Origin of the sequence: Muriicola sp. Z0-33 (assembly GCF_026126425.1) — a bacterium.
Taxonomy (GTDB): Bacteria; Bacteroidota; Bacteroidia; order Flavobacteriales; family Flavobacteriaceae; genus JAFMPW01.
Genome location: NZ_JAFMPW010000004.1, coordinates 230,687 through 288,357, shown reverse-complemented (window position 1 = coordinate 288,357; position 57,671 = coordinate 230,687). Strand labels below are relative to the sequence as shown.

The window sequence follows — 57,671 nt, the reverse complement described above, 5'->3', positions numbered from 1 at the left end:
TTCATAGGATTAAAGCCTAAATTGGCGTTCATGATAGCTGTTTCAATTTCTTGTAAAAGACTCTTTTCCCAGGGTTGAACAGAAATGGTACGACCATCCGGGGTATTAATATTTGATACTTGAGACAAAGGCGTTTGAGAGCCATAGTATTCTACCATTACCGAAGATAACATTGATGGACTTGCTTTTCCGGCTCTGATTTTAACAAATTCTTTTTCCAGATGAGTGATGGCATGATCCATACTCTCTTTGGTGGCATCCAATATAAATTTAATCTCTTCGTTCATGACAGTATTTTAAATCAAATTAACACAAATTATACCAAAATTACAGGTTAACTACGGTACCAATATTTTCTCCGGACACCAATTTCATAAGGTTTCCTTTTTTATTCATATCAAAAACGACAATGGGTAGCTCGTTTTCCTGGCTTAGTGTAAAGGCAGTGGTGTCCATAACTTTGAGCCCCTTGTGCAATACCTCTTTAAATGAAATAGTATCAAATTTGGTGGCTGATTTGTCTTTTTCAGGATCACTGGTATAAATCCCATCTACCCTTGTGCCTTTAAGGATGACATCTGCTTCTACCTCAATTGCTCTCAGCACTGCGGCCGAATCTGTCGTGAAATAGGGATTACCTGTTCCACCTCCAAAAATTACCACCCTTCCTTTTTCCAAATGACGCATAGCTCGCCTTCTGATAAAGGGTTCAGCTACTTCATTAATTTTTATTGCCGATTGGAGTCTGGTTTGCACCCCTTTTATCTCTAAGGCACTTTGGAGAGCTAATCCGTTAATTACAGTTGCAAGCATCCCCATATGGTCTCCCTGTACGCGGTCCATACCTTTACTGGCACCGGCCAAACCGCGGAAAATATTTCCTCCACCAATGACAATTGCAACCTCCACACCGTTATCTACTACCTCTTTTATCTCCTCAGCATATTCTGCCAGCCTTTCCGGGTCTATCCCGTATTGTTTATCACCCATGAGGGCTTCACCGCTAAGTTTTAGTAGTATTCTTTTATATTGCATAGGACATTTGGCTTAACTCCGAACAAAAATAATCAAAATAATTTACGGGGATAGTGCGTTTATTAGATTAAGAAAAGTTCCTAATTATTTGCAAACATGCAATAGAAGCTTAGGAAAATTTGATATCCTTGTGCAATATATCTAAAATTATTTTATGAAAAATATCTTACTTCTTCTTCTTAGTGCCATACTTGTTACTGCCTGTGGTACTGGTAAGGCTTTGGTCACTGCCGATAACAGTATGATTACGACCACAATAGATCTGGTTAATGTATCGGACGATAAAGTTATGGTGTCACTTAATCCGGGGGCTTTTACTTCTGATGATATTTCTTTCTTTATCCCAAAAACTGTACCCGGAACTTATAGTACGGACAATTATGGTAAGTACATAGAAGACTTAAAGGCATTTGATTATGACGGCAAGGAATTAATGGTTAGCAAGTCTGATGAAAATACCTGGAATATTTCCAGTGCACGCAAACTGGATAAAATTAGTTATTATGTTAATGACACTTATGATACGGAAAGGGAACAGGAGGAAGCGGTATTTTCACCTGCCGGGACCAACATAATGGCGGGAGAAAATTTTATGTTAAACCTACACGGATTTGTGGGATATTTTACTGGCTTAAAGGAGGTGCCTTACGCTTTGAACATTAAGGCTCCTGAAGGGCTAACGGCTACTACTTCATTAAAGAAAAGAACGGATGATACGGTTACAGATGCTGACACTTATCTGGCGGCAAGGTATTTTGATATCATAGACAATCCTATTCTATATAATAATGCGGCTTCAGAGTCTTTTCAGATCAATGATATTACGGTAACTATTAGCGTTTATTCTCCAAACGGGGCCTATTCGGCAGCTGATCTTAAAGGTCGGATGCAAAAAATGATGGGAGCTCAAAAATCTTTCTTAGGAGATATAGATGGCACTAAAGAATACAATATTTTACTCTACTTATCCACTCTTGAGGATACAGATGCCGGAGGTTTTGGAGCCCTTGAACATCATACTTCTACAGTGGTGGTATTGCCAGAGCAAATGCCAAAGGAGCAACTGGAACAGGCAATGGTTGATGTGGTTTCACACGAATTCTTTCATATTGTTACTCCGTTGAATGTGCATTCTAAGGAAATACAGTTTTTTGATTTTAATGACCCTAAAATGTCAGAGCATTTGTGGATGTACGAAGGCACAACAGAATATTTTGCCAACCTTTTCCAAATACAACAAGGTCTGATAGACGAAACCGAGTTTTATAGCAGGATAATGGGTAAAATAAGTAATTCTAAAGCCTTTGATGATGCTATGTCTTTTACCACTATGAGTAAGAACATTCTTGATGACCCTTATAAAGATAACTATGCCAATGTTTATGAAAAAGGGGCGCTAATCAACATGGCGCTGGATATAACCCTGAGAGAGCTTAGTAATGGGGAAAAGGGAGTGCTTTGGTTAATGAAAGAGCTTTCTAAAAAGTATGGAAACAACACCCCTTTTGAAGATGATAAGTTAATTGATGAGATTGTAGCAATGACCTTTCCGGAAGTACGTACATTCTTCAATACTCATGTAATTGGGGATACACCAATTGACTATAGCACTTATTTATCTAAAACCGGGCTTACAAGTGCAACGCAGCCAGAGCAGACAGGATACTTTCTCAGAGGTCAGGATCCTTTTATCGATGTGGACCAGGCAAATGATGATGCCATATTTGTCCGGAAGGGGATAGAGCTAAATACATTTTTCAAGGACCTGGGGGCCAAAGGGGGCGATGTAATTAAAAACATCAATGGCACTCCAATAGACCTGGAAGCCATCCGACCTATTATTGGGCAAAGTTTTGGGTGGAGTCCTGAAACTGAAATTACTATGGTTGTACAAAGAGGAGAAGAGGAAATTACCCTTAAGGGGAAAGTGGGGAAGCCAATGGTTAATGTGACCAGAATTAGGCCCGTAGAAAATGAGACAACAGAGCAGGCCAAATTAAGAGAAGTCTGGATGAAGAGTTAAGGTGAAATTACCTTATCAATGAATACGGTGTTCAGCTGAACGGACGTTTCGGATGATAAGAAAAAATTAATAAAAGCCCTTTGCAATCCCGCCAGGGCTTTTATTTTGATATCAAAAGTAAAAAATATTTGTCTAAATGTAAAGTTTGTTTTACATTTAATAAAAAAATTCATCATGGCGACAAAATATTTATTTGCTTCCCGTTACAAAACAATTGGTCTGATTATTCTTATTCCTTCTGTAATTTTAGGATTGTATACTCTAATAAATGAATGGGAACCACTTTTTCTGGATATTCCCGTTTTCGGATTATTTGTGGACGATTTTACAAATTCAGAATCTTTTACCGGGGTAATTGATAACAATATTCTAAACGAAATACTGGGAATTTTGATTATCATTAGTTCCTTATTCGTCGCATTCTCACGAGAGAAAGACGAAGATGAATTAATTACAAAAATCAGGTTGGAATCCCTGGTGTGGGCCACATATTGGAACTATGGTATTTTAATTCTTAGTTTTTTGCTGGTATATGATATCTCCTTTTACTGGGTAATGGTTTTCAATATGTTTACCATACTGATACTATTTATTGTAAAGTTCAATTTAAAACTTTGGTCACTTCGTAAAGCTACTTCATATGAAGAATAATATAAAAGTAGAACGAGCCAAAAACAATATTACTCAGGCAGACCTTGCTAAATTGGCCAACGTAAGCAGGCAAACAATTAATGCGATGGAACTTGGAAAATATGCACCCTCCGTAATTTTGGCGCTACGACTTTCCGAAATATTTAAAATAGGAGTTAATGAATTGTTTGAATTAGATGCGAGCGACTGGGAGTAATTAGATTTCATAAAAAAAACCGCCTTAACAAATAAATGTAAGGCGGTTTATATTAATTAGTCTGTTATTTTGTTATCCCAAAGCAACCCGGGCAAAATCAGTAACTTTTAAATTGGCATCAACACCACTTACATACTGTGCCACGCTTTGTTTGCTATCTTTAATAAAAGCCTGATTGATCAGGGTATTATCTTTAAAGAAACGCTTTAGCTTGCCTTTTGCAATATTTTCTAACATGGCTTCGGGCTTGCCTTCCTGCCTTAACTGATCTTTGGCGATCTCTATTTCCTTATCAATCACTTCCTGATCAACCCCTTCTTCATTAAGTGCCACCGGGTTCATAGCTGCTGCCTGCATAGCTACATCTTTAGCTGCAGCTGCTGCACCATCAACTGCTTCTGACAGTCCAACAAGAGTAGCTATTTTATTTCCTGCATGAATATAAGACCCTACAAAAGGAGCTTCTAATCTTCTAAAACCTCCTATTTCAATTTTCTCGCCAATTACACCTGTTTGCTCGGTAAGTTTTTCCTGTACCGAAATACCATTGAAATTAGCACTTAGAAAAGCCTCCTTATTCTCAAAATCCAAAGCCAATTCTGCTAATTCATTCGCCAGGGTAACAAAACTTTCGTTTTTAGCTACGAAATCTGTTTCACAATTTAAAGATATGATCGCACCACTAGTATTACCAGTGTTTACTTTAGCAATAACTGCACCTTCAGAAGAATCTCTGTCAGCACGTTTTGCGGCTACTTTCTGGCCCTTTTTACGAAGAATCTCAATTGCCTTGTCAAAATCACCCTCTGCCTCTACCAATGCATTTTTACAATCCATCATACCAGCTCCGGTGGTTTTTCTTAAGTTGTTTACTTCTGCTGCGGTAACTTTTACCATCATTGTTTTAATTTTTATATGCTAGTGTATAGCTATTCTGTTTTTAGATATATTATTCAACACCGGCTTTCACCTTGTCTTGCCACTCTTTAAGTTCATCCCATTTGCCATCAGCAGCCATTTTAGCTTGCTTAGGCCATGAAGTTGGATCTAAATGTGCCATTCTTGAACTGGCTTCTGCCAAGATTTCTTTAACTTTTTCCGGCTTGCTTTTAGACAATTTAGCATAGGAATCTATTCCTGCATTTGTCAGGGCCTCAGCAGCTTTTGGTCCAATCCCTTCAATTTTAGTCAGATTATCTGCCTCGGTTGCTTTTTCGGCCTTCTTAGCAGGAGATTCTTCCTTAGCTTCAACTGCCTTTTCCGCTTTTGGCGCTACTTCTTTGGCCTTTTCTTCCACCGCCACTTCTGCTGCAGCTGCCTCTTCTTTTACAGCAACTTCTTTAACTGCTTCAGGTTTTTCTTCAGCCTTTGCTGCTGCAGGTGGTGTAGCTTCTTTTGCTTTTACATCGGCCCCTTCTGATGAAGAAGATTTTTCCGCTTTGCGCTCAGCCAATCCTTCTGCGATCGCATTGGTTACCTGCGTCATTATTACATCTATGGATTTAGAAGCATCATCATTAGATGGGATAACGTAGTTAATAGGTCTTGGATCAGAATTGGTATCCACCATGGCGAAAATCGGAATATTTAATTTCTGGGCCTCCTTAACAGCAATGTGCTCTCTCATTGTGTCAACAACAAAAAGTGCTCCTGGTAAGCGGGTCATTTCAGAAATAGAACCAAGGTTCTTTTCTAGCTTCGCTCTAAGTCTGTCTACCTGCAGACGTTCCTTTTTAGAAAGTGTCATAAAGGTACCATCCTTCTTCATCCTGTCTATAGCAGCCATCTTCTTAACGGCTTTCCTGATAGTGACAAAGTTGGTGAGCATTCCACCTGGCCAACGTTCTGTGATATAGGGCATATTTACATTTGCCACTTTCTCAGCTACAATATCTTTTGCCTGCTTTTTAGTAGCGACAAAAAGTATTTTTCTACCGGAGGCTGCAATCTTTTTGAGAGCTTCATTAGCTTCCTCAATTTTTGCAACAGTTTTGTAAAGGTTGATGACATGAATCCCATTACGCTCCATGTAGATATAGGGAGCCATGTTCGGATTCCATTTTCTTGTCAGGTGACCAAAGTGTACACCTGCTTCTAATAATTCTTTTACTTCAGCTTTTTTTGCCATTTTAATTTTAGTTTACGTTCTTTTGAATTAGCAATACTGAAGTGGTATCAATGGCCAAAGGCCATATGAAGCCTCCAATATTTAGATGCTAAACTAATTTCCCCATTAGTCCGCTGGAGTTCTCTATTCAAGAGGGCCTAACGGCTTTTTGGGTTTTAATTGTCTTGATGACAACAAGACTTTCAATGAACATTAATGAATACTGAACTCGTTTCAGTATATGTATACTTCCAGATTATCGTTTTGAGAACTGGAATTTCTTTCTTGCTTTCTTCTGTCCAAATTTCTTACGTTCCACCATTCTTGGGTCTCTTGTAAGCAATCCTTCTGGTTTAAGGGCGCTTCTATTCTCTTCATCAATTTCACAAAGCGCTCGGGATAAAGCCAATCTGACAGCTTCCGCCTGACCAGTAATACCACCTCCGTAGACATTAACTTTTACATCAAAATTGTTTTCGTTGTCTGTCAGGGCAAATGGCTGCTTAACTTTGTATTGTAATGTGGCCGTTGGGAAGTACTCATTTAAATCCCTTTTATTCACGGTAATATTTCCTTTTCCTTCAGAAACATATACTCTTGCCACAGCAGTTTTTCTTCTGCCAATTTTATGAATCACCTCCATATTATTTAAAATCTTTTAAATTAACCTCCGTCGGCTTTTGAGCCTCCTGACCGTGTTCTGTGCCTACATAGACCCTTAGGTTGCGGAATAATTCTGCACCCAATCTATTTTTTGGAAGCATCCCTTTAACCGCTCTTTCTACAATGCTTTCGGGCTTTTTAGCCAATAACTCCTGGGCAGTAGTAGCTCTTTGTCCTCCGGGATAACCCGTATAACGAAGATAGGTTTTGTCTTCCCATTTGTTACCACTAAGCTGTATTTTTTCAGCGTTAATGATAATCACATTGTCACCACAATCTACATGTGGTGTAAAGTTTGGTTTATGCTTGCCTCTTAGCAACTTAGCAACTTTCGAAGCTAGACGGCCTAAAGTTTCTCCTTCGGCATTTACCAATAACCATTGTTTATCAACAGTCTTGTTATTGGCGGAAATTGTTTTGTAGCTCAATGTATCCACTACTTTAGTTTTTATGGATTAAACATACTAATCCCGTTTAACGGGCTGCAAATGTACAATTATTAAGTTGAAATACAAGCGCTTATTTCCCATAAATTTCTAGTTTTTTTTTATCTGCCGGCTATGGGGTAAACTTTTGTTAAAAATTCGGCATTTTAAGCCAATAAGTGTAACTACTTCGGAAATTAGCGGTCTTTAAAGCACATCAGTCATCAAACACAAATCATGAAATCCAACCTCCTGATAATCTGTGCGGTCTTCGCTATACATTTTTCGTTATCGGCGCAAGATACAACAACAGTGGTTCCCAAAAAGATATACAATACTAAAGCTCTTAATTTAGAAAAGCCACCTGTCATTGATGGTTTACTTAATGACCCAAGCTGGAATCTGGTTGAATGGGGCGGAGATTATATAGAATTTCAGCCAGATGAAAATACCTCGCCAACCTTCCAGACTAAATTTAAAATAGTCTATGACGACAAGAACCTCTATGTTGCCTTTAAATGTTATGATGCAGAGCCCGAGAAAATAGAACAAAGACTTTCCAGAAGGGATGGGTTTTCCGGAGATTGGATAGAAATAAATATTGATAGTTATTTTGATAAAAGGACCGCCTTCTCATTTACGGTGACTGCAGCCGGCGTTAAAGGAGACGAATTCATCTCCAACAATGGTAACAATTTTGATGAAAGCTGGAATCCCATTTGGTACACCAGGACTAATATCGATGAAGAAGGCTGGACAGCAGAGATGAGAATTCCGTTGAGTCAGCTAAAATTTGGGAATGAGAAAAACCAGGTTTGGGGGCTTCAATCTACCAGGCGTTTTTTCCGAGAAGAGGAACGTTCCCTCTGGCAAAGAAAACCAATAGATACCCCAGGATGGGTGAGTGAATTTGGTGAGATGCACGGATTGATAAATTTAAAACCACAGAAACAGCTTGAAATACAACCGTACACGGTTGCTAAATTTGAAACCTTTGAAGCTGAAGATGGTAACCCCTTTAGGGATGGAAATAACGCTGATGTTACAGGTGGCTTAGATGCTAAGATCGGAATTACTAATGACCTGACACTAGATCTGACCATCAACCCAGATTTTGGCCAGGTAGACGCAGACCCTTCAAGAATAGCACTCGATGGCTTTCAGATCTTTTTCCAGGAAAGACGACCTTTTTTTGTGGAAAACAACAATATTTTTGACTTCAATGTGTCCAGGTCAGAAGCCGGGAACACTTTTGGGGCCGACAACATATTTTATTCGCGGCGAATAGGCAGAAGCCCACAGGGATTTCCGGATACAAATGACGGGGAATATGTAGACCAACCAGACAATACTCCAATTTTGGGAGCTGCTAAGTTTAGTGGTAAAACTAAGGATGGCTGGTCTATTGGGGTATTAGAAAGTATTACCGCTAAAAGGCATGCAACTATAGACAGCAATGGTGATCGCAGGCGCGAAGTTGTTGAACCCCTGACCAATTATATGGTGGGGAGGCTACAAAAAGACATGAATGATGGTGATACCTATATCGGAGGAATGTTTACAGCAACTAACCGGGAAGATCTGACTGACGAATTAGACTTTTTACACAAATCTGCATATACCGGCGGTTTCGATTTTAAACATCAATGGAACGATCGGGATTGGTATATTGGGGGAAATTTGGTTTGGAGTCATGTAAAAGGCAGTGAAGAGGCCATTGAAAGTACCCAGAGATCTATAACCCATTTGTTTCAGAGAGTTGGTGCGGATCATGTTGAAGTAGATACCACCAGAACCTCCATGAGTGGTTCAGGAGGCAACATACAATTGGGGAAAGTAGGAGATGGGCATTGGAAATTTGAAACCGGGGCTACCTGGCGTTCTCCTGAACTGGAATTAAACGATATTGGCTTTCAAAGACAAGCCGACGATATGCGTCATTATACCTGGATAGGTTATCAGACACTAAAACCAGACAGTACTTTTAGAAGAGTGGGAATCAATTACAATCACTGGTCGGTCTGGGATTTTGATGGGAACCACAACCAACTACAATTCAATACAAATAGCTGGCAAAATTGGAAAAATAACTGGTTTACAAATATAGGGTTCAATTACAGGCCGATACTATATTCAAATTTTGCTCTAAGAGGTGGCCCCAGGTTAAGGCAATCGCAGGAATTTAGTTTTTGGAATAGCATAAATACGGATAGCAGGAAAAAATTAAGATTCAGTGCATTCCATAATGGGGCTAAGGCCTTTGATGACTCAAGTGCCTACTATTCTATAGAAGCAGGTTTTTCTTATCAACCCACCAATGCCTTAAGAATTTCAGCATTTCCGTCTTATCGTATAAATAATGATAAGTTACAATTTATAGATAATATAGATGTTGATGGTACTACAAGATATCTCAATGGAAAAATTGAACAAAGGACACTTAGCATGTCTTTCAGACTTAATTACACCATAAACCCCAATCTCACAATCCAGTATTGGGGACAACCCTTTATCTCCAGAGGCAGGTATTCAGAATTTAAGCATGTCATAGATCCTATGGCTAAAGAATTTGACGACAGAATTAATCTATATGATGATAATCAAATTTCAATTGTAGATGGCGAGTATTTTGTCGATGAAGATATGAACGGGACCTCAGATTTTAGCTTTGGAGATCCCGATTTTTCATTTATTCAGTTCAGGTCTAATTTGGTAATACGCTGGGAATACATCCCGGGATCGGAGATATTTCTTGTCTGGTCTCAGGATATTTCACAATCAGGGGATCCTTCTGAAGGACTTTTAAGAAGTTTAGGGGATAACGTTTTTGGGGGTGAGAAACCTATGAATATCTTCCTTTTAAAGGCTACATATAGGTTTGTTTTCTAAGAAAGAGCAGCAATTGATATACTATCGGCCAAAATTTTGCGTTTTTTCCGTACTTAACTCTTTAAACTACATATGATGAAACGTAATGTATTGATGCTTTTGATGGCCGCTGTTGTTGCTTTTTCCTGTTCATCCGATAAAGAAGATGCTGGCTCCGAGGCAAGTAATATTGAAGGAACCTGGGACGCCCATGAATTAATGATAGATAATGCCACGGCTAGCGATGATGAAAAGAATGGCAGAGACCTGCTTAATTTCTTAACCGCAAAAGACTGTTTTATTCTTTCCCTTACATTTAATCAGGATTTGACGGTGATAACGGAAAATTCTGTGAATTATCTTGAAATTAATGTGAATGGAAGCGGAACAGGCTTAGATGTACCATGCCCTACCCAAAGTGATATGGATAACAGTACGTATACCTATGACGGACAAGTAGTTACTTTTGTTGATGAGAATGCCCAAACCGTATCAGTAGATGTAAGTATTTCAGGGAATACGATGACCGTGGATGCCGCAGACCTGGATATCCCTAATTTCAACACTGGAGGACAACTTATTTTTATAAGGCGATAAACAAATTATTTTACAATTTAAAAGCTCCATGGATCTCCATGGGGCTTTTTTTATGGCCTTTATTATCTACTGCAACTAGCTTATTTTTTATAGAATTTTCTCTTTATCTGTTGCTCTTTGGAGGTTATGAAGAGCATGTAAATTCCGGATTTGAGATTTGGGATAGGAATGCTTACAGAATTATTACGAATTGCCCAACGATGTTGTAAAACCACCTCGCCTGAAGTATTGCGAATTGTAATTGAAGCTTTATGGCTATCTGCCAGGCCCAAAATATGTACAGTATTCTTTGCGGGATTTGGAAATACAATGATTTCCGATTTTGCTGGAAAATCTTCCACGCGTTCACTAAGTTGTGCGTTTACCGCCAAAGTAAAAGACATCAACAAAAGAAAAGTTAATATAGGCTTCATTAGATTTTTAGGGATGAGATAATAACAAAAAAGACCAGCAATTCTTCAGCTGAATCGCTTACTTCTATTTGATCATTTATTTTAAAAACGAATTTATAGTCGGTGCAGTACTTCTAAAATGTTATAATGCTCATAATATTTTCTTAAATCACTGGAACTTAATAAATAATTCTGCTCCATTTTAATTCCGTGATATGAGCCTCATCGATTCTTTTGACGAAAGTTGCTTTTTTCATTATAGAATCACCGAAAATTATCCTGCCAATATCCGTTTCTTCAATAAAAATATCCCCGTTTGGCAGTATCTCAGACCTACCTTGCGTAGGTGTTCTTATTCCCTCCTTTTGTAAGAGCGTTTTAAAAGGGGTTGTTGTGGTATCCTTTTCAAAATCATAGAGATAAATTTGGTTGGTCTCGTTTACAAAATGATACCCGTTTTTTATGAATTGCCCTCTGGGGGTATCAAAAATTACATCATTACCAAATACCACTATGCCACTCTCTCCGTGAAAATCAGGATCATGTTGAGATAACCATGGCCCTTGCTGTGACCAAATAATTTTATTTGTCTCAGGGCGATACAAAAACACCATGGACAAGCTTCTGCATGAGAGAAGGAGATCGTCTTTTTTCCAATATTTACCATCTTTAAGAGCTGGTTGAACATCGTTTAAATGTATTGGGTCATTAATGATGTTGCCATTATTATAAACGAGTTTTTCAAGGCCGTTTTCCTCAAGAAGATGGATAATACTTTTAGTAAGCATTGTTTTACCTGTGTTGGCATCTATCTTAATGATAATATTTTCCTGGAAGTTTTTTCTGTAAACATTTACTGTATCAGGAAGAAAATTATGGGATAGTGAATTAAAACTACTGCCTGTGGCATAAATATTTCCGTCAGCATCCAGTTCAAGGGAATGATGAAACATATTCTCATTATTGACCCATTCAATTTCACTGTCAGAATTTATCTTAACAATAGAAAAGCCCGTCTGAAAGACAATGGAAGAATCTTTCATAAGTATGGGATGACCAAAATTTAAATCTGCTCCTTTTTCAAATTCCCTGGGCTGTTGCTCGCTATACGATAACTTGGATACCAGTTTGGCATCGGGGACCCATTCTTTAATCTCTTCGCCGGTCTTTATGTCGAGTAATTGAATTCTGGAATCAAAACTTCCTGTTTTAAAGGAAACCAGGAGTTTTGGATACTCATTTATATCTTTTGAGAAGTAAGTAAAGCCATCCTTATCAGATTGATTTCTAAAGTAGTAAGGCTGTTTTAACAACAATAATCTAATATTCTTGGAGACATCACTGCTTTTAATTACCATGTTTGAGATAAAACTCCCCACGGCATTTTTTCCCTGGTCAGGAGATTTAAATACTAACCTTGACACTCCGGTTAACGCGATGGTGTATAAAATCAGGCCTGTTACAACAATAATTACGTACCTGATATTAATTTTAAAATTTGTCATATTTTCAAATTAATGTAAATGGCATAAGTTTCCCTTAAAGATACAGGGTTTGTTTTAATAGCTATAAAGTTTAATGGAGGAAACTTGGAGCAGGAACAGATGCTTAGTGAAGCAAGTTCAAGTTTTACCAGGGACCTTAATACCCCTTAAATAAGAACTATTTTTGTACCTGGTTGCTGATGTAAAATTTTAAAGGTAGTCTCGGGCTTTAATGTGCCTGCAGCCAATTGTCTCCTTCACCCAATTCTACCACCAACGGTACTTCAAGTTGAAAAGCATTTTCCATTTCGGTCTTGATCATCACCTTCAACTCTTCCAATTCCGGTTTGTAAACATCAAATACCAGTTCATCATGAACCTGAAGTAGCATTTTTGTCCTGTAATTCCCTGCTTCCAGTTTGTTGTAAATGTTGATCATTGCAATTTTAATAATGTCCGCGGCACTTCCCTGGATTGGGGCATTGATTGCGTTACGCTCTGCGGCTCCTCTTACCACCTGATTACTTCCATTGATATCTTTTAAATATCTGCGGCGACCTAGTACGGTTTGTACATAACCATTTTCCCTGGCAAAATCTATCTGATCACTCATATAATTTCTGAGTTTTGGATAGGTCTTGTAATAGGTTTCAATAAGTTCTTTAGCCTCGGTCCTGGACAATTCTGTCTGATTGCTCAGGCCAAATGCTGAAACTCCGTATATAATTCCAAAATTAACGGTTTTGGCATTGCTCCGTTGTTCCCTGGTAACTTCATCAAGCGGGATATTAAATACCTTGGAAGCCGTGGACGCATGGATGTCCTCTCCATTTTTAAAGGCTTCTATCATGGTAGTTTCCTTGCTAAGGGCGGCAATTATTCTAAGTTCTATCTGTGAATAATCTGCTGCCAGCAAAATATGATTTTCGTCTCTGGGAATAAATGCTTTTCGCACCTGCCTTCCCCGTTCTGTTCTTATGGGAATGTTTTGCAAGTTTGGATTGTTGCTACTCAACCTTCCGGTAGCAGCTACTGCTTGCATGTACGCTGTATGAACTCTTCCTGTAGACGGTGCTACCTGCTCAGGCAAGGCATCCACATAGGTGCTTTTTAACTTGCTAAGACCTCTGTATTCAAGTACATTCCGTATAATTTCATGGTCTTTAGCCAAATAAGACAATACATCTTCTGCAGTGCTGTACTGACCGGTCCTGGTTTTCTTTGGCTTCTCTACCAGTTTCATTTTATCAAAAAGGATTTCACCTAATTGTTTTGGAGAGGCAATATTAAATTCCTGCCCGGCTTCCTTATAGATTTTCTGTACCAGTTGTTCAATATCACTTTCCAGGTCTTCAGATAGGGAATTTAAAAATTCTTTATCCAGATTAATACCTTCCATTTCCATATCGGCAAGTACCCTCAACAAGGGAATTTCAATTTCATTGAATAGCTTCTCAGTATTTGCCTGTGCCAATTCTGGTCGGAAATGATTTGCCAATTGAAAAGTAATATCAGCATCTTCAACAGCGTATTCTGTCTGCTGATCCAGGGGCACCGCTCTCATCGATAGTTGATTTTTACCTTTTTTGCCTATCAGTTCAGTAATTGAGATCGGAGTATAGTTGAGATAGGTTTCTGAAAGCACATCCATATTATGTCGCATATCCGGGTTGATCAGATAGTGTGCCAACATGGTATCAAATAATTTTCCCTTTACGACGATATTATATTTCTGTAAGACCTTAATATCGTACTTGAGATTCTGACCAATTTTTTCTATTCCTTCGGCCTCAAAAAATGGACGTAATTGTTCAATTAATGCCTGTGCTTCATCTTTTTCCTCGGGAAAAGGAACATAAAACCCTTTAGCCGCTTCCCAACTAAATGCAATTCCTACCAGCTCAGCTTCCAACGGATTAAGAGAGGTGGTTTCAGTATCAAAACATACCTGTGATTGCTGCATCAGGTTTTGCAGAAACAATTCCAAAGCCATCCCTCCGGTAACACTTTGATAAAGGTGTGAGACGTCTTTTATAGTATTGCGGCCACTTACTTCTTTGATTGTTGCGCCAACATCTCCGTTATTTCCAAATAGAGAAAATTGCCCGCTCCCTGCTTCTTGTGATTGCTTTGGTTTTGTTACCTCCTTAGTGGCCTTCTCCGCAGAGCTGTCTTGTTCTCCTGAAAAAATCTTGATAAACTGATCTTTTAAACGCCGAAATTCAAGTTCTTCAAAAATCTCTTGCACCTTAGTGCTATCTGGCATGGAAAGTTCATAATTCTCTGCGTTAAATTTTACATCGCAGTCTATACAAATGGTGGCAAGTTTCTTGGAAAGTAATCCCAGTTCTGCATTTTCTTCCACCTTTTCTTTCATCTTCCCTCTTAATTTATCGGTATTGGCAAGCAACTCCTCCATAGAGCCAAATTCCTGGAGGAACTTTTTAGCCGTTTTATCACCAACCCCTGGCAGCCCCGGTATATTATCACTCGCATCACCCATCATTCCCAGATAGTCTATGACCTGTTCCGGGCGTTCTACCCCAAACCTCTTCTGAACCTCAGGTATCCCCCAGATTTCAATGCCATTTCCCATACGTGCCGGGCGATACATAAAGATGTTTTCGGAGACCAATTGACCAAAGTCTTTATCAGGGGTCACCATATACACTTTATAATCTTCCTTTTCGGCCTGTTTGGCCAGGGTGCCTATTATATCATCGGCTTCCCAGCCCTCTAAGACCACCACAGGGATATGCATAGCTTTTAAGATCTCCTGGATAAAAGGAACGGCCACCTTGATGGCATCAGGTGTTTCATCGCGGTTTGCCTTGTATTCGGGAAATATTTCTGTTCGTTCAGTACTGCCTCCCTTGTCAAAACAAACGGCAAGATGATCTGGCTTTTCTCTTTTGATTACATCGAATAAAGAATTTACAAAGCCCATTATGGCACTGGTGTCCATACCCTTTGAATTAATTCTTGGGTTTTTAATAAGTGCATAATAGCCTCTGAATATCAGGGCATAAGCGTCTAATAGAAAAAGTCGTTTTTGGTCTGCCATTTTTATTACAATTGAAGAATATCAAAACTACAAAGTTTATGTCCCTTATTAAAGCAATCAGGCCTTAATATGACTTTTGGATGGGGTGTTAATATGGCCATCTTTATTGTAGGTCCTGTAGCTAAAACCAGGCTGTATGCAGTACCCTCCAGTCTCCCCTTTTTTATTAACCGCAATAAATCCAATTTGAAAATTGAGTTTGCCTCTATTTTTTTCAATTATCCTGTTTACACCTTCCTCACAAGCTTGCTGAGGAGTTTTTCCCTGCCTCATTAATTCTACAATAAGAAAACTGCCTACCGTTCTTACAACTTCTTCTCCTACCCCTGTTGCCGTTGCACCACCAACTTGATTGTCTATAAACAGTCCGGCTCCAATAATTGGTGAATCACCAACACGACCACTAATCTTATATGCCATTCCACTGGTTGTACATGCTCCGGCAATGTCTCCATTTTTATCTATGGCCAGCATCCCAATGGTATCGTGATTTTCTATATTGATTACAGGTTGATATTTTGAGGTTTTTTTCCATTCCAACCATTCCTTTTTAGATTTTTCTGTCAGCAGGTCCTCTTTTTTGAAGCCTTTTTCATAGGCAAATTGCTCTGCCCCTAAACCTGCAAGCATTACATGCGGGGTGTCTTCCATTACTTTTCTGGCAACGGATATAGGGTGTGAAATATTTTGCATACACAATACCGCCCCGCAATTGCTGTCTTTGTCCATAATACAGGCATCTAAAGTTACTCTGCCTTCCCGGTCTGGCCTGCCGCCCTTGCCTACAGTCTGGTTCTCAACGTCTGCCTCTTCTACCATTACTCCTTGTTCCACAGCATCCAGTGCAACGCCTCCTTTTCTGAGCACTTCCCAGGCTTTAGCTGTAGCGTTTGAGACATCCCAGGTGGCAATGACTATTGGCGTTGTAGTCTGGGTGGTTTTAGCGGTATCGATTTCGCTACGATTTTTTTTATCACCAGCGGCTATTACAGATGTTGATATCAGCCCGGCGGCTGCGGCACTTGAATTTTTGAGAAAATTTCTTCGTTTCATCGGATATGGATGTTTACTTTTATGTAGCTAAATATAATCAATATGATTGTAGAAGTATGTGCCAACTCATTGCAATCTGCCCTGAATGCTCAGCTTGCCGGGGCAGATAGAATTGAACTCTGTTCCGAACTTGGGGTAGGGGGTATTACACCCTCTTATGGTTTGCTTAAAAAAGTAAAAGAAGTAATTAGGCTACCAGTACATGTGTTGATCCGCCCACGGAGTGGTGATTTTATGTATTCGGATTCGGAGTTTCAGATTATGAAAGTGAATATTTTGCAGTGTCGTGAAATGGGTTTTGAAGGAATAGTATCAGGCGTGTTGAATTCCGATTTTACAATTGATATGCCAAGAACTTCGGAGTTGCGGCAATTAGCTGGTGATATGACTTTTACATTTCATCGTGCATTTGACTGGATTAAAGACCCTATTGTTGGCTTAGTTCAACTAGAGAAGTTAGGTATTCAGTATGTGCTTAGCTCCGGGCAAAAGCCATCGGCTCCTGAAGGGATTTCACTTTTGAAGCAACTTCATGAAAAAAGCACCGATTGCAAAATAATGCCGGGCGCAGGAATTAATGAGCTTTCTGTCCATGAATTTATTGAGGCAGGATTTGAAGCCATTCATCTGTCTGGGACCAAATTTCACAGGACTTTACCTTTTCTTCCGGAAGTTCCAATGAATTCCGCTGCATTCTTACGTGAGGATTATTTGGCCGTTACAGATCCCGATAGAATTAGAGAAATAGTAAAAAGAGTTAAATAAAACAGAAAAGCACTCTGTCCAAAGCTACTAATCAAATATCTTTGCAAAAAAAGCCACCATGCTACGCTGGATAATTTTCGTAACGATTTATTTCATAATGGCATTTTATACCTTGCAGGCCTTAAAAACAGCAACAAGGTATCCATGGGTGTATTACGTAATGGCTGTAATCTCGCTTATAATCCTGGGAAATTTTATTTATCAGTTTAGTTGGGGCGAACAGGCAGGTAGAGTACTTAGCAGGCCCAAAAGTTATGCATTTGGATTTCTTCTGGCCATTCTCACGTTTAAACTGATCACCATCATCTTCCTTTTCTCAGAAGATATCTTCCGTTTTATTTCTGCAAGTTATCACAAGCTCTCGGGCAGCAGTACAGAATTTAGCCTGCCAACACGGAGAAGGTTTCTCAGTATGATGGCCCTTGGTATAGCAGCGGTTCCTTTCGGAGCCCTTCTTTACGGAATGTATAAAGGAAAGTATAATTTTAAAGTACTGAATTATACGATGGAATTTGATGATTTACCAGATGCTTTTAACGGTTATAAGATCACCCAGATCTCAGATATCCACAGTGGCAGTTTCGACGATAGAAAGAAAATAGAATACGGGGTAGATCTCATAAATAGTCAACAGAGTGATGTAATCTGCTTTACTGGTGATATGGTGAATAATAAAGCTGAGGAAATGGAACCCTGGGCCGATTTATTTTCAACATTAAAAGCTCCTGATGGTAAGTTCTCTATTCTTGGTAATCACGACTATGGAGACTACGTGCAATGGGAAACTGTAGAGGAGAAGTCAAAAAATTTGGAAGATTTAAAGCAGATGCAGAAAGAAATGGGCTTTGATTTACTTTTGAATGAACACCGTTTGCTGTCGAAAGGAAAAGATAAACTGGCATTGATTGGTGTGGAGAATTGGGGCAAAGGGTTTAAATCCGTAGGCGATTTAAATAAGGCTATCGATGGACTGGGTAACGGCCATTTTCGCATCCTTTTAAGCCATGACCCCACACACTGGCAGGAAGAAGTAATTCAGCACGATAATCATTTTCACCTTACACTAAGCGGACATACTCATGGCATGCAGTTTGGAATAGAGATTCCTGGTATAATAAAATGGAGTCCTGTAAAATGGCGATACAAGTATTGGGCAGGGGTGTATGAAGAATTGGGTCAGTTTATTAATGTGAACAGAGGATTTGGATTTATCGGGTATCCCGGAAGAGTTGGAATTTGGCCAGAGATAACCGTAATTACGCTTAAAAAGAAGTCGTTATCGTAAATATTGGCCTTTACCAGGGCTACAAAATGACCGCTGTCATTATATTTTTCACATTTTTTCTTACATTTGATGCTTAACCCAATGAATTACATATGTCTAAATTTGGCGAACTTATAGATCTAAAGGTTCCTGTTTTGCTCGACTTCTATGCGGAATGGAACGAACAATCTACTGCTATGCATCCGGTTTTGAGAGACGTGGCAGCTGCATTGGGAGATAAAGGCAAGGTAATAAAGATTGATGTTGACAAAAACAAGGAATTGTCTCAGGCATTAAGAGTTAAGGGCTTACCAACCCTGATGATCTACAAAAAGGGAGAAATGGTTTGGCGCCAGAGCGGTGAACAAGATGCCAATACGCTTATAGGTATCCTTAACGAGTACCTGTAAGCATATTTAGCTAACCCGGGGATCATTAGCAAACTATCTTATCTACAGAATTAATTTTGAGGTGCAACAGTACTGTCTGTGGTATTCTCAACTGGAACACTATCTGGTATATCTGGATCCGATTGCTGTGCCGGTGGAACTTCCTCCAAAAGTTCATCCTGATAGAAATGACTAAACTGATCTATATGTTCATTAAAAATCAGGGTTTCTTTTTCCGCCATTTCCCTGTCGTTATTTTCAATCAGAATATCAATATTACGTCTGTAGGCTTCCATATCCGAAATAATATCTTCAATTTTTGCATACTGCTCATCAAGCGGAATACCGGCGTAGTATTCTAATCTGTCCTGATAGATATTTTTCAATTTCTTAAACAGATCTCTGGCTTTATTGGTTTCACCCACCTTATAATACCCATCTACATAAGGCTCAACAAAAGTGTAAAAGGCAAAATGTTCTACAGGCATATTGGTCATTGCCAGGTTAAGAATGTCTTTCGCTTTGTCTATCTTGTTTTCGTTGATGAGCGTTTCCACCAATCGGGCAAGATTGCTCCTGATTGATAGTCCCTGCGTTCTGGTTTGTGGATCGTGGTAAATATCAGAACTACCAGAATTGCCCCAGTCCCAATTCATCACAATATCGTACATGAGTTCAGTATCTATTCTGCCCATCTCGAAGGAACTTCTGTTAGTTGTCTTAATGGGCACCAATTTATACGCCTGACCGTCTAATTGAAGATAATCTTTCATCCAGATGTATTCTGCTTTATCAAAGCTTCCTCCGGAAAAATATATTGGGCGCTCCCAATTGTTGTTTGCCATTATATCCAACATCAATATCCTGTTTTTTGGTAAGGCACTTTCAGGAAGATCTATATCGATATAATCTACTATTAGGGCGGAATCTTTTTCCTTTACCAGTCCGGTCTCAAGCACGTTTTTCTTGTTTACCGGAATTCGGATCTTGTTGGTAGGATAATAAACCAGATCTAATGTGCTCTCAGCATATTCGCTAAGATCTGCACCCCTTTGCTCTAAAAAGTATTTCAGTTTGGTCTGTGGTTTGTTACTGCCTACCCAATTCATAAAATCCTTTATATCCCACCTTTTTTCAGCTATACCAGGAAGTGGTTGATAGTAAATGACATCCCTGTTGCCATACCTGTAAAGGTCATGTGTAAGTTGTGATGGTATGGGGTCACTTTCATACGCTTTCCTCTTCATTTGGTCTACATACCAATCTGTTGCAAATAAGCTGGTACAAATAACCCTTACATCTGTTCTATGCCCTTCAATTTCCTGGGCATACCAAAGCGGAAAAGTGTCATTATCGCCGATGGTAAAAATCATTGCCCCGGCATCTTTCTGACAAGAGTCCAGATAGGCCATTGCACTTGCCCTGGCGGTATATCTGTTAGCCCTGTTATGATCGTCCCAGTTCTGAAAAGCCATTACGCCGGGTACGGCCAGCAAGCATACCCCCAAAACAACAGGGGCCAGAATTTTTGGTTTCAGCCATTTTTTAAATTCGTCAAACAGGCCATAGACTCCAAGACCTATCCAAAGTGCAAAAATATAGAAAGAACCTACCAGGGAGTAGTCCCTTTCCCTTGGCTGAAATATATAGGGGTTGGTATAAAACTGAATAGCGATCCCGGTAAACATAAAGAAGACAAAGAGCACCCAGAATTGTTTGGGATTTTTAGAGATCTGAAAAATTAATCCTACAATCCCCAGGAGCAAGGGCAGAAAGAAATAGGTGTTTCTTCCTTTATTGGCCAACATATCATCTGGCAGATTCTCCTGACTACCCAATCTGATACTATCTAAAAAGCCAATGCCACTGATCCATTCTCCATTTCCATTATATCTTCCCTGAATATCGTCTTGTTTCCCAACAAAATTCCACATAAAATAACGCCAGTACATATAGCCGAACTGGAACTGCACCATGTATTTTATATTCTGCCAAACTGATGGGGGTTGTACTTCCAGGTAATCACTGAATTGTTTAAGAAAACCTATGTACTGAGATTCGTCAATTTCTCCATTGGCAAAGCCCGTCTTGAGTTGTGCAACCGCCTGTCTGAGTTCTTCATTGGAAGATTTCATTTTAAAATCGGGAGGCCCAAAATATTTAATATAATTCTCGGCGTGTTGATCGCTCCACATACGGGGCAGTACTCCTCTGTGGTCCAGATTGGGTCCCTGCATGGCATCCTTGTATTTATTTACAATGATATATTTGCCCAACGCCTTGTCTTTCTCGTATTTTGGTTTGTCATCCTTATCTTCTCCTGGTGCTGCAAACAGATCTGTGTAATAGGTGCCATAAACAGGGCTGTCTACCCCCGGATATTGCTCCCTGTTGTAATATGCAAGTAACGACCTGGCGTCAGAAGGATTATTTTCATTAATAACAACGTTGGCATTAGCTCTGATAGGAAGCATCAACCAGGAAGAAAATCCCAGCAGAAGAAACATACCGCAGAGCACCAGGGTATTGGCCGTTTTGTAATTGTTTTTTCTGGTATAACTCAGCCCATAATAGAAAACTCCGGCAAAAACCAGCCCCATAATAATTGTCCCTGAATTAAAAGGGAGTCCGATGCTATTAATAAAGAAAACTTCGCTCCATCCGAAAAGCTTCAGGACATAGGTGAGCGAAAATTTGTAGACCAACATTAAGACCGCGATTACCGCAATATTGGCAAGTAAGAAGTTTTTAACCGTGGTGGTTTTATATTTTTTGAAATAATAGAGTAATCCTATGGAGGGGATGGCTAAAAACCCCATAAACTGCACCCCAAATGTGAGTCCGACCACAAAAGAAATAAGTACCAGCCAGCGATTCCCCCTGGGGTGGTCCAGATTGTCTGTCCATTTTAGTCCCATCCACAATAGGCTGGCCATTACCAGACTGGCCATGGCATATACTTCGGTCTCAACTGCATTAAACCAAAAACTATCAGAAAAAGTGAAAGCCAGTGCACCTACAGCCCCACTTCCCAATACGGCGATACTTCTGGAATTGTTGAGTTTTTCTTTAGCAATTAATTTTCTGGTAAGATTGGTGATGGTCCAGAACATAAAGAGCACTGTAAAGGCGCTGGAGACCACAGCCATATAGTTAACCATCATTGCCACCTGGTCCGGGGCAAAGGCAAACATAGCAAAAAATGCCCCTATCATTTGGAGCAAAGGAGCACCTGGTGGGTGTGCTACCTGTAATTTTGCAGAGGTGGTAATATACTCCCCGGCATCCCAAAAACTGCCAGTGGGTTCAACCGTAAGACTATAAGTAATAAATGCTATAAAAAAAACGACCCATCCTATGATGGAGTCCCATTTTTCAAAGTTTTTTGAAAACATGCAAATTGTTGTTTTAATGAAACCCCTTTTTAAAACCCTGGGGTTTTAAAAAGAATAAGTTGAACTCTCCCCGGATTTTAGCCGGATCTTTATTATAACATATACTATGTTGATGGGCGAATTTACTAATAAATATAGATATGGTAGTATCTTTTTTATAAACCTTTAACAGCATTGACAGATGTAATTTTTAAGATTATTGTTCCCTAAATTATTTGGCGAAACCAAAGTTTGTCTTAAATTTGCAGGCTCTTAAAAGGTACTGGCCTATGGTGTAATTGGCAACACAGCTGGTTTTGGTCCAGTCGTTCTAGGTTCGAGTCCTAGTAGGCCAACGAAGTTGGACAGACCCAGTGATAACTCACTGGGTTTTTTTGTGCAACAAAAATTAGGCTGAGAAGCTGGTGCCGAGCAGAGTGAAGGTAACTCTGGAAGACCAACAGAAATGGAGTTGCCAGACGAGAAATAGCTGGAGTATTTAGAAGGTATCGCGGCTAGCTATAAATAAGCAATTGCCAAGTTTCATTCCGAATTTTGGGTAGCGATTGCAAGAATATTTCAGTGTTATTGATTAGATTATAATTGGGGCGGGGTTGGAAACCCCAATTTCGGCCTAATTAAATATTTGTCCACTGCTAACTGCTAACTGCTAACTGCTAACTGTTTACTGCTAACTGTTTATTGCTAACTGTTTATTGCTAATTGCTAACTGTTTATTGCTAACTGTTTATTGCTAACTGTTTATTGAGTAAACTACCCCTCGTAATTCCGGTCTTGCTGGTCATTAGGATTTGTATCGGGAGTTTCAGGGGGCTCTATGGTCTCATTGTTATCCTGACCAGATGTTTCTTCATTATCTCCAATTTCCCAGGTCTCAGGATTCTCCGTTATAACACTTTCTGATGCTTCTTCTGTGCTTTCTCTCAAAGCATCCTCAGCCTGGTTTCTTGCCAGCACTTCCTTGTCTATCTCGTCGAGCAAGGTGTTCATTTTACGTTTGTCTTTTATCATGGCCCAGGTCATAATCAGGCTGGTAGCGATAATAACAAATAAGAGCACCCCTGATTCAAAGGATTCCACTTTTGCCTGAGCCGGGATCGCATAAAATAATAAAACGGTGATCAGACCCCTGGGGGCAATAAATAACTGTGGCAAAATATCCTTGCCGAAAAACAGTCTTAAAAGCAAAAACCGTATGGCATATATAGATAGAATTATCAGGATGCTTATTATGGCCACATTAAGGCTGAATAAAGAGGCTATTGCAATAGATAACCCAAAGATCACAAAGAAAAAAGTACGGATAACAAATGCCGTTTCTAAAGTAATGATGTGCAATTCATGGTAGATCTGCTTCATTTTATTATTATCCAGAAAGATGGCCGTTTTCCCGGGGAAAAATAGATTAATGTTCTTTACGATAAGCCCAAAAATTAAAATTATAATCAGGGATGACAAATGCATCTTCTTGCCTATTGCATAAAGCAACAAGAGTACGGCGATTAGTAAAAATAGTTTTGCCTGGCTCTTAATTCGCTGAAAAATCAGGATGATGCCATAACTGGCCACTACAGCGATAATTATAGTAAGAACAATATTGCCCGCAAACCCGGCAACGCCAGCATCCTGTGAAGGGTCCAGCCCTCCTGTTAAAAAATAGAACATCATAATCCCCATAATATCAGAGAAGGTGCTCTCGTAAATGTGAAATTCCTTTTTAGCTGCTGTTAATCCTCCAACACTGGGAATAATTATAGCACTGGAAAGGATAGATAAAGGGGTGGCATAAAGCCAGGCGGATTGCATGGTCATTTCAGGTGTAAACTGATAAATTATAAGCGCAGCAACCCAGGCAGAACCAACAAGACCAATCAGCGCAATTGCCATAGATTTAATAATGGGCCATAGTTTTTCCTTTTTGAGCTCAAGTTCCAGAGCGGCTTCAAGGACAATCATAATTAATCCAATGGTCCCCAGTACTTCCAGTGAGCTGTCAAATTCTGGCAGAGTGGGTTCAAAATATTTTAATACATATTGGAGTATAATACCCAATACTATTAGCATTAGTACAGAGGGGATATTGGTTTTCTTAGATATCCCATTGAACCAGAAAGAAATAATAACTATGGCAGATAATTCGATTATGAGGTTGTACGAAGAAAATATTTCCATATCTATCGGATGGTTTTTATGTAGTTTCCAATGGGGTATTTAAAAATACCATTAAATCTATAATTAAATTCAAAACCCGGGTAAATAATAAACTTGAGCAGCAGCTTTTTGGTATAGAAATAATCAAAAAAAGTTGTATATTTGCGCCACTGAAAGGATATCAATGTATTCATGAGGGGACAATTTGTCCCCTCTTTTATTAGCGATAAGTTATCATTGATGATGGGTTTCAGTACGTGAGCAGGTAAATAGATCTCTATGTTTAAGGAAAAAGTTGCGGCCCTATTGGAGAAGGCTTTGGAGGAGGATGAATCGCTTTTTTTGATTGATTTTGAAATCACTCCTGCCAATACAATATATGTTGTTTTAGACGGTGATAAAGGGGTTAGCCTCAAAGATTGTATTAAGGTAAGCAGGGCAATTGAACATAATCTTGATAGAGAGGAAACAGATTTCTCTCTTGAAGTTACTTCTGCAGGAGCAACCTCGGCCATAGTGCTACCAAGGCAGTATAAAAAGAATATAGGCAGGAAGTTGAAGGTGGTTACGGCGGGTGCTACTCTGGAAGGTAATCTTACAGATGTCTCACCTGATAGTATTACACTTGAATGGAAAGCAAGAGAACCCAAACCCGTTGGAAAGGGTAAAGTTACAGTTCAGAAAAAGCAGCAAATTGCCTTTTCTGAAATTGAAGAAGCTAAAGTTGTATTAAAATTTTAATTGTAGATCAAAATGGAAAATATTGCGCTGATCGAATCTTTCTCAGAGTTTAAAGACGATAAGTTCATAGACAGGGTTACGCTTATGGCAATTTTGGAAGAGGTTTTCAGAAGTGCCCTCAAAAGAAAATTTGGTTCGGATGAAAACTTCGATATAATTATCAATCCAGACAAAGGGGATTTGGAGATTTGGAGAAATCGGGTGGTTGTTGAAGACGGAGAAGTAGAGGATCCCAATGAGGAAATATCGCTATCAGAGGCGCGAAAAATAGAGCCCGATTTTGAGGTTGGTGAAGATGTTTCAGAAGAAGTTAAATTAATAGATCTTGGAAGGCGGGCAATTCTGGCACTGCGTCAAAACCTTATTTCCAAGATCCACGAGCACGATAATACTACCATTTACAAACAATTTAAGGATCTGGAAGGGGAGATTTACACCTCAGAAGTACATCATATCAGGCATAAAGCTATTATCCTGTTAGATGACGAAGGCAATGAAATCATCTTACCTAAGGACAAACAAATACCATCAGATTTCTTCAGGAAAGGTGATAATGTTAGAGGGATAATTGAAAGCGTTGAGTTGAAAGGCAACAAGCCTATGATTATAATGTCAAGAACCTCTCCGATCTTCCTTGAGCAGCTATTTTTCCAGGAGATACCGGAAGTTTTTGATGGGCTGATTACTATTAAGAAAGCCGTGAGAATACCCGGGGAGAAAGCTAAGGTAGCAGTAGATTCTTATGATGATAGAATAGATCCTGTAGGTGCCTGTGTGGGAATGAAAGGCTCGCGTATTCACGGTATTGTTAGAGAACTTGGAAATGAGAATATAGATGTGATCAACTGGACAAATAACCCTCAATTAATGGTTACCAGAGCATTGAGTCCGGCCAGGGTTTCATCGGTCAAGTTAAACGATGAGAAAATGACGGCTCAGGTATATTTAAAGCCGGAGGAAGTTTCCAAGGCAATTGGAAGAGGTGGTCACAATATTAGGTTGGCTGGCCAATTGACAGGTTATGAGATTGATGTATTCCGTGAAGGTGTTGAAGAAGATGTGGAGCTAACAGAATTTTCTGATGAAATAGATGCCTGGATTATCGATGAACTTAAGAAAATCGGTATGGATACTGCAAGAAGTGTTTTGGAACAGGACGTAAATGATCTTATAAAACGTACAGATTTAGAAGAGGAAACTATTTTGGAGGTTGTGCGTATACTTAAAGAAGAATTTGAAGATTAAGCTATATATTAGCAGCAAAATATTAGGAATAGGAATAAGTGTATGGCAGAAAATGCAACAATAAGGCTTAATAAAGTTTTAAGAGAACTTAATATTTCACTCGATAGGGCGGTGGACTACCTTGCGTCTCAAGGACACGAGATTGTAGCCAGGCCTACAACTAAAATATCGGATGAAGTATATCAGGTTCTTTTGGATGAGTTCCAGACGGACATGAGCAAGAAAGTTGCATCCAAGGAAGTCGGAGAAGAGAAGCGTAAGGAAAAAGAAGCTTTACGAATTCAACTGGAACAGGAACAGGAAGAAAAAAGACTGGCCAGAGAAAAAAGAGCAGCCTCCAGGGAAGTTGTTAAAGCAAAGGCAGAACTTAGCGGCCCTAAACAGGTTGGTAAGATAGAGCTGGATCCTAAGAAGGAGGAAAAACCGGCAGCAAAGAAGGCCGAGGTAAAGGAAGAAGCTAAAGAGATCAGTAAGCCGGAGGTTAAGGCTGTTGAAACTGAAACTCCCAGCCCCAAACCTGTCGAGGAGAAAGAGGTGGTCAAGGCAAAAGAGGAGCCTAAGAAAGAAGTAGCAGCGGAAGAAGAAGTAAAAGAAGCTCCTAAGTCTATTGAGACACAATACAAAAAGCTTTCCGGTCCAAAAATAATGGGCGATAAAATTGATCTTACCAAGTTTAATAAGCCCAAGAAAAAAACTGAACCAGTTAAGAAAGCTGACGATGCTGACAAGAAGAAAAGAAGGAAGAGAATTGTTAGTAATAAAGGACCTCAGGGTAATGGAAGAGGTCGTGGAGGAATTAAAAAAGGACAGCGATTTACATCTACACCAAAAGTAGAGCCTACAGAGGAAGAAGTACAAAAGCAGGTTAGGGAAACCCTCGAAAAATTGCAGGGGAAATCCAAAAAAGGAAAAGGTGCTAAATACCGTAGAGAGAAAAGGGATCAGCATAGGGAACAGACAGAAAAAGATCTGGAACAACTAGAACTGGAAAGTAAGATCCTGAAAGTTACCGAGTTTGTAACTGCAGGAGAAGTGGCAACTATGATGGATGTTGCAACTACCGAGATTATTTCTGCGTGTATGTCACTGGGGATTATGGTTACCATGAACCAGAGACTGGATGCCGAAACACTTTCCATAGTCGCAGAAGAATTTGGATATGAAGTAGAATTCGTAACTGCTGAGATAGAGGATGCAATTGAGGAAGAAGTTGATGCTCCTGAAGATCTTAAATCTAGAGCTCCTATCGTAACTGTTATGGGTCATGTAGACCACGGTAAAACCTCCTTACTGGATTATATCCGCGAGGAAAATGTAATTGCAGGAGAAAGTGGAGGTATAACACAGCACATAGGTGCATATGGAGTAACACTCGAAGATGGTCAGAAAATCACCTTCCTGGATACTCCCGGTCACGAGGCATTTACAGCGATGAGGGCACGTGGAGCCCAGGTGACTGATATTGCTATTATTGTGATTGCTGCAGATGATGATATTATGCCTCAGACGAAGGAAGCTATCAGTCATGCACAGGCAGCAGGGGTTCCTCTTGTTTTTGCTATAAATAAGATAGACCGGCCAACAGCTAATCCGGAAAAGATAAAAGAAGGTTTGGCTAATATGAATCTTTTGGTCGAAGACTGGGGAGGAAAAATACAATCTCATGATATTTCTGCCAAAACAGGGGACGGGATAAAGGAACTCCTTGAAAAAGTTTTATTAGAGGCAGAACTCTTAGAATTGCAGGCTAACCCTGATAAACTGGCAACAGGAACCGTAGTGGAGGCTTTCCTGGATAAAGGTAGAGGATATGTTTCTACTATTCTTGTTCAGGCAGGAACCTTGGAAATAGGCGACTATGTGCTGGCAGGAACGTGTAGTGGTAAGATCAAAGCCATGCAGGATGAGCGCGGTAAATCTGTGAAGAAAGCAGGCCCTTCCACACCGATATCCATTCTTGGATTAGACGGTGCTCCTCAGGCAGGTGATAAGTTTAATGTGCTGGAAGATGAGAAAGAGGCCAAACAAATTGCTGCAAAACGCAGCCAGTTGTTAAGGGAACAATCTGTTAGAACACAAAGGCATATTACTTTAGATGAAATTGGAAGAAGAATTGCCCTGGGCGACTTTAAAGAATTGAACATTATTCTTAAAGGAGATGTTGACGGTTCTGTTGAAGCCCTGACAGATTCTTTCCAAAAACTATCTACAGATGAGATCCAGGTAAATATTATTCATAAGGGGGTAGGAGCCATTACCGAATCTGATGTGCTATTGGCTTCGGCTTCTGATGCTATTGTTATTGGTTTTAATGTCAGACCAATGGGTAACGCAAGGGATATAGCTGATAAGGAAGAAATTGATATCAGAATGTACTCTATTATTTATGATGCCATAAATGATCTGAAAGATGCGATGGAAGGAATGCTTTCTCCGGAAATGAAGGAAGAAATTACCGGAACAGCTGAAATTAGGGAAACCTTTAAAATTTCCAAGGTGGGAACTATTGCAGGTTGTATGGTAACCAGTGGGAAAATATTCAGAAACTCCAATATACGACTCATAAGAGATGGAGTGGTTATCTATACCGGAGAATTCTCATCACTTAAAAGGTTTAAAGACGATGTGAAAGAAGTCGCTAAAGGCTACGACTGTGGTTTGCAGATTAAAAACTACAATGAGATTAAGGTAGGAGATATTGTTGAAGCCTTCCAGGAAGTAGCAGTTAAAAAGACCTTGTAATTTTCTATAACAAAATTGAAGATACCTATAATAAGACTTCGGATTATTCTCCGGAGTCTTTCTTTTTAAAGTATTGCGTTTTTTCGGGCTTCAATAGCAGTGAAGCAGGATATTTTTTTCTGACTTCAAGAAATTTGCGTTCAGCTTCTAGTTTGGTCCGGAATTTTCCAACGTGAACTCGATAAGTAGGAGAATCAAATACTATTTTGGATCCCCAACCCGGGAAATCAACATCAGCCTCTGTTTTCAATTCCTCGGCCTCGTCATAGGAGCCAAATCCTATTTGAACAGTATAGTAATTGGCGCTGGAATTTACAGCTTTGTAGATTTGCAATAACTGTGCTATTCTTTTGTCCTGATCAATGGAAACATTGCCGTTCTGGGCACTTCCGACCATAGAGACTACTAGCGTTAGTAGTAAGGTGATGCTTGTTTTTAATCCTATTTGCTTCATATTGATGTTACTAGCTTGCAAAGGTAATTTTTTAAAATTAAACATTATAAATCGGCTTTATTTAGAATAAATATAAATTATAAATTATCAAACCCTTAACATTTCGCAAATAAAGTCTATGTCGTATTTTTGCGTGAATTTGAGCGACGATAACCAACCTAAATAATCTAGCTTACAGGAATTATCGTGCCAAGATTTCGATTGAAATATTTTGAATATGAAAAAGGTTCCGTACCGCTATCAAATTTCTAAATTTTTTGGGTTCAGTATAGTAGTTCTACTACTCCTTTCCTCTTCACTTTATGCACAAGAAGAAGCTTCTCCTGATGCTGTTCAGGATGTAGCCGAATCTGCAGCTGCCGATACTGGAGCAGACGCGGCGAAAGGAAAACAACTATTTAATCAGAATTGTGCTGCATGTCATGCTCTTAACAGGAAAATGACCGGGCCTGCACTCGCCAATGTTGAGGCACGCCTTGCGGAGGATGAGGGTCTGGACAAGGAGTGGTTATACACCTGGATTAAAAACAGTCCGGGAATGATCTCTGCAGGAGATGCTTACGCCAACAAAATTTATGCGGAATACAATCAGGCCGCAATGACGGCTTTTCCAACTTTATCCGATCAGGATATTGATGATATTCTTGCTTATACAGCGGCACCACCGCCTGCGGCAGCAGTAGCTGCGGCAGCCACTGCAACAGACGGAGCCGGAGGTGGGCAATCTTCAGGGATTTCAAATGAAGTTATACTTGGAGCCCTGGCATTGGTTTTTGGACTGTTGGTGATGATGTTGTTTTTGGTGAACAATACCCTTCGCAGAATAGCCGAGGCTAATGGAGTTGAATTAGAAAGGGCCAAAGCTGAAAAAAGAATGCCGATTTGGAAAGCATTTGCTCAGAATCAATTTCTGGTTCTTGTTTCCTCAATTTTACTTTTATTGGCAGGAGCATATTTTGCATACGGTTGGATGATGCAACTGGGAATTGACCAGGGATACGAGCCAATTCAGCCTATACACTATTCGCATAAAATTCATGCAGGAGACAATAAAATAGAATGTAAGTACTGTCATTCTTCCGCAAGAGTCTCTAAGCATTCCGGTATTCCTTCCTTAAATGTATGTATGAATTGCCATAAGTCTATTTATGAGTACAAAGGAAATCCTGAAGGACCAAGTGCAGAAGATATTGCCAATGGGTATACCAATGAATTCTATACCGGTGAAATCAAAAAATTGTACAAAGCGGTTGGTTGGGATGAAGAGGAACAAAGATATACCGGTGAAACACAACCAGTAGAATGGGTCAGGGTACATAATTTACCAGATTTTGTATACTTCAATCACTCACAGCACGTAAGCGTTGCAGGGATAGAATGTCAAACTTGTCACGGTCCTATTGAAGAGATGGAAATTGTCAGTCAGTTTTCACCTTTAACTATGGGTTGGTGTGTTAATTGCCACAAGGAAACCAATGTTAAGATAGAAGGCAATGCGTATTATGATAAGATACACGAAGAGCTTTCTAAAAAATATGGAGTAGACAAACTTACAGCCGCACAAATGGGTGGTTTGGAATGTGGTAAGTGTCACTATTAATAAAGATAATTACAGATAGATCGTATGGCATCAAGCAAGAAATACTGGAAGAGCGAAGCGGAATTACGTCCGAACGATTCCATTGTTGAGGCGCTAAGACAGAACGAATTTCCGGAAGAGATACCGGTAGATGATTTTTTAGGCGATAAGGAAACACTTACAGCTACCGCAACTAATAGAAGGGATTTTCTGAAATATATAGGATTTAGTACAGCCGCTGCTTCTTTGGCAGCATGTGAAGGTCCTGTTCGCAAATCTATCCCTTATGTGGTAAAACCTGTAGACATTGTTCCGGGGATAGCCAATTATTACGCTACTACTATCGCCAATGGTTTTGACTTTGCCAATATTTTGGTAAAGACCAGAGAAGGTCGGCCGATCAAAATTGAAAATAATACAGATGCCAGGTTAACGGGCGGGGCAAATGCCAGAGTGCAGGCTTCTGTGCTATCATTATACGATAGTACCAGAATTCAGGGGCCTTTGTTCAATGGAGAGCCTGTAGACTGGTCTGATTTAGATGCGGCTGCCAAAGCCAAATTTGGATCACTAAAAGATTCGGGCAAACAAATAGCATTGCTTACACAAACTTATGCGAGTCCGTCTACCGATAAACTAATTGCCGATTTCACCACTGCATTTGGCAATGTAAGTCATGTTACTTATGATTCCATTTCAGAAGATGCAGCATTAAATGCATTTGAATCGAGCTATGGCAAAAGAGCACTTCCAAATTACGATTTTGAGAAGGCTGATGTCATCGTCTCTTTTGGTGCAGACTTCCTTGCAGACTGGCAAGGCGGAGGTTTTGATAGTGGGTATTCTAAAGGAAGGGTCCCAAATAAAGGCAAAATGTCTAAACACTACCAGTTTGAGGCCAATATGTCTCTTACCGGTGCAAATGCCGATAAGCGCGTACCACTGGCACCAAGCAAGCAAAAATTAGCGCTGGCTAAATTATACGGTAAGCTCAATGGAACTTCAGTAGGAGGCGACTTAGGAGAGGCAGTTGAAAGAACTTTAGATAATATTGTAAAGGAAATTGCCAATAATAAAAGTGCCGCATTGGTGGTCACTGGTTTGGAAGATAATGACGCCCAGGCAGTTGCACTGGCAATTAATGAGATGCTTTCTAGCAAGGCTATGGACGTAACTTCTCCAAGATATGTTCGTCAGGGAAGTGTAAAAGGACTAAGTCAGTTAGTAACTGATATGAAAGCGGGTAAGATTGGAGCTCTTATTATGGATGGGGTTAATCCTATGTACAGCTTACCCAATGCTGCAGATTTTCAGGAAGGAATAGAGCAAGTGGATCTGTCTATTGCTTTTTCAACAAATTGGAATGAGACCACTGCCGTAGCTAATTATACAGCGGCCAGTAATCATTATTTAGAATCATGGGGTGATGCCCATTTACAAGAAGGGCATTACAGTCTTATTCAACCTACCATAAAGGAGTTGTTTGATACCAGACAATTTCAGAGTTGCCTGCTAAATTGGATGGGTGACGACAAGAGTTATTACGAATATGTAAAAGAAACCTGGACCACATCTATCCTGGGAGGAACAAATTGGGACAAGGCATTGCATGATGGCGTATTTTCTGCCATGGAGGGTGATGTTTCGGATCCTGTTGATACAGCTCAGGATGCCATGGATAAGGAAACCTCTGTTGATAGTGAGGATGCGGCTGAAACTGCCGTTCTACCCATTGCAAATGCTATCCGGAATTTAGCTGCAGCTACTTCTGACGGAATGGAGTTGACACTTTATTCCAAGGTAGGGATGGGAGATGGTCAGCAAGCCAGTAACCCATGGTTACAAGAATTCCCGGATCCTATTTCACGGGTTTCCTGGGATAACTACCTGACGGTTTCCAAGGCGGATGCGCAGGCGCTTGGCTTTGAAAATGAAAATGTTGCTAATGGTGGTTTGGATGGAAGCTATGCTAATATCACTGTTAATGGTGTAAGCCTTGAAAATGTTCCTGTTATTATTCAGCCAGGCCAGGCAGAAGGTACTATCGGGCTTTCGTTTGGATATGGCAAGGAAGCAGGCCTGAAAGATGAGATGAGAGTAGGGGTTAACGCCTTTAAATTGTACCAGGGATTCTCTAATGTACAATCTGCTACGATAGAAAAAGCTGCCGGCATGCATGAATTTGCTTGTGTACAGCTTCATAAGACCCTAATGGGCAGGGGAGATATTATTAAAGAGACTACGCTCGAGATTTTCAATACAAAAGATCATTCAGAATGGAACCATGTACCTCAGGTATCATTGAACCATCAGGAAGTTCCTGCCACAACGGTAGATCTTTGGGATAGTTTTGACAGGTCTATCGGACACCATTTTAATATGTCTATAGATCTTAATGCTTGTACCGGATGTGGTGCATGCGTTATTGCCTGTCATGCAGAAAACAACGTTCCTGTTGTTGGGAAAGCCGAGGTGAGAATGTCCAGAGATATGCACTGGCTCAGAATAGACAGGTACTATTCTTCGGAAGACACCTTTGAGGGGGATAATACTAAGAAAGATGAATTCTCAGGAGCTTTTGAATCCAAAACCGGATTCGAGGAAATGGAAGATCCTGCTGCAAACCCGCAAGTGGCCTTTCAGCCAGTAATGTGTCAGCATTGCAACCATGCTCCATGTGAAACAGTTTGTCCGGTAGCGGCTACTTCTCATAGTCGCCAGGGTCAGAACCATATGGCGTATAACAGATGTGTTGGTACGCGTTATTGCGCTAACAACTGTCCGTATAAAGTAAGAAGGTTTAACTGGTTCCTATATAACAACAACGACGAATTTGATTATAACATGAATAATGACCTGGGTAAAATGGTCATTAATCCTGACGTTAATGTTCGTTCCCGAGGTGTGATGGAAAAATGTTCTATGTGTATCCAGATGACACAGAAGACCATTCTTGATGCTAAAAGGGAAGGACGTATGATCAAAGATGGAGAGTTCCAGACAGCTTGTTCCAATGCATGTAGCAACGGGGCCATTGTTTTTGGAGATGTAAATGACTCTGAGAGCAAGGTTTCAGAACTTGCAGAAAGTAACAGAATGTACCACCTACTCGAAAGTGTAGGAACCAAACCAAATGTGTTCTATCATGTAAAAGTGAGAAACACAGACGAAGCTTAATTAAGAAAGAGAACGTAACTATAATATAATTTTATGGCGTCGCATTACGAAGCACCAATACGTAAACCCTTAGTCCTTGGAGATAAAGGCTACCACGACGTTTCTGTAGATATTGCAGCACCGGTAGAAAGAAGGGCCAACAAGCAATGGTGGATTGTTTTTTCCATAGCATTGGCGGCATTTCTTTGGGGGATTGGATGTATTGTTTATACCATATCAACGGGTATTGGAACCTGGGGACTTAACAAAACAGTAGGTTGGGCCTGGGACATTACCAACTTTGTTTGGTGGGTAGGTATTGGTCATGCCGGTACATTGATCTCGGCAGTACTCTTATTGTTCAGACAGAAATGGAGAATGGCAATCAACCGGTCTGCAGAGGCTATGACGATATTTTCTGTTATCCAGGCAGGTCTGTTCCCTATTATTCACATGGGAAGACCATGGTTAGGATACTGGGTACTTCCAATTCCCAATCAGTTTGGATCGCTTTGGGTAAACTTTAATTCCCCTTTGCTATGGGACGTATTTGCAATTTCTACGTATTTGTCTGTTTCACTTGTTTTCTGGTGGACGGGCTTACTTCCGGATTTCGCAATGATCCGTGACAGAGCGGTTAAACCTTTTCAAAAGAAAATTTATAGCCTGGTAAGTTTTGGCTGGACAGGGCGTGCAAAAGATTGGCAACGATTTGAAGAAGTGTCTCTGGTTTTGGCTGGGTTGGCTACACCACTGGTACTTTCTGTACATACCATTGTATCTTTTGACTTTGCTACCTCGGTTATTCCTGGTTGGCATACCACCATATTTCCTCCATATTTTGTTGCCGGGGCTATCTTTTCTGGATTTGCCATGGTACAAACGCTTCTGATAATTATGAGGAAAGTGTGCCGTCTGGAAGCCTATATTACCGTGCAGCACATAGAATTGATGAACATAGTTATTATGATCACCGGTTCAATAGTTGGTTGTGCCTATATCACCGAACTATTTATAGCCTGGTATTCTGGAGTGGAGTATGAACAATACGCCTTCCTCAACAGGGCAACAGGTCCTTATTGGTGGTCCTATTTATTAATGATGAGCTGTAATGTGCTTTCACCACAGATAATGTGGTTTAAGAAGATCAGGACAAGTATAGTAGTATCGTTTATTATTTCCATTGTAGTGAATATCGGAATGTGGTTCGAGCGGTTTGTGATCATTGTCACTTCCCTGCACAGAGATTACCTTCCTTCTTCATGGACGATGTTTTCTCCAACCTTCGTTGATATTGGAATATTCATTGGAACAATTGGATTTTTCTTTACGCTCTTCCTTTTATATGCCAGGACGTTCCCTGTTATTGCTCAGGCAGAGGTAAAATCTATTCTTAAATCATCAGGAGAACGATATAAAAAATTACGCGATGCAGGGCAACCCCTATATCAAATAAACAAAGGGGCAAATGTTACCTCATCTGTTACTGAAGCGGAATCAACAACCGACGACGATACGGGAACGGAAAAAGTCTCTTCTCTCTTGGATACACTAGGTTCATTTGATGCAACAAAAGAGACTGCGGACGATTTAAAAAAGGTGAAGGGTATTGGTCCTCAAATGGAACAGACGCTCAACCAGATTGGGATATTTACTTTTGCGCAAGTGAGCAGAATGACCGAAAAGGAATACAACCTGTTGGATGAAATCACCGGTTCTTTCCCTGGCAGGGCGCAAAGAGACGATTGGGCAGGACAGGCTAACAGACTAAATAATAAAGACTAGATATGGCTTCCAAAGTTATACATGCATATTACGACGATGACGATGTGTTGATGCACGCAGTAAAGAAAGTGAAAGCTGCTAATCACCATATTGAGGAAGTATATTGTCCTTTCCCTGTTCATGGGTTAGACAAAGCTATGGGCCTTGCACCTACAAGAATAGCAATTACGTCATTCATGTACGGTTGTCTGGGATTAATAGTTGCTATTGTAATGATGAATTACATTATGATTACAGACTGGCCACAGGATATAGGTGGTAAACCCAGTTTTAGTTATATGGAAAATATGCCTGCATTTGTTCCAATAATGTTCGAAATGACAGTATTTTTTGCAGCCCATTTAATGGTGATCACTTTTTATTTACGCAGTAGATTATGGCCATTTAAAAAAGCTGAAAATCCCGATGTAAGAACAACGGATGACCATTTTGTAATGGAAATAGGAATTCATGATAATGAGGCAGCCTTAAAAGAGTTGTTGTCGGATACCGGTGCCGTAGAGATAAATAGTTTAGAAAAGTAGTCGTTTACTATGAACAATTTAAGCAAAATAGGATTTGTATTTGGTTTGGTGGTAATGCTTGCTTCCTGCAAGTCGGATAATGCCCCCAATTACCAGTACTTTCCAGACATGTATGAACCAGTAGGGTACGAAACCTATGGAAAGGTGAGTTTTTTGCCAGATGGTATGGCAGCAATGCAGCCTGCAGAAAATACTATACCCAGAGGATTTATGCCCAATAGTATTCCAAATGACCTTGAAGGAAGGGAATTGGCCAGGCTACAGCCTAGTCCATTAGATTCTTTGCAAAGCGAAGCCAATCTTGCGACAGGAAAGGAACTCTATGATATTTACTGTGCAATTTGTCATGGTAACCAGGGCAATGGGCAGGGAAATCTGGTAAAAAGAGAAAAGATACTCGGAGTACCTAGTTATGACGATGCGGCGAGGAATATTACTGTAGGAAGCACTTATCACGTAATTTATTACGGTTTAAACTCTATGGGATCCTATGCCGGGCAATTGAACCATGACGAACGTTGGCAAGTATCAGAATACGTGATGAAATTGAAGGAAGACTTAACAAAATAATACATAGACTTAAAATATGTACACCTTTTCTAACAGACTTAAAATTGGATCCATTATACTGATGATCCTGGGCGCAATTGGCCTGGGCATAGGCTTTGTATCCGCCCCATCTACAGTTGAAGAAGCCAAGGAAATGGTCGCAGCACAGGATGACGGCCATGGTGGCGGGCATGAAGCAGCAGCCTCAGAACATGGAGAAGAAGTTGCTCATGATGCATCTCACGATGAGCATGTATTTCATCAATTGCAGAACAGACCATGGTCTGCACTATATGTTGCCGCATTTTTCTTCTTTATGATTGCGTTAGGGGTATTGGCTTTTTACGCGGTACAGCGAGCATCACAAGCAGGATGGTCCCCTATGTTATTTAGAGTAATGGAAGGTATTACAGCCTATTTGGTGCCAGGAGGAATTGCGGTATTTGTGATCCTTGTTCTTTCAGTTCTGCATATGAATCATATGTTCCCATGGATGGATGCCGACGTAGTGGCGCATGATAAATTATTACAGAATAAAGCAGGATACCTTAACCCGACTTTCTTTCTGATTAGGGCTGCAATTTTCTTGGGTGGATGGATATTGTACAGGGAATACTCCAGAAAATTCTCTCTGGCACAGGATGAAGCCGACGATAATAGTAACTTTAAGAAGAACTTCAGGATTTCAGCTGCTTTTCTGGTATTTTATTTAATTTCAGAATCAATAATGTCCTGGGATTGGATAATGAGTGTTGATCCACACTGGTTTAGTACCTTGTTTGGATGGTATGTTTTTGCCAGTATGTTTGTATCTGGGATTACTGTAATAGCAATGGTAAGTATTTACCTAAAATCTAAGGGTTATTTACCAGATGTGAATGACAGCCATATTCACGATCTCGCAAAATTTATGTTTGGAATAAGTATCTTCTGGACTTACCTGTGGTTTGGCCAGTTTATGCTGATATGGTACGCAAATATTCCTGAGGAGGTGACATATTTCGTAACGAGGATAGAAGATTATAAATTGCCATTCTTTGGAATGGTAGCCATGAATTTTGTTTTCCCATTGTTATTGCTAATGAATAGCGATTACAAAAGGGTAAATTGGTTTGTCATAATGGCTGGCATCGTAATTCTTGCAGGGCACTATTTGGATGTATTTAACATGATAATGCCCGCTACCGTTGGAGATCAATGGTATATAGGAATACCTGAAATAGGCGGAATATTGTTCTTTGCCGGGTTGTTTATTTTCTGGGTGTTCAGGACCTTGACCAAGGCTCCTTTACAACCAAAACGCAACCCTTATATAGAGGAAAGTAGGCAATTTCATTATTAGTAAGTTTAAAGTATAATATCAGTTCATACAATGACTACATTATTGATCATAGCTGTTTTAGTTTTAGTGGCAGTTGCAATTTGGCAAATGACCAAAATATTTGAATTGTCACAACTTAAGACAGAATATGCTGAAGTGGCAAGTGAAAGAGACAACAGGTACAATGGATACCTTATGTTTGTTTTCCTGATCTTTATTTACGGGATCACCATATTCAGTTTTTGGAAATACAGTAAAGTTTTGCTTCCTGAGGCCTCTTCGGCCCATGGTGCAGACTATGATTATCTGATGCTGGTTTCATTCGTAATCATCTTTATAGTGCAGACTTTAACACAGGCTTTATTGCATTATTTCGCCTATAAGTACAGAGGAGAGAAAGGTAAAAAGGCTTTGTATTATGCAGATAATGACAGACTGGAATTTATCTGGACCATAATTCCTGTAATTGTTCTTGCAGGGTTAATCTTGTGGGGCCTGTATTCCTGGACGAATATAATGGATATAAATGATGAAGATGATCCTTTAATTGTAGAGCTATACGCACAGCAATTTAATTGGACTGCCAGATACGGAGGTGCAGATAATGTTCTTGGAGGAGCTAATGTCAGAAGGATAGATATAGACAAGGCAAATGTTTTAGGCCTGGATGAGGCTGATCCAAATGCCGCTGACGATGTGATCGTGAAGGAATTACACCTGCCAGTAGGTAGAAAGGTGAATTTTAAATTTCGATCGCAAGATGTACTGCATTCTGCCTATATGCCACATTTCAGGGCCCAAATGAATTGCGTTCCCGGAATGACTACCGAATTCTCTTTTACACCAATTACAACCACAGAGCAGATAAGACAAAACCCGGATGTAATAGACAAAGTAAAAAGAACAAATAAAATCAGAGCGGAAAGAGCAGCTAATGGTGAACCTAACTCCGATCCATGGGAGTACGATTATGTGCTGATATGTAATAAGATCTGTGGTAAATCTCATTATAATATGCAGATGAAAATCATTGTGGAGACAGAGGAAGAGTACAATCAGTGGATGGCAGAACAGCAGACCTTTCAGCAGACCATGGCTTCCATGCAGTAAGCGATAATAAAAGAATTATAATAGTAGAATTAAAATATTGATATGTCAGGAACAGGACACGAACACGAAGATGATCACTCTCACGATCACGGACATCATCATAAAGAGACATTTGTAACCAAATTCATCTTTAGCCAGGATCATAAAATGATCTCTAAGCAGTATTTGATTACTGGTTTGATAATGGGCTTTATCGGAATTGCTATGTCCATAATGTTTCGGATGCAATTGGCCTGGCCAGGAGAGGAAATTCCTGTATTTGAAGCTATTTTAGGGAGATGGGCTCCGGACGGAGTAATGGATGCTGATATCTATCTGGCACTCGTTACTATTCATGGAACCATCATGGTGTTCTTTGTGCTTACCGCAGGGCTTAGTGGTACTTTTAGTAACTTATTAATTCCGCTTCAATGTGGTGCAAGGGATATGGCATCTGGATTTTTGAATATGCTGTCTTATTGGATGTTCTTTCTTTCCAGTGTTATCATGACGCTTTCTTTATTTGTGGAAGCTGGCCCTGCAGCAGCAGGGTGGACCATTTACCCACCCCTTAGTGCCCTTCCTATGGCCCAACCAGGCTCTGGAATGGGGATGACACTTTGGTTAGTATCTATGGCTATTTTCATTGCATCCTCCCTTCTGGGATCGCTAAACTATATTGTTACAGTGATAAACCTTAGAACCAAGGGGATGTCTATGACCAGACTACCACTAACTATCTGGGCATTTTTGGTTACCGCAGTAATAGGGGTTATTTCATTCCCGGTATTATTATCTGCCGCTTTACTGCTTATAATGGACAGGAGTTTTGGTACCTCCTTCTTTCTGTCAGACATATTTATTCAGGGAGAAGTATTGCACTACCAGGGAGGTTCCCCGGTATTGTTTGAGCACCTTTTCTGGTTCCTTGGCCACCCGGAAGTATATATTGTAATTCTTCCGGCGATGGGAATGGTTTCCGAAGTGATGTCTGTTAATGCGCGGAAACCCATATTTGGATATCGCGCCATGATTGCCTCTATACTGGCGATTGCCTTTTTGTCTACTATTGTTTGGGGACATCATATGTTTATTTCCGGAATGAATCCATTCCTTGGTTCTGTATTTACATTTACCACCCTTTTAATTGCAATTCCTTCAGCTGTTAAAGCCTTTAACTGGATTACCACCCTTTGGAAAGGTAATCTGCAGTTAAATGCCGGAATGCTCTTTTCTATAGGGATGGTATCTACCTTTATTACTGGAGGCCTTACAGGAATAATTCTGGGAGATAGTACCTTGGATATCAACGTACACGACACCTATTTTGTCGTTGCTCACTTCCATTTGGTAATGGGTATTTCGGCATTGTACGGATTATTTGCCGGGGTATATCATTGGTTCCCTAAAATGTTCCAGGGACGGATGATGAATAAGAATTTAGGGTATGTACATTTCTGGATTACGGCAGTAGGATCTTATGGTATTTTCTTCCCAATGCATTTTGTGGGGATGGCCGGTGTTCCGAGAAGGTATTACGAAAATACAGCATTCCCAATGTTCGATGAGCTTACAGATGTACAGGTGCTGATGACCGTATTTGCCATTATTACTGCCGCAGCGCAGTTGGTATTTGCCTATAACTTTATTGTCAGCATATTTTATGGAAAACGAGGACCGCAGAATCCATGGCAGGCGAATACCCTGGAATGGACAGCTCCTCAGGAACACTTCCATGGAAATTGGCATGGTGCTATACCCGAGGTTCATCGCTGGGCATATGACTACAGTAAAACCGATGATAATGGGGAATACATTATTCCCGGACAAGATTTTGTGCCACAGACGGTTCCAATGAAAGAAGGAGAAGAGGAACTGCATCACTAAACAAGAAATATTTACAAAATAAATTTGGCCCATCTTTTGATGGGCTTTTTTATGGTGATTGGTGTTGCGAAGTGCAATATCACTTTTTTGTAATATCTTAGTACAACCCTCTGATTATAAGAACATGAAATACTTGAATATGAAAAATCTGATTCTTCTGGCATTGATTATATCCACCTGCGCTGTTCATGGGCAGAGAAAACCAAAGATAAAAGGTAACAAGGCAGTCATTGATGTCAGGGAAGACTTACCGGCCTACAATGCCATTGAACTCAATGATGATCTTGAAATTGTCTTACAGAAATCTTCCAATCCGGGTTACACCATAACCGCTGATGATAACCTAATTGATGTGCTGAAATTTCAGGTTAAAGACAGTACCCTGATCATCAGTTCATTTTATAAAATTACTGCAAAGAAAAAATTGGAGATTACGGTTAATTATAACGAATTACAATCGATTACTTTACGCGAAGGAGTTGTCAAAATGGATGATATCATTTCAACATATCAGCTTAACATAAATACATTCGGGGCTTCGAGGTTAGAACTAAATGCTAGCACTACTTTAACCCATTTAAATATGGAAGGCCAAAGTTCGGGCGACTTTAATTTGGACAGTGATTCTTTATCAGTTAATCTAAAAGATAGAGTTGATGCCAGTATTTATATGGTTGGGACTGGGAGTAATGTAGAAATGCATAAAAACGCTTCGGTTCGTATGGAAGGGACTGCCGATACCCTCAACCTGAAACTATTTGAAAATGCAAAATTTAAAGGAGAAAAGTTAGAGGCAGCGGTGGTAAATGCCGAGCTCGAAGAAACGACAAATGCAGAGATTAATGCTTTTAGGGAAATAATGCTTAGCAGCAGAGGATCTGCCAGAACTAACTTATATGGAAATCCTAAAATTACCATAATAGAATTCTTGGATTCCTCAGAATTACATAAACAGGCAGACTAATTACTTATTGGGGCAGTAAGGAGTTCTTGCGGTATTCCGAATCCTTCTACCAATACTTTTATATGAGGACGGAGTTCGGAGCAGAGCCGTTCCACCCTTTGTCTAATTGCTTTGGATTTTGTTCCCCCGATATATCCATGTTCTAAGTACCATTTAGCATCACTTCTTATTTCAGAAAGAGCGTACAAAGCACCTACCTTTTGGAACAAAAGTCTGTGTTTTTCATCTTCAATAGTCTTACTGAAATCACAGAATTTTTTATATGCGAGTTCAATGCTATATGCATGCGCCAAAGCCAATAAATGGGTCTGGACTTTCAGGAACGACTGATATGAAGGGATTCCTTTCTTTATGTAACCCCTAATTCGCATTGCCAGCGTATAGGTAAGCCTTCGGGTACGGTAGTCGAAAGCGTGTTGGTGAAATTTAGGATTGTATAAATGGTCTTTATCTATCTTATTGGAATACAAAGGATTTATTGCCGTTAGTTTGTCGCTCAACTGAGTGCCAACTAATTTTAGCACCGAGGCGAATCCTGCACTGTTGAATTCCGATTTAAAATCGGACAAAATACCTTTGGCAGCTAATTGCATAAGCACTGTATTGTCGCCTTCGAAGGTTGTAAATATATCAACATCGCCCTTGAGATCAGCGATCCTGTTTTCCAATAAATAACCTTTACCCCCACACGCTTCTCTGCATTCCTGAATAGTGGCATTAGAGAAGTTGGTGATCACAGATTTTAAACCGGCAACCTGAGTCTCAATTTTTCGTTTATCGCTATTAGTATCATTACTGTAATCTTCCATTAACTGATCTAAGGCTACCTGATAAACATAACAACTGGCTATTGCCGGAGTTAAGCGCAATTGATGAGATGGATAGTCCATTATTAAATCTTCCTGCACCTTAATGCTGTCATTGAATTGTCTGCGCTCTAAAGCGTAATTAACCGCGATGGCCAATGACATTTTTGCTCCACTCAATGCTCCTTTAGCAACACAAATTCTGCCTCCTACCAGGGTGCCAAGCATAGTAAAGAAGCGTTTATTGGGATTCTTAATATTGGAAAAATAACTGCCGTCATCCCGGATTTCACCATACTTGTTCAGTAGGTTCTCTCTTGGAACACTCACCTGCCTGAACCATATCTTTCCGTTATCCACTCCATTTAATCCTAATTTGTATCCATTATCCTCAATAGTAATTCCTGGTAGCAGTTGATGTTTTTTATTGCGAAGAGGTACAAGAACGGCATGTACACCATGGTTTTTGCCATCAACAATGAGTTGTGCAAAGACAGATGCAATAGTACTGTGCAAGGCATTACCTATATATTCTTTATTGTCATTTATACCGGGAGTATTTATGATCAGACTATCCGTTTCCTTGTCGTAGGTGGCGGTGGTTTTAATTCCCCTGACATTAGATCCATGCCGTGTTTCTGTCATTGCAAAACATCCCAGTAGTTTGGCATCCGCTGCCGATTTCAAATACTTGTCATGATGTGCCTTAGTGCCCAATTTTTGGATGCTTCCTCCAAAAAGACCAAATTGAACCCCGAATTTCACTGCCAGACTCCCATCAACATAAATCAGGTTTTCGAAAATAGCCCCATAGATGTTAATATTGTCAGTTCCTCCGTATTCTTTCGGATACGCCATTGCCCCGTACCCCTTTTGTGCCAGAGATTTAAGCTGTTCTAGAATCTTTTCTCTGTAAACACTTTTGTCTCTGTTTATCTCCCAGTTAAATATAGCATCTCCTGTAAAACTGCGAAAAGCATCTATTTCAGGGGCGTATTCTCCTTTAAATATTATATCGATAACGTTGGCATCATAGTAATTTGATGTTTTCATCTGAGCCACATCAACATTAAATAAGTGGTTGTAATGGTTGGGTTGTATCCCAAGATTGACTTCTATTTCTTTTAGATGAGTATTAAAAGGGCAAACTTCTTTATAGGCGCAAACTACTTTTTGACTAAAATTGGCTAGCGGGTAGGTCTCACTTTCAACCAATTTTATATGAGCCTGTGAAATGGTTTGCCTCCAATTTTTAATTTCCAGATTTGAAGGAGGTTGTTCCTTATTTAGCCAGGCCTTTAAGATGATTTTGTCGTCTGTGCTTAGTGAAGTGTCTTCTTCAATTGATTTAGTGACAACGCTAACTTCAGAGAATGATAAGAGGTCGTCTGCCCAAATAACATAAAAGAAAGGAATGTATTGAAGTATCCCTGTAGAATAACTGGTTTTTTGCATAGGTTGAAAATACAATTTTATCACTAAAATTCGATACTTCCGGTATGATCAAAAAAAGCCTGATGCTAACTGAGGTGTATTACAGTTAATCATCAGGCCGTTCAACCTATGTGTGTTTTAAGCTTCTAAAGCCTCACTTTTCTTGGGTCCTGCGTTTAGAATTTCAGAATTTACATCGTCAGCAAATTTTTTGAAATTCTCATTAAAAAGAGTCACAAGTTTCTGTTTGGTCTCATGGTACTTCTCCTTATCATCCCAGGTGTTTTTTGGAATAAGCACCTCGGCAGGTACATTCGGACATGCTGTTGGAATCTGGAATCCAAAGGCATCGTCCTCCACAAATTCTACCCCTTCAAAATCCTTATTATGGATAGCATCAATCATTGCTCTGGTGTATTTTAACTTCATTCTGGAACCTACACCATGGGCACCACCTGTCCAACCGGTATTTACCAACCATGCCGTTGCCTTATGCTCTTTAATTTTTTGAGCAAGTAATTCTGCATATTTATTGGGGTGCCACATCATAAAAGCTGCTCCAAAGCAGGCGCTAAACGTAGCCTGTGGTTCTGTAACTCCCATTTCTGTACCGGCTACTTTTGCCGTATAACCGGATATAAAATGATAACTGGCCTGTTCCGGACTTAATTTGCTTACAGGAGGAAGTACTCCAAAAGCATCACAGGTAAGGAAGATTATGTTTTCCGGATGACCTGCAATACAAGGTATTTGGGTGTTATCAATAAATTCTATTGGATAAGATGCCCGGGTATTCTGAGTAATAGAAGTATCCGTATAATCTACTTTTCTTGTCGCCTTGTCATATACCACATTTTCTAATACAGTCCCAAACTTAATGGCGTTGAAAATATCGGGTTCATTCTCTTCTGAAAGATCAATTGCTTTTGCATAACATCCTCCCTCAATATTAAAGGTTCCGTCATCTGTCCAGCAATGTTCGTCATCACCTATTAATCTTCGTTTTGGATCTGCACTCAAGGTAGTTTTACCTGTACCCGATAGCCCAAACAGTATGGTTACATCATCTTTTTCCCCAACATTGGCAGAGCAGTGCATTGGTAGTACTCCTTCAAGTGGCATTAAGTAATTCATTATACCAAAGATGCCTTTTTTCATTTCACCGGCGTATTGAGTCCCCAGAATTACAATTTCTTTTCTTTCCAGATTTACATCTATACTTGTCTTGGAAGTCATTTCTGATGTATATCTGTTTGCCGGGAATCCGCCAGCATTCATTACTACATAATCTGGTTCCCCAAAGTTTGCCAGTTCTTCAGCGGTAGGCATAATCAGCATATTCTGCATAAAAAGGGCATGATACGCTCTTGTACATATAATTCGTGTTTTAATTCTGTACTTGGGATCCCATCCTGCAAATGCATCAACGACATAAAGGTGATCGCAAACATTTAAATAGTCTAATGCGCGCTCATGATTCACCATAAAAGTATGTTCATCCAGCCCGATATTAATATCGCCCCAATCTATATTTTTTTCTGAATCAGGGTGCCTGACTATACGCTTATCCTTTGGACTACGTCCGGTTTTTTCACCAGAGTATGTCATTAGTGCCCCCACATCAGAGATGGCAGTTCCTTTTTCTAAACGTAACCCTAGTTCATATAAGACAGGAACACTACTGTTTCTGTATATCTTTTCTGTTTCTATTCCGTATTTGCGAAGATTAAAAGCTGTCATATTATCTGATTTTTGGTATTAAATTACTATTATTTCCTAATACTGTACAAAGGAGCTAATAATTCAGATTAAAAAAGATGATAAATGTCATGCTTATCTTATACAAGTTTTAAAATTCTGTAAATTATATCACCTTTACTTTTTAGTATCTTTGTTATGATATGAACGAGCATCTGGATCCCACAGCCGAGAATTTTTCACAAGAGGAAATGGACATTGAAAGGGCATTGCGACCCATTTCGTTTGATGATTTTGCCGGGCAGGATCAGGTTCTGGAAAATTTAAAGATCTTTGTACAGGCCGCCAATCTAAGAAATGAGGCTTTGGATCATACACTATTCCATGGTCCTCCGGGTTTAGGGAAAACCACCCTGGCCCATATTCTGGCCAACGAACTTGGTGTAGGTATAAAGATTACCTCTGGGCCTGTATTGGACAAACCCGGAGATCTGGCAGGGTTGCTCACCAATCTCGAAGAACGCGATGTACTTTTTATAGATGAAATTCACAGGCTTAGTCCAATTGTAGAAGAGTACCTCTACTCTGCGATGGAGGATTACAAAATTGATATCATGATAGAGACCGGGCCCAACGCCAGGTCTGTTCAGATTAATCTGCATCCGTTTACACTTATAGGGGCAACTACAAGATCAGGGCTGCTTACTGCCCCAATGAGAGCTCGTTTCGGGATATCTTCCAGACTGGAATATTACAGTACGGAATTACTATCTACTATTGTAGAACGAAGTGCCGAAATCTTAAAAGTCCCTATCGCTACAGAGGCTGCCATAGAAATTGCAGGACGGAGCAGGGGTACCCCCAGAATATCTAATGCTCTATTACGGCGAGTGCGAGATTTTGCACAGATTAAAGGTACAGGGAACATAGACATGAAAATTTCCAAATACGGGCTTAAAGCACTAAATGTTGATGCTCATGGCCTGGATGAAATGGACAATAAGATTTTAACTACAATTATTGATAAATTTAAAGGGGGCCCAGTTGGGATATCCACACTGGCCACTGCTGTTTCAGAAAATTCAGAAACCATAGAAGAGGTTTATGAACCATTTTTAATTCAGCAAGGATTTATAATGAGGACTCCAAGGGGCAGGGAAGTTACCGCACTGGCCTATAAGCATCTTGGCAGAATTAAAGATGGAGAACAACCGGGCTTATTTTAATGAAAAGACTTCCTTCTATTTCATTATACCAGGTATTCCGCAACAGAAAACGCATTCTTAAAAATCCGCTGCCATTTCACAAAGAGAATTTTCAAAAATTTGGAGATAGTTTCAGGGTAAAGTTAAGTAATGGCAAATCTGTGGTCTTTACAAGAAACCCCGGGCTAATTAAACATCTGCTGCAAAAACAACACAAATCTTATCATAAGTCGCCCCTTCAGACTGTGGATCTTGCTAAATATATTGGACATGGCATCCTTACTTCAAATGGTGATCATTGGCTGACGCACAGAAGGATGGTACAACCGGCTTTTCATAGAAAAAAACTTGCGGGGCTAATTCATACCATGCAGGAGACTATAAAAGGAGAATTACTTAAAATAGAACCAGACTGTACGGTAGATGTTTTTCCCTTGATGGGAGATCTGGCCTTTCAGGTAGTGGCCAAATCACTATTCAGCAGAAATGACATTCAGGAGGACATGGCCACACTGAAACATATTACCAATTCTAATCAGGAAATGCTGATCAGGGAAATGCGTCAACCCTATTTAAAGTGGTGGTTCCGACTCAGTGGTCAGATCAGCAAACATATCGGACAGGCTAATGAGGCCCGGGCACTACTCAATAAAATTATAGAGGACAGGGAGGCCTCCAGTGAAGAAAAAGACGACCTTTTAGATATGTTACTTTCTGCCCGATATGAAGATGGTACTCCCATGTCCAGAGAACAGTTGATTGATGAAGTTTTGATTCTGTTTACTGCAGGATACGAAACTACGGCCAATGCCCTAAGTTTTGCGCTTTACTTTCTTGCTAAGCATCCTGGGGTGCAGCAAAAGGCCTATACAGAAATTTCAAGAACAATAGCAAATGATTCTTTTGATATGGCCGGCATAGCTGGTTTGCCGTATGTTCAGAGTTGTATAGAAGAAGCTATGCGCCTTTATCCGCCGGCTTATTACATAGATAGAATAGCCATTGAAGACGATCAGTACAACGGGCAGCACATAAGCAAGGGAACCATGATTCTAATGTCTATATTTGAACTTCATCGTTATACTGACTTTTGGGAACAACCAGATGAGTTTATTCCTGAACGTTTCAGCCAGATTTCAAAAAAGGGGCTATCAGATTATTACTATCCATTTGGTGCTGGTCCCAGAATGTGCGTTGGTAATAATTTTGCCATGTACGAAATGATTATTACGGTATCCTTATTGTTGCGGAAATATAGTATTAGCACCCAAAAAGATACGGTTGCAATTAATCCTCTGATTTCCCTGAAACCCCGGGAAGTGCCTTTAAAGTTTTCTGAACGTATGGAAAATTAGAATTAATTGTCTATTTATCCGCAAATTAACAAGAAAGTAAAAGTTTGATATTCAGTTGCTTAGTCTTTCTTTTTTCCTTAACTTAAGAGACTTCCCCCCAAAAAACTCCCCATACTAAGTACAGGAGTTTCTTAATTCCCCCTTAAGTATTCTTTTGTCTTTGTAGAAAATACGGTATGGAATATTGTATAAGGACCAATTACAGCCCCTCAGCTTAAAAAACAACTAATATTAATCTGATAAACGAAAAATTATGGAAGTAAATGAACAAGAGTCGCCACAGGTGAACGAAGAGAAATTACATGCCCTCCTGGGTAAAATGGTTACGGAAATGGGAGCAGCCGCTATTGGTCCTCTCATTATTTTGGGAGATCGGTTGGGATTATATAAGGCACTAGAGCAATATGGGCCATTAGGGTCCAAACAATTGGCCGATGCAACAGGAACTGCCGAAAGATATGTTAGGGAATGGCTGGCAGCTAATGCCGCATCTGGTTACATAGAATACAATGCACATAGCAATCAGTTTTCTATGAGCCCTGAACAATCAATGGTTTTTAGTAACCCGGATAGCCCGGTATTGATGACCGGGGCTTTTTACGCTATTTCTTCAATGTATCATGACGAAGAAATTATGGAAAAAGCCTTTTCTTCGGGTGAAGGTGTTTCCTGGGGAGACCATCACAGCTGTTTATTCTGTGGAACTGAAAAATTCTTCAGGCCTTCGTACAGCACTAATCTGGTTCAGAACTGGCTACCGGCATTGCACGGGGTGGTAGAGAAATTGGAAAAAGGTGCTAAAGTTGCGGATGTAGGATGTGGCCATGGCGCATCTACAATGATCATGGCCGAGGCCTTCCCGAATTCAGAATTTATAGGGTTTGATTTTCATGAGGGTTCAGTGAATCATGCCGCTGAGGAGGCTAAGAAATCAGGATTAAAAAATGTGTCTTTTAAAGTGGCCACAGCCAAGGATTTTCCGGGCAAGGATTATGATTTAATAGCATTTTTTGATTGCCTGCACGATATGGGAGACCCTGTTGGAGCCTGTGCACATGTCAAAGCGGCTTTAAAACCGGAAGGTACCTGCCTTATGGTAGAGCCCTTTGCAAATGATACACTGACAGAAAATATGAATCCGGTTGGAAGAGCGTTTTATTCGTTTTCCACCATGCTTTGTACCCCAAGTTCTTTAAGCCAGGAAGTTGGATTGGCCCTGGGAGCTCAAGCCGGAGAACGTCGCTTAAAGGAGGTTGCGATGAATGGCGGATTTACAAGATTCAGAAGGGCGACAGAAACGCCTTTTAATTTAATATTGGAAGCGCGTCCGTAAAGCGTTTCTTTCGATCTGATTCGAAAAAGCCGAAGTTTATGACTTCGGCTTTTTGTTTTTTCAATCACCTGTATAAAGTATATAATAACTCTAAATACCTATTATATAGATACTTAAAATTAATGTTAGCATTTTTTTGTATCTTTAGTTTAATCCTTAATCATCTTTTTCTGACTTCCTCCCCCTTTCCCCCCAAATTACAAGGTTATCTATTTGTAGTGTTAACCTTAGTGACTTTTATACAGGCTAACAGATAAATCATAAAAACTAATCAGATGAGAAAGCTATTCCAATTTTTCTGCGTACTAGTCCTTTTAATCTCAGTTTCAAATTGCAAATCCAAGTTAATCAGGACTATTGAAGTATCCGTAACAGAAATGTCTAAGGATTCCAATAACCATCTTAGGGAATCGGAAATCATTGTGTCGAATCAAATCATTGTATGGTATCCTGAAAATTTTACAGCTGCAGATAGGGCTAATATCAGAGATACGATCATAGATGAAATTGATCCCGACACACCCATCAGGAAGTGTTCATGCGGCAGTCAGAATATAGAACTTATAACGCTCAATGATAACGTTAATATTGAAGGAGCAATCGGTTCCGTGAAGGGCAAAGGTGGTGGAGCAGGGGTTGAAGGGGAAAATCAGTTTGTTTTTTATTTACCGCCAGTCGATAGCCTTATAATCGATGAGAAAGTGATGGCGTCTTTAGATCTTAATGACATTAAAAACCTCTCTAAAGTTTCCCCAAATACGCCCAAGGTTAATATAGCAGTGGTTGACACGGGTATAGGAATGTTCAGCGATTTAAATAGTGGACCTTACCTGTATAGTACAGAAGGTAATTCAGGATTGAAATGCCCGGGAGAGATCAGTGGCTGGAGTTTTGTGGAAGAGCTGGGTAATGCCAGTACAGCTGCTTTTAATCAGCACGGACCGTTGGTCACCAAGATCATTAGAAAGGAATTGGAAGAACAGCAAATTAACTATAGTATTTTGCCTGTTAAAGCATTTGATAAAGAAGGAAAAAGTTCCTATTGGAAACTGGTATGTTCATTGGCATATATTAAGGAAATACAGGAACAGAATGGAGATATTCATTTAGTAAATGCCAGTTTTGGATATGATTTTAAACGTTTCAGCGATTCAGACCGTGAGAAATTATTAGAGCGTCAGAAAATTTTTAAAAAGCTTATTGAAGAGTTACAGACGAGTACAGTGGTGGTAACTTCTTCAGGAAATGAGGGTGAGGATTCAAACATGACTAAAAACCATCATTATCCTTCTGGCTTTAATACAACGGATAACATCCAAAAAACTAATATGATTGGAGTTGGTGGCTATGTAGGGCAACCCAATGTAATTAAGACGATGGGTAATTTTGGTGATATGACCATTGATTTGGCAGCCCCATTTGGGGCGTATAGTATGTCATTTGACATTGAGGAGAATCCGGATCAGAAAGTTGTATTGAATATTGATGCCAATGGAACATCTTATGGTACCGCCTTTACCACCGCTGAAATGGCAAAGTTCATTCATCAGAGTCTGGAAAGCGCAACAGGCCAGCAATTGATACCATGGCAATTGAAATTGGGTTATTTTAACTCCAATAATGTTCAAAGGAGTGCAAATTCACTTTTTGTAAGTCGCATTAAGGAAGGTAAATATATTCCCAAGGAGTAATTAATACAAGCCATAGCGCATGCCTAGAATCTTATTGTTTTCATTGTGCATTTTGTTAATCTGCTCATCTGAATTAGTTGCGCAGCATCAGTCCTTATTGGATATTATAAATTCAAATTTGTCCGATGAACAAAAACAAGAAAAGTTAGACTCTGTCCTTATTACCCTTATGAAGGATTTAGCTCCAGGCAAATTAGCTGATTGTTATCACGATATAGGTGCAAAATGGTATTATAGAAATTGGGTAAAGAAAAAGAAAAAGAAAGACCTGATTAATGCTATAAAGTATACTGAAAAAGCTCTTGAAATTAAGAGATCTGCAGATAGCCTAGAGGTCTGTTCCATAAATAAAACCATATTTAATCTGGGATTCTTTAAACGGTTGAATGAGAGTATTTTTGAAGCTATAAATATCTTTCAGGAACTAGATAGATACGGCACTGAATTTTGTTCAGAACATTTAAATGATCGTGATAAAGTAAAATGGGCAAGGTATGAATTGGGAAGTTTATACATAATCACAGGAAACTATTATGAGGCAATTGAAGTATTCAAAAGGATAATATCGAGGTACGCAATTGGAGATAAAAAAAATGATAACAGGCGATTGGGTGCTGTCGAGGCCAATATCCAAATGGCGGAAATATACTTTAAATTAGGCACTAGAAGGTATCTAAAGAAAATACAAGATTACTTAAAAGCTGCCGAAGATTTAAACCTTTCAAATGACCCGTATTTTGATCATAATGTGGCCCGTATAAATAATTTAAGAGGGAATTGTTTTTTAATATTAAAAGACTACAAGAAAGCTTCCGAGTTTTATCCTAGTGTAATTGAAAAGCTGCCAATTACAGATTCTCTTAATAGGGCCGAGGTTTACAGCAATCTGGGATATGTATTTAATAAATTAAAATCCTATGAAACAGCTAAAATTTATTTGAATGAGGCATTAAAATATAATCCCGGTAATGGAAATGTTTATAATAATCTTGGGGATCTCTATCTGGCGAATAATGATTATATGGGAGCTCTCGAGAAATACAATACTGCGATCATCTTAGAGATAGGGAAATCTGCAGACTTGCCATATGATGAGCTTCCTGCATTGGAATTGTTAGAATATTCTGCAAATAAAGTAAAACTATTAAATCATATTGTCACCAAAGCCAATGGCTGGATCTCCTATTATGAATATGAAAATAAGAAGGAACATCTCATCCATGCCCTGGAGACCTTTACCCTGGCAGATAAATTGGTAGACCTTATCAGAGCGGTAAGCAATGAACAAGCCTCCAAACTCTATTGGCGCGAAAAAAGCAGTGCCCTTTATATGAAGGCGGTGGAAGTTTGCTTCCTGTTAAACCAGCCAGAAAAGGCCTTCTACTTTATGGAACGTAACAAAGCCCTCTTACTGCTCGAGGATCTTGGCCAGGAGGAAGCCAAGGTTATTGCACAAATTCCACCATTGCTTAGCGCGCGGGAATTTAGTCTTAAGCGCCAGATATTTTTAGCCGAAAACACACTTTTTGAATCTGAGGATGACGATAAAGCCAGCATGGATTCCCTGAAATTGCTAGTGAATGAAAATAAATACACTTATCAGAATTTTATCGATTCCTTAAATACTGCCTACCCCGACTATGCCAAATACAAGCGTAACCCGGTTATTTTAACCTATGATGAACTCGCCTCCAAATACCTCACAAATGAAAAGGCCGTCGTACACTATATTTTAAATGAAGAAGATGGATATGGACTGCTAACAACAAATGAGAAATCAATATTATTCAGATTGGAGCATACCAACCAGCTTAATTCAAACATAGAACAGTTCAATGCACTGCTTGTAGATGGTCTATCAGATCTGAGTACTTTATCCAAAAAGTCGCACAGCTTGTTTACCAATATCATGCCAGCAGCAATTTATGAGCAGATAAAAGGGAAACAGCTGATAATTGTACCTGACTATACCTTGCAACGACTTCCTTTTGAGACTTTAATCGCTGATGCCGACCAGCAAAAATATCTTTTGGAGGATGTTGAAATATCCTATGTCTATTCCATGTCTTTATTAGATCATAACCAAGGGCTGGTCAAAAATACATCTGAGCAGTTTCTGGGGGTGGCACCCGTAAATTTTGAACCATTAGGTCTGGCGGCATTAAACAGCAGCCAGGGAGAGCTCGAAGGAATAGCAGATTATTTTAATAGTGAAGTGCTGCTTAATACTAATGCCACCAAAGTTAATTTTTTGGATAAAGCGATTTATCCTAAAATCATTCACCTGGCCACCCATGCAGATGTGGGTCAGGGCGAAAACCCCTGGATAGCTTTTAGTGATGAAAAAATGTACCTGAAAGAAATTTATGCCATCAAAACAGCCTCTGATATGGTGGTCCTCAGTGCCTGCAATACTTCAGACGGGAACTTAAAGCGGGGAGAGGGTGTTATGAGCCTTGCCCGGGGATTTTTCTACAGTGGTGCTAAAAGTGTGGTTTCTTCGCTCTGGCCAGTTACCGATGAAAGCGGAAAAGAGCTAATGATCTCCTTTTACAAAAACCTGGATAAAGGGCATTCCAAATCCAGGGCACTTCGGGAGGCAAAATTAAGTTATCTCAAAAATGTTAAAGCAGCGGAACTTAAACATCCGTTTTACTGGGCGGGGTTTGTAATGCTTGGCGATAATGCTGCCCTTGTTAAATCCTCTGTCTCCTTTTGGAGCTATACAGGAATTGCAGTGTTGTTGGTTCTAATATATTTCTTCCGAAAAAAACTATTTAAGCGACTTCAATAGTTCCTTTGCCTTTTCAACATCATATTCATTTCCATCAACAACCTTTTGTAGCATGATTTTTGCGTTTTCCAAATCATCTGTTTGCAAATAAGCCATGGCCAGGTACCAATGTGATTTATCGCTCAATCTGTCATTGGTTTTAAGGTGCTCTTGTAATAATGGGATGGCCTCTGCCCCCCTGTTAAGTTCAATTAAGGCATTTGCAGTATAAAAAAGGTAGTAAGAATCCCCGGTTTCCTCATAAAGCATGGGGAACATCTGTGCGGCCTTTTCAAAGTCCGCTATTTCATAGGCTTCAAACGCATCTTTCTTCGGATTGTCTTCTGCACTACTTCTAATATTTGGGGCCACCACATTGGGATAAGGTTCAAAACTTGTGGTGAATACTTCCTGAGGAGTCAGGTTTTGATTGAAAATAAAGAGATAACTCAGCACAAGCAGTACTGCAATGGAAGCCGCTACCAGCCATTTGACAGGGAAGTTCTTAGTCTTGATTTTTTCATGACTGACCTCATTTTCAAATTCGGTCAATAACTGCCTAAATTGGTCATCGTCCTCGGCTTCAGTAACTATTTTGAGGTTTTTATGAAATTCAACCTCCTTTTTAAAAGCCGGGTCGGTTTTTAAGAGTTGGTCAAATTCGCGCTCCTCCGATTTGCTCAGCCGCCCTTGTACATATTTTACTATCAATTCCTCTCTGTCCATAGCTTTAACTATTGATCATTTCTCTTAGCGACTTCAGGCAACGAGATTTTGTGGCCTTCACATTGTTTTCATCTTTATATCCGGCCTCTAGGACAATCTCTTTTATACTTAGTCCCCTGTAATAGAATAAAGTTAACACCAGTCTGCATTTTTCTCCCAGTGATTTAAAGTGTTTGCGCAATAGGGATTGCTCTAAAGTTAGCTCCTCAGTTGTGTTTAAAGTAACCATTTCAATTTGTTCATCTACCACATGCAAATTGGGTTCGTAAGAGATGGTCCTCTTCTTTTCCTTAAGCGTATCATAGATCATGAATTTGCCTATGCCGAAGAGATAGGTCTTCATACTGCTGTTTACTTCATTAAGTTTTCCACTTAATGCACGTTTTCTTAATGCTAGAAAAGCTTCCTGGTAGATTTCTGCAAGGGCACTGGAGTCCAAGTGGTATCGCTGGCCAAAACCCATGAAAGGAGCCCGGAATTTATTGTAAAGGGCTTTGAGTTTTAGTCGGTCATCAGATTTCAGGTCCGCGATGGCGTCTTTGTCCATTTTCGATCTTTTTTTAAGACCAATGTTAACCTTCTCAGGTTTACCGTGCACTAAAAGGTAAACGGCTTAAAATTTAATTGTCTGTACAGCATTGAATTTCCCCCTGAAGTTAAGTATTAACATTTAAAAAGTAAACATCATGAAGAAGTTATTAATTGGTTTATTATTTATGGGCCTAACCAGCCTGACTTACGCACAAGCTACTGCAGAGAGTATTGCAGAGATGGAATTAGAAGGAATTACGCTCCTACCAGCTAACCTCAGTTATTTATCTGTGGTCAGTTCAGGAACTGAAGCATTAAGGGTCATCAAATTGCAAAAGGTAGCCGCCTCATTTGATATTACACAGGCAGCTTCCTATGACAAGAATGCCAAGTATCACGAATTCAGTTTCGATCAGGAATTCGGCCATATTTATGCCACCTATGACAGGAATGGAAGAATTGTGAGATCTGATGAAAGCTATAAGGATGTCATTTTATTGCCCCCAACGCGCAACAGTATCTATTCCACTTTTCCAGATTGGGAAATTGTAGGCAACAAATATGAAGTGCTGTATAAGTTAGAAGGAGAGACTCAAAAAGTCTATAAGATTAAATTAAAGAATGGGAATAAAAGAAAGCGGGTAAAAATAGATCCGCAGGGTAAGATCCTTTAGTCCGCATTTGACAAGCAATAAGTATTAACAATAAAAATTAAATATCATGAAAAAATTATCAATAATGTGCTACTATTTAATTCTGGTAATAGTAGTTGCGGCTTGCACAAAAGAAGAGCTGTACGAACCCGTAGACATGAAGGGAATAGAAAATACTAATGCCGATTATCAGGGCGACATCGATCACAGACAGGTCCGTGATCAAATGGAAGCCCAAAGGAAGAATAATCGTTAAGTATTAAATTCAGTAAAAGTAGTACGCTATTAAACTGAATAGAAAACTAAAACCGAAGTTAACGCTTCGGTTTTTCTTTTTTTGATGCCGGTAATTATGATCCATTTCTACAAGATTTTGATCTAAATGTTTTATTTTATTGCTATAAACTTAACTTTCTTTAGGTCTTCATAAGTTATTTGAACGATTTGTCGATGTTAGTTCAAACCAATAAGCAATAAAATCAGAGGATATGCCAATTTACATGGATCGTCATATTGTTCCCGGAATAGAAGCAAGGCACGCAGCGGAGGCCCATAGGGAAGATTTAAAGATACAGGATGAGTACGGTTGCAGATGTATGACCTATTGGGTAGATGAGGAACACGGAAGTGCCTTTTGTTTAATCGATGCACCGAACGAAGAGGCAGTAAAAAAAATGCACGACAGGGCGCATGGACTAATGCCGCATGAAATTGTTCAGGTAAACAGCAATGTCGTTGAGGCTTTTTTGGGTAGAATCTCCGACCCGGAAGCATATTCAGAACTATCCGATGACCTTAAGATATTTAATGATCCGGCTTTTAGAATAATCCTGGTTGCACAGACTACAGATGCACGACTCTTGCAGCATCAAATGGGGAAAGAGAAAGCCAATCGTTTAACCGCAATG

The 57,671-nt window shown here is 39.7% G+C and carries 45 protein-coding genes and 1 tRNA gene (2 of these 46 running past the window's edge); 29 read left to right on the top strand and 17 right to left on the bottom strand.

What is annotated here, in order from left to right; all coding sequences use genetic code 11:
* Both frr and pyrH read right to left on the bottom strand, forming a co-directional pair.
* A protein-coding gene (gene frr / locus J1G40_RS08560; RefSeq protein WP_265242205.1) for a ribosome recycling factor crosses the window boundary here: on the bottom strand, nucleotides 1-287 show its 5' portion. It extends 268 nt beyond the left edge of the window; only the first 287 of its 555 coding nucleotides appear in the window; the start codon lies at nucleotides 285-287; the stop codon falls past the left edge of the window.
* 40 nt (nucleotides 288-327) lie between these two features.
* Nucleotides 328-1,035, bottom strand: a complete 708-nt coding sequence (pyrH, locus tag J1G40_RS08555; RefSeq protein ID WP_265242204.1) for a UMP kinase — start codon at nucleotides 1,033-1,035, stop codon at nucleotides 328-330.
* Between the two features lie 154 nt (nucleotides 1,036-1,189).
* Between pyrH and J1G40_RS08550 the strand changes: the two genes are divergently transcribed.
* The 3 genes from J1G40_RS08550 to J1G40_RS08540 all read left to right on the top strand — a co-directional run bounded on the left by J1G40_RS08550 (nucleotide 1,190) and on the right by J1G40_RS08540 (nucleotide 3,905).
* Nucleotides 1,190-3,058 carry a peptidase M61 gene (locus tag J1G40_RS08550; protein WP_265242203.1) on the top strand — a complete coding sequence of 623 codons (1,869 nt, stop codon included), beginning with the start codon at nucleotides 1,190-1,192 and terminating at the stop codon, nucleotides 3,056-3,058.
* A gap of 174 nt (nucleotides 3,059-3,232) precedes the next feature.
* Nucleotides 3,233-3,709, top strand: coding sequence for a hypothetical protein (locus J1G40_RS08545; protein WP_265242202.1), 477 nt, complete (start codon nucleotides 3,233-3,235; stop codon nucleotides 3,707-3,709).
* The gene (locus J1G40_RS08540; protein WP_265242201.1) at nucleotides 3,699-3,905 is read left to right on the top strand and encodes a helix-turn-helix transcriptional regulator; all 207 of its coding nucleotides are present in this window, start codon (nucleotides 3,699-3,701) and stop codon (nucleotides 3,903-3,905) included. The genes J1G40_RS08545 and J1G40_RS08540 overlap by 11 nt, the downstream gene beginning before the upstream one ends.
* A gap of 72 nt (nucleotides 3,906-3,977) precedes the next feature.
* On the opposite strand, the gene tsf is transcribed toward J1G40_RS08540, so the two are convergent.
* From tsf to rplM, 4 genes are all read right to left on the bottom strand, one after another.
* Complete coding sequence (tsf, locus tag J1G40_RS08535; protein WP_265242220.1) at nucleotides 3,978-4,802, bottom strand: translation elongation factor Ts; 825 nt, start codon at nucleotides 4,800-4,802, stop codon at nucleotides 3,978-3,980.
* Nucleotides 4,803-4,854: 52 nt separating this feature from the next.
* Complete coding sequence (gene rpsB / locus J1G40_RS08530; RefSeq protein ID WP_265242200.1) at nucleotides 4,855-6,033, bottom strand: 30S ribosomal protein S2; 1,179 nt, start codon at nucleotides 6,031-6,033, stop codon at nucleotides 4,855-4,857.
* A gap of 235 nt (nucleotides 6,034-6,268) precedes the next feature.
* Nucleotides 6,269-6,655 carry a 30S ribosomal protein S9 gene (gene rpsI / locus J1G40_RS08525; RefSeq protein ID WP_265242199.1) on the bottom strand — a complete coding sequence of 129 codons (387 nt, stop codon included), beginning with the start codon at nucleotides 6,653-6,655 and terminating at the stop codon, nucleotides 6,269-6,271.
* Between the two features lies 1 nt (nucleotide 6,656).
* Complete coding sequence (gene rplM / locus J1G40_RS08520) at nucleotides 6,657-7,112, bottom strand: 50S ribosomal protein L13 (RefSeq protein WP_265242198.1); 456 nt, start codon at nucleotides 7,110-7,112, stop codon at nucleotides 6,657-6,659.
* Nucleotides 7,113-7,337: 225 nt separating this feature from the next.
* Between rplM and J1G40_RS08515 the strand changes: the two genes are divergently transcribed.
* Together J1G40_RS08515 and J1G40_RS08510 are read left to right on the top strand one after the other, a co-directional pair.
* Nucleotides 7,338-9,989: a carbohydrate binding family 9 domain-containing protein gene (locus J1G40_RS08515; RefSeq protein WP_265242197.1), complete on the top strand. Its 2,652-nt coding sequence runs from the start codon at nucleotides 7,338-7,340 to the stop codon at nucleotides 9,987-9,989.
* A 72-nt stretch (nucleotides 9,990-10,061) separates the two neighbouring features.
* Nucleotides 10,062-10,565, top strand: a complete 504-nt coding sequence (locus tag J1G40_RS08510; RefSeq protein ID WP_265242196.1) for a lipocalin family protein — start codon at nucleotides 10,062-10,064, stop codon at nucleotides 10,563-10,565.
* An 80-nt stretch (nucleotides 10,566-10,645) separates the two neighbouring features.
* Here J1G40_RS08510 and J1G40_RS08505 read toward each other — a convergent pair whose 3' ends face one another.
* The 4 genes from J1G40_RS08505 to J1G40_RS08490 all read right to left on the bottom strand — a co-directional run bounded on the left by J1G40_RS08505 (nucleotide 10,646) and on the right by J1G40_RS08490 (nucleotide 16,558).
* Nucleotides 10,646-10,978: a T9SS type A sorting domain-containing protein gene (locus J1G40_RS08505; RefSeq protein ID WP_265242195.1), complete on the bottom strand. Its 333-nt coding sequence runs from the start codon at nucleotides 10,976-10,978 to the stop codon at nucleotides 10,646-10,648.
* A 158-nt stretch (nucleotides 10,979-11,136) separates the two neighbouring features.
* Nucleotides 11,137-12,462, bottom strand: a complete 1,326-nt coding sequence (locus J1G40_RS08500) for an arylsulfotransferase family protein (RefSeq protein WP_265242194.1) — start codon at nucleotides 12,460-12,462, stop codon at nucleotides 11,137-11,139.
* A gap of 208 nt (nucleotides 12,463-12,670) precedes the next feature.
* On the bottom strand, nucleotides 12,671-15,505 hold the full coding sequence (gene polA, locus J1G40_RS08495) for a DNA polymerase I (protein ID WP_265242193.1): 2,835 nt from the start codon (nucleotides 15,503-15,505) through the stop codon (nucleotides 12,671-12,673).
* Between the two features lie 57 nt (nucleotides 15,506-15,562).
* On the bottom strand, nucleotides 15,563-16,558 hold the full coding sequence (locus tag J1G40_RS08490) for an isoaspartyl peptidase/L-asparaginase family protein (RefSeq protein ID WP_265242192.1): 996 nt from the start codon (nucleotides 16,556-16,558) through the stop codon (nucleotides 15,563-15,565).
* A gap of 42 nt (nucleotides 16,559-16,600) precedes the next feature.
* Here J1G40_RS08490 and J1G40_RS08485 point away from each other — a divergent pair, with 42 nt between their 5' ends.
* The 3 genes from J1G40_RS08485 (at nucleotide 16,601) to J1G40_RS08475 (ending at nucleotide 18,997) form a co-directional block, all read left to right on the top strand.
* Nucleotides 16,601-17,323 carry a copper homeostasis protein CutC gene (locus tag J1G40_RS08485; RefSeq protein ID WP_265242191.1) on the top strand — a complete coding sequence of 241 codons (723 nt, stop codon included), beginning with the start codon at nucleotides 16,601-16,603 and terminating at the stop codon, nucleotides 17,321-17,323.
* Between the two features lie 58 nt (nucleotides 17,324-17,381).
* Nucleotides 17,382-18,608 carry a metallophosphoesterase gene (locus tag J1G40_RS08480; RefSeq protein ID WP_265242190.1) on the top strand — a complete coding sequence of 409 codons (1,227 nt, stop codon included), beginning with the start codon at nucleotides 17,382-17,384 and terminating at the stop codon, nucleotides 18,606-18,608.
* A gap of 92 nt (nucleotides 18,609-18,700) precedes the next feature.
* Complete coding sequence (locus J1G40_RS08475; RefSeq protein ID WP_265242189.1) at nucleotides 18,701-18,997, top strand: thioredoxin family protein; 297 nt, start codon at nucleotides 18,701-18,703, stop codon at nucleotides 18,995-18,997.
* A 50-nt stretch (nucleotides 18,998-19,047) separates the two neighbouring features.
* On the opposite strand, the gene J1G40_RS08470 is transcribed toward J1G40_RS08475, so the two are convergent.
* On the bottom strand, nucleotides 19,048-22,371 hold the full coding sequence (locus J1G40_RS08470) for a DUF2723 domain-containing protein (protein WP_265242188.1): 3,324 nt from the start codon (nucleotides 22,369-22,371) through the stop codon (nucleotides 19,048-19,050).
* A gap of 263 nt (nucleotides 22,372-22,634) precedes the next feature.
* Here J1G40_RS08470 and J1G40_RS08465 point away from each other — a divergent pair.
* Nucleotides 22,635-22,706 (top strand) — tRNA-Gln (locus J1G40_RS08465).
* A gap of 418 nt (nucleotides 22,707-23,124) precedes the next feature.
* Here the strand turns inward: J1G40_RS08465 and J1G40_RS08460 are convergent.
* Entirely contained in the window at nucleotides 23,125-24,543 is a 1,419-nt protein-coding gene (locus J1G40_RS08460; protein ID WP_265242187.1) for a cation:proton antiporter, read from the bottom strand.
* A 258-nt stretch (nucleotides 24,544-24,801) separates the two neighbouring features.
* Between J1G40_RS08460 and rimP the strand changes: the two genes are divergently transcribed.
* Genes rimP through infB form a run of 3 tightly spaced genes read left to right on the top strand, consistent with a single transcriptional unit; the run spans nucleotide 24,802 to nucleotide 29,250 of the window.
* Nucleotides 24,802-25,263, top strand: a complete 462-nt coding sequence (rimP, locus tag J1G40_RS08455) for a ribosome assembly cofactor RimP (RefSeq protein WP_265242186.1) — start codon at nucleotides 24,802-24,804, stop codon at nucleotides 25,261-25,263.
* Nucleotides 25,264-25,275: 12 nt separating this feature from the next.
* Complete coding sequence (gene nusA / locus J1G40_RS08450) at nucleotides 25,276-26,508, top strand: transcription termination factor NusA (RefSeq protein WP_265242185.1); 1,233 nt, start codon at nucleotides 25,276-25,278, stop codon at nucleotides 26,506-26,508.
* Nucleotides 26,509-26,550: 42 nt separating this feature from the next.
* Complete coding sequence (infB, locus tag J1G40_RS08445) at nucleotides 26,551-29,250, top strand: translation initiation factor IF-2 (protein WP_265242184.1); 2,700 nt, start codon at nucleotides 26,551-26,553, stop codon at nucleotides 29,248-29,250.
* A 43-nt stretch (nucleotides 29,251-29,293) separates the two neighbouring features.
* Here the strand turns inward: infB and J1G40_RS08440 are convergent, their stop codons facing one another.
* Nucleotides 29,294-29,704, bottom strand: a complete 411-nt coding sequence (locus J1G40_RS08440) for an SPOR domain-containing protein (RefSeq protein ID WP_265242183.1) — start codon at nucleotides 29,702-29,704, stop codon at nucleotides 29,294-29,296.
* A gap of 217 nt (nucleotides 29,705-29,921) precedes the next feature.
* Between J1G40_RS08440 and J1G40_RS08435 the strand changes: the two genes are divergently transcribed.
* From J1G40_RS08435 to J1G40_RS08395, 9 genes are all read left to right on the top strand, one after another.
* Complete coding sequence (locus J1G40_RS08435) at nucleotides 29,922-31,304, top strand: c-type cytochrome (RefSeq protein WP_265242182.1); 1,383 nt, start codon at nucleotides 29,922-29,924, stop codon at nucleotides 31,302-31,304.
* A gap of 24 nt (nucleotides 31,305-31,328) precedes the next feature.
* Nucleotides 31,329-34,460 (top strand): TAT-variant-translocated molybdopterin oxidoreductase, encoded by a 3,132-nt coding sequence (locus tag J1G40_RS08430; RefSeq protein WP_265242181.1) that lies wholly within the window; start codon nucleotides 31,329-31,331, stop codon nucleotides 34,458-34,460.
* Between the two features lie 33 nt (nucleotides 34,461-34,493).
* Nucleotides 34,494-36,224: an NrfD/PsrC family molybdoenzyme membrane anchor subunit gene (gene nrfD / locus J1G40_RS08425; protein ID WP_265242180.1), complete on the top strand. Its 1,731-nt coding sequence runs from the start codon at nucleotides 34,494-34,496 to the stop codon at nucleotides 36,222-36,224.
* A 2-nt stretch (nucleotides 36,225-36,226) separates the two neighbouring features.
* Nucleotides 36,227-36,748, top strand: a complete 522-nt coding sequence (locus J1G40_RS08420) for a DUF3341 domain-containing protein (protein WP_265242179.1) — start codon at nucleotides 36,227-36,229, stop codon at nucleotides 36,746-36,748.
* Nucleotides 36,749-36,757: 9 nt separating this feature from the next.
* Nucleotides 36,758-37,318, top strand: a complete 561-nt coding sequence (locus tag J1G40_RS08415; protein WP_265242178.1) for a c-type cytochrome — start codon at nucleotides 36,758-36,760, stop codon at nucleotides 37,316-37,318.
* A 16-nt stretch (nucleotides 37,319-37,334) separates the two neighbouring features.
* Nucleotides 37,335-38,639, top strand: a complete 1,305-nt coding sequence (locus J1G40_RS08410) for a quinol:cytochrome C oxidoreductase (RefSeq protein WP_265242177.1) — start codon at nucleotides 37,335-37,337, stop codon at nucleotides 38,637-38,639.
* A gap of 30 nt (nucleotides 38,640-38,669) precedes the next feature.
* Nucleotides 38,670-39,728, top strand: coding sequence for a cytochrome c oxidase subunit II (locus J1G40_RS08405; protein WP_265242176.1), 1,059 nt, complete (start codon nucleotides 38,670-38,672; stop codon nucleotides 39,726-39,728).
* Nucleotides 39,729-39,770: 42 nt separating this feature from the next.
* Nucleotides 39,771-41,594 carry a cbb3-type cytochrome c oxidase subunit I gene (locus tag J1G40_RS08400; RefSeq protein WP_265242175.1) on the top strand — a complete coding sequence of 608 codons (1,824 nt, stop codon included), beginning with the start codon at nucleotides 39,771-39,773 and terminating at the stop codon, nucleotides 41,592-41,594.
* Nucleotides 41,595-41,733: 139 nt separating this feature from the next.
* Entirely contained in the window at nucleotides 41,734-42,558 is an 825-nt protein-coding gene (locus tag J1G40_RS08395; protein WP_265242174.1) for a DUF2807 domain-containing protein, read from the top strand.
* Here J1G40_RS08395 and J1G40_RS08390 read toward each other — a convergent pair.
* Both J1G40_RS08390 and pckA read right to left on the bottom strand, forming a co-directional pair.
* A complete protein-coding gene (locus tag J1G40_RS08390) occupies nucleotides 42,555-44,819 on the bottom strand; it encodes an acyl-CoA dehydrogenase (RefSeq protein WP_265242173.1) in 2,265 nt (754 codons plus the stop codon). The genes J1G40_RS08395 and J1G40_RS08390 overlap by 4 nt on opposite strands.
* A gap of 117 nt (nucleotides 44,820-44,936) precedes the next feature.
* The gene (gene pckA / locus J1G40_RS08385) at nucleotides 44,937-46,538 is read right to left on the bottom strand and encodes a phosphoenolpyruvate carboxykinase (ATP) (RefSeq protein ID WP_265242172.1); all 1,602 of its coding nucleotides are present in this window, start codon (nucleotides 46,536-46,538) and stop codon (nucleotides 44,937-44,939) included.
* Nucleotides 46,539-46,699: 161 nt separating this feature from the next.
* Here pckA and ruvB point away from each other — a divergent pair, with 161 nt between their 5' ends.
* From ruvB to J1G40_RS08360, 5 genes are all read left to right on the top strand, one after another.
* Nucleotides 46,700-47,722 carry a Holliday junction branch migration DNA helicase RuvB gene (gene ruvB / locus J1G40_RS08380; RefSeq protein WP_265242171.1) on the top strand — a complete coding sequence of 341 codons (1,023 nt, stop codon included), beginning with the start codon at nucleotides 46,700-46,702 and terminating at the stop codon, nucleotides 47,720-47,722.
* Nucleotides 47,722-49,056, top strand: a complete 1,335-nt coding sequence (locus J1G40_RS08375) for a cytochrome P450 (RefSeq protein ID WP_265242170.1) — start codon at nucleotides 47,722-47,724, stop codon at nucleotides 49,054-49,056. Before ruvB ends, J1G40_RS08375 begins: the two co-directional genes overlap by 1 nt.
* A gap of 253 nt (nucleotides 49,057-49,309) precedes the next feature.
* On the top strand, nucleotides 49,310-50,389 hold the full coding sequence (locus J1G40_RS08370) for a class I SAM-dependent methyltransferase (RefSeq protein WP_265242169.1): 1,080 nt from the start codon (nucleotides 49,310-49,312) through the stop codon (nucleotides 50,387-50,389).
* A 275-nt stretch (nucleotides 50,390-50,664) separates the two neighbouring features.
* Nucleotides 50,665-52,080, top strand: a complete 1,416-nt coding sequence (locus tag J1G40_RS08365; protein ID WP_265242168.1) for a S8/S53 family peptidase — start codon at nucleotides 50,665-50,667, stop codon at nucleotides 52,078-52,080.
* Between the two features lie 19 nt (nucleotides 52,081-52,099).
* Nucleotides 52,100-54,874: a CHAT domain-containing protein gene (locus J1G40_RS08360; RefSeq protein WP_265242167.1), complete on the top strand. Its 2,775-nt coding sequence runs from the start codon at nucleotides 52,100-52,102 to the stop codon at nucleotides 54,872-54,874.
* On the opposite strand, the gene J1G40_RS08355 is transcribed toward J1G40_RS08360, so the two are convergent.
* Both J1G40_RS08355 and J1G40_RS08350 read right to left on the bottom strand, forming a co-directional pair.
* Nucleotides 54,854-55,579: a hypothetical protein gene (locus J1G40_RS08355; protein ID WP_265242166.1), complete on the bottom strand. Its 726-nt coding sequence runs from the start codon at nucleotides 55,577-55,579 to the stop codon at nucleotides 54,854-54,856. The genes J1G40_RS08360 and J1G40_RS08355 overlap by 21 nt on opposite strands.
* 4 nt (nucleotides 55,580-55,583) lie before the next feature.
* Nucleotides 55,584-56,126: an RNA polymerase sigma factor gene (locus tag J1G40_RS08350; RefSeq protein WP_265242165.1), complete on the bottom strand. Its 543-nt coding sequence runs from the start codon at nucleotides 56,124-56,126 to the stop codon at nucleotides 55,584-55,586.
* Nucleotides 56,127-56,265: 139 nt separating this feature from the next.
* Between J1G40_RS08350 and J1G40_RS08345 the strand changes: the two genes are divergently transcribed.
* From J1G40_RS08345 to J1G40_RS08335, 3 genes are all read left to right on the top strand, one after another.
* Nucleotides 56,266-56,784 carry a hypothetical protein gene (locus J1G40_RS08345; protein ID WP_265242164.1) on the top strand — a complete coding sequence of 173 codons (519 nt, stop codon included), beginning with the start codon at nucleotides 56,266-56,268 and terminating at the stop codon, nucleotides 56,782-56,784.
* Between the two features lie 46 nt (nucleotides 56,785-56,830).
* Nucleotides 56,831-57,019, top strand: coding sequence for a hypothetical protein (locus J1G40_RS08340; protein ID WP_265242163.1), 189 nt, complete (start codon nucleotides 56,831-56,833; stop codon nucleotides 57,017-57,019).
* 232 nt (nucleotides 57,020-57,251) lie between these two features.
* Nucleotides 57,252-57,671, top strand: partial view of a nickel-binding protein gene (locus tag J1G40_RS08335; protein ID WP_265242162.1) — the 5' end (the start) only. It continues 678 nt past the right edge of the window; the window shows 420 of its 1,098 coding nt (coding positions 1-420); its start codon is at nucleotides 57,252-57,254; the stop codon falls past the right edge of the window.

Coding starts and splice junctions, on each gene's coding strand:
- J1G40_RS08405 (WP_265242176.1), top strand. CDS start 38,670: ATGACTACATTATTGATCATAGCTGTTTTAGTTTTAGTGGCAGTTGCA.
- J1G40_RS08420 (WP_265242179.1), top strand. CDS start 36,227: ATGGCTTCCAAAGTTATACATGCATATTACGACGATGACGATGTGTTG.
- nusA (WP_265242185.1), top strand. CDS start 25,276: ATGGAAAATATTGCGCTGATCGAATCTTTCTCAGAGTTTAAAGACGAT.
- J1G40_RS08345 (WP_265242164.1), top strand. CDS start 56,266: ATGAAGAAGTTATTAATTGGTTTATTATTTATGGGCCTAACCAGCCTG.
- J1G40_RS08430 (WP_265242181.1), top strand. CDS start 31,329: ATGGCATCAAGCAAGAAATACTGGAAGAGCGAAGCGGAATTACGTCCG.
- J1G40_RS08510 (WP_265242196.1), top strand. CDS start 10,062: ATGATGAAACGTAATGTATTGATGCTTTTGATGGCCGCTGTTGTTGCT.
- pyrH (WP_265242204.1), bottom strand. CDS start 1,035: ATGCAATATAAAAGAATACTACTAAAACTTAGCGGTGAAGCCCTCATG.
- J1G40_RS08360 (WP_265242167.1), top strand. CDS start 52,100: ATGCCTAGAATCTTATTGTTTTCATTGTGCATTTTGTTAATCTGCTCA.
- rpsB (WP_265242200.1), bottom strand. CDS start 6,033: ATGGCAAAAAAAGCTGAAGTAAAAGAATTATTAGAAGCAGGTGTACAC.
- J1G40_RS08390 (WP_265242173.1), bottom strand. CDS start 44,819: ATGCAAAAAACCAGTTATTCTACAGGGATACTTCAATACATTCCTTTC.
- J1G40_RS08365 (WP_265242168.1), top strand. CDS start 50,665: ATGAGAAAGCTATTCCAATTTTTCTGCGTACTAGTCCTTTTAATCTCA.
- pckA (WP_265242172.1), bottom strand. CDS start 46,538: ATGACAGCTTTTAATCTTCGCAAATACGGAATAGAAACAGAAAAGATA.
- J1G40_RS08505 (WP_265242195.1), bottom strand. CDS start 10,978: ATGAAGCCTATATTAACTTTTCTTTTGTTGATGTCTTTTACTTTGGCG.
- J1G40_RS08355 (WP_265242166.1), bottom strand. CDS start 55,579: ATGGACAGAGAGGAATTGATAGTAAAATATGTACAAGGGCGGCTGAGC.
- J1G40_RS08440 (WP_265242183.1), bottom strand. CDS start 29,704: ATGAAGCAAATAGGATTAAAAACAAGCATCACCTTACTACTAACGCTA.
- J1G40_RS08435 (WP_265242182.1), top strand. CDS start 29,922: ATGAAAAAGGTTCCGTACCGCTATCAAATTTCTAAATTTTTTGGGTTC.
- J1G40_RS08415 (WP_265242178.1), top strand. CDS start 36,758: ATGAACAATTTAAGCAAAATAGGATTTGTATTTGGTTTGGTGGTAATG.
- J1G40_RS08540 (WP_265242201.1), top strand. CDS start 3,699: ATGAAGAATAATATAAAAGTAGAACGAGCCAAAAACAATATTACTCAG.
- J1G40_RS08490 (WP_265242192.1), bottom strand. CDS start 16,558: ATGAAACGAAGAAATTTTCTCAAAAATTCAAGTGCCGCAGCCGCCGGG.
- infB (WP_265242184.1), top strand. CDS start 26,551: ATGGCAGAAAATGCAACAATAAGGCTTAATAAAGTTTTAAGAGAACTT.
- J1G40_RS08475 (WP_265242189.1), top strand. CDS start 18,701: ATGTCTAAATTTGGCGAACTTATAGATCTAAAGGTTCCTGTTTTGCTC.
- J1G40_RS08410 (WP_265242177.1), top strand. CDS start 37,335: ATGTACACCTTTTCTAACAGACTTAAAATTGGATCCATTATACTGATG.
- nrfD (WP_265242180.1), top strand. CDS start 34,494: ATGGCGTCGCATTACGAAGCACCAATACGTAAACCCTTAGTCCTTGGA.
- J1G40_RS08375 (WP_265242170.1), top strand. CDS start 47,722: ATGAAAAGACTTCCTTCTATTTCATTATACCAGGTATTCCGCAACAGA.
- J1G40_RS08550 (WP_265242203.1), top strand. CDS start 1,190: ATGAAAAATATCTTACTTCTTCTTCTTAGTGCCATACTTGTTACTGCC.
- J1G40_RS08460 (WP_265242187.1), bottom strand. CDS start 24,543: ATGGAAATATTTTCTTCGTACAACCTCATAATCGAATTATCTGCCATA.
- J1G40_RS08480 (WP_265242190.1), top strand. CDS start 17,382: ATGCTACGCTGGATAATTTTCGTAACGATTTATTTCATAATGGCATTT.
- J1G40_RS08370 (WP_265242169.1), top strand. CDS start 49,310: ATGGAAGTAAATGAACAAGAGTCGCCACAGGTGAACGAAGAGAAATTA.
- ruvB (WP_265242171.1), top strand. CDS start 46,700: ATGAACGAGCATCTGGATCCCACAGCCGAGAATTTTTCACAAGAGGAA.
- rimP (WP_265242186.1), top strand. CDS start 24,802: ATGTTTAAGGAAAAAGTTGCGGCCCTATTGGAGAAGGCTTTGGAGGAG.
- J1G40_RS08350 (WP_265242165.1), bottom strand. CDS start 56,126: ATGGACAAAGACGCCATCGCGGACCTGAAATCTGATGACCGACTAAAA.
- J1G40_RS08485 (WP_265242191.1), top strand. CDS start 16,601: ATGATTGTAGAAGTATGTGCCAACTCATTGCAATCTGCCCTGAATGCT.
- polA (WP_265242193.1), bottom strand. CDS start 15,505: ATGGCAGACCAAAAACGACTTTTTCTATTAGACGCTTATGCCCTGATA.
- J1G40_RS08395 (WP_265242174.1), top strand. CDS start 41,734: ATGAAAAATCTGATTCTTCTGGCATTGATTATATCCACCTGCGCTGTT.
- J1G40_RS08340 (WP_265242163.1), top strand. CDS start 56,831: ATGAAAAAATTATCAATAATGTGCTACTATTTAATTCTGGTAATAGTA.
- J1G40_RS08545 (WP_265242202.1), top strand. CDS start 3,233: ATGGCGACAAAATATTTATTTGCTTCCCGTTACAAAACAATTGGTCTG.
- J1G40_RS08500 (WP_265242194.1), bottom strand. CDS start 12,462: ATGACAAATTTTAAAATTAATATCAGGTACGTAATTATTGTTGTAACA.
- J1G40_RS08515 (WP_265242197.1), top strand. CDS start 7,338: ATGAAATCCAACCTCCTGATAATCTGTGCGGTCTTCGCTATACATTTT.
- tsf (WP_265242220.1), bottom strand. CDS start 4,802: ATGGTAAAAGTTACCGCAGCAGAAGTAAACAACTTAAGAAAAACCACC.
- J1G40_RS08470 (WP_265242188.1), bottom strand. CDS start 22,371: ATGTTTTCAAAAAACTTTGAAAAATGGGACTCCATCATAGGATGGGTC.
- J1G40_RS08400 (WP_265242175.1), top strand. CDS start 39,771: ATGTCAGGAACAGGACACGAACACGAAGATGATCACTCTCACGATCAC.
- rpsI (WP_265242199.1), bottom strand. CDS start 6,655: ATGGAGGTGATTCATAAAATTGGCAGAAGAAAAACTGCTGTGGCAAGA.